The 57,469-nt window shown below is 69.5% G+C and carries 52 protein-coding genes and 1 tRNA gene (1 of these 53 cut by a window edge); 36 read left to right on the forward strand and 17 right to left on the reverse strand.

Translation table 11 applies throughout. The features are described 5' to 3' along the window. Positions 1 to 186: 186 nt before the first annotated feature. Together ABZZ22_RS14795 and ABZZ22_RS14800 are read right to left on the reverse strand one after the other, a co-directional pair. Complete coding sequence (locus ABZZ22_RS14795; protein WP_354932566.1) at positions 187 to 1,053, reverse strand: M15 family metallopeptidase; 867 nt, start codon at positions 1,051 to 1,053, stop codon at positions 187 to 189. Between the two features lie 13 nt (positions 1,054 to 1,066). Next, entirely contained in the window at positions 1,067 to 1,654 is a 588-nt protein-coding gene (locus tag ABZZ22_RS14800; protein ID WP_354932568.1) for a TetR/AcrR family transcriptional regulator, read from the reverse strand. A gap of 67 nt (positions 1,655 to 1,721) precedes the next feature. Between ABZZ22_RS14800 and ABZZ22_RS14805 the strand changes: the two genes are divergently transcribed. Further along, positions 1,722 to 2,477 carry an SDR family oxidoreductase gene (locus ABZZ22_RS14805; RefSeq protein WP_354932570.1) on the forward strand — a complete coding sequence of 252 codons (756 nt, stop codon included), beginning with the start codon at positions 1,722 to 1,724 and terminating at the stop codon, positions 2,475 to 2,477. Between the two features lie 53 nt (positions 2,478 to 2,530). Next, positions 2,531 to 2,980, forward strand: a complete 450-nt coding sequence (locus ABZZ22_RS14810; protein ID WP_354932572.1) for a MerR family transcriptional regulator — start codon at positions 2,531 to 2,533, stop codon at positions 2,978 to 2,980. Here ABZZ22_RS14810 and ABZZ22_RS14815 read toward each other — a convergent pair. Then, positions 2,937 to 3,947: an aldo/keto reductase gene (locus ABZZ22_RS14815; RefSeq protein WP_354932574.1), complete on the reverse strand. Its 1,011-nt coding sequence runs from the start codon at positions 3,945 to 3,947 to the stop codon at positions 2,937 to 2,939. The genes ABZZ22_RS14810 and ABZZ22_RS14815 overlap by 44 nt on opposite strands. Positions 3,948 to 4,171: 224 nt before the next feature. On the opposite strand from ABZZ22_RS14815, the gene mfd reads away from it, so the two are divergent. Next, the gene (gene mfd, locus ABZZ22_RS14820; RefSeq protein ID WP_354932670.1) at positions 4,172 to 7,687 is read left to right on the forward strand and encodes a transcription-repair coupling factor; all 3,516 of its coding nucleotides are present in this window, start codon (positions 4,172 to 4,174) and stop codon (positions 7,685 to 7,687) included. 29 nt (positions 7,688 to 7,716) lie between these two features. On the opposite strand, the gene ABZZ22_RS14825 is transcribed toward mfd, so the two are convergent. Continuing rightward, complete coding sequence (locus ABZZ22_RS14825; RefSeq protein ID WP_354932576.1) at positions 7,717 to 8,340, reverse strand: DJ-1/PfpI family protein; 624 nt, start codon at positions 8,338 to 8,340, stop codon at positions 7,717 to 7,719. Between the two features lie 63 nt (positions 8,341 to 8,403). On the opposite strand from ABZZ22_RS14825, the gene ABZZ22_RS14830 reads away from it, so the two are divergent. Beyond that, positions 8,404 to 8,772: a hypothetical protein gene (locus tag ABZZ22_RS14830; RefSeq protein WP_354932578.1), complete on the forward strand. Its 369-nt coding sequence runs from the start codon at positions 8,404 to 8,406 to the stop codon at positions 8,770 to 8,772. 38 nt (positions 8,773 to 8,810) lie between these two features. Here ABZZ22_RS14830 and ABZZ22_RS14835 read toward each other — a convergent pair whose 3' ends face one another. Both ABZZ22_RS14835 and ABZZ22_RS14840 read right to left on the reverse strand, forming a co-directional pair. Continuing rightward, positions 8,811 to 9,341, reverse strand: coding sequence for a hypothetical protein (locus tag ABZZ22_RS14835; protein ID WP_354932580.1), 531 nt, complete (start codon positions 9,339 to 9,341; stop codon positions 8,811 to 8,813). 436 nt (positions 9,342 to 9,777) lie between these two features. Beyond that, positions 9,778 to 10,230 carry a hypothetical protein gene (locus tag ABZZ22_RS14840; protein WP_354932582.1) on the reverse strand — a complete coding sequence of 151 codons (453 nt, stop codon included), beginning with the start codon at positions 10,228 to 10,230 and terminating at the stop codon, positions 9,778 to 9,780. Positions 10,231 to 10,450: 220 nt separating this feature from the next. Here ABZZ22_RS14840 and ABZZ22_RS14845 point away from each other — a divergent pair, with 220 nt between their 5' ends. Then, complete coding sequence (locus ABZZ22_RS14845; RefSeq protein WP_354932584.1) at positions 10,451 to 10,981, forward strand: GNAT family protein; 531 nt, start codon at positions 10,451 to 10,453, stop codon at positions 10,979 to 10,981. Here the strand turns inward: ABZZ22_RS14845 and ABZZ22_RS14850 are convergent. Continuing rightward, on the reverse strand, positions 10,943 to 11,188 hold the full coding sequence (locus ABZZ22_RS14850; RefSeq protein WP_354932586.1) for a hypothetical protein: 246 nt from the start codon (positions 11,186 to 11,188) through the stop codon (positions 10,943 to 10,945). The two genes, ABZZ22_RS14845 and ABZZ22_RS14850, sit on opposite strands and share 39 nt — an antisense overlap. A gap of 106 nt (positions 11,189 to 11,294) precedes the next feature. Between ABZZ22_RS14850 and ABZZ22_RS14855 the strand changes: the two genes are divergently transcribed. Beyond that, positions 11,295 to 11,876 carry an NUDIX hydrolase family protein gene (locus ABZZ22_RS14855; protein ID WP_354932588.1) on the forward strand — a complete coding sequence of 194 codons (582 nt, stop codon included), beginning with the start codon at positions 11,295 to 11,297 and terminating at the stop codon, positions 11,874 to 11,876. Further along, the gene (locus ABZZ22_RS14860; RefSeq protein ID WP_354932590.1) at positions 11,873 to 12,301 is read left to right on the forward strand and encodes a MazG nucleotide pyrophosphohydrolase domain-containing protein; all 429 of its coding nucleotides are present in this window, start codon (positions 11,873 to 11,875) and stop codon (positions 12,299 to 12,301) included. Before ABZZ22_RS14855 ends, ABZZ22_RS14860 begins: the two co-directional genes overlap by 4 nt. Positions 12,302 to 12,334: 33 nt before the next feature. On the opposite strand, the gene ABZZ22_RS14865 is transcribed toward ABZZ22_RS14860, so the two are convergent. Both ABZZ22_RS14865 and ABZZ22_RS14870 read right to left on the reverse strand, forming a co-directional pair. After that, positions 12,335 to 13,804, reverse strand: coding sequence for an MFS transporter (locus tag ABZZ22_RS14865; RefSeq protein ID WP_354932592.1), 1,470 nt, complete (start codon positions 13,802 to 13,804; stop codon positions 12,335 to 12,337). Positions 13,805 to 13,916: 112 nt separating this feature from the next. Continuing rightward, positions 13,917 to 16,262 carry an esterase-like activity of phytase family protein gene (locus ABZZ22_RS14870; protein WP_354932594.1) on the reverse strand — a complete coding sequence of 782 codons (2,346 nt, stop codon included), beginning with the start codon at positions 16,260 to 16,262 and terminating at the stop codon, positions 13,917 to 13,919. Between the two features lie 222 nt (positions 16,263 to 16,484). Here ABZZ22_RS14870 and eno point away from each other — a divergent pair, with 222 nt between their 5' ends. The 9 genes from eno to ABZZ22_RS14915 all read left to right on the forward strand — a co-directional run bounded on the left by eno (position 16,485) and on the right by ABZZ22_RS14915 (position 22,922). Continuing rightward, positions 16,485 to 17,762 carry a phosphopyruvate hydratase gene (gene eno, locus ABZZ22_RS14875; protein ID WP_354932595.1) on the forward strand — a complete coding sequence of 426 codons (1,278 nt, stop codon included), beginning with the start codon at positions 16,485 to 16,487 and terminating at the stop codon, positions 17,760 to 17,762. A 132-nt stretch (positions 17,763 to 17,894) separates the two neighbouring features. Continuing rightward, entirely contained in the window at positions 17,895 to 18,479 is a 585-nt protein-coding gene (locus tag ABZZ22_RS14880; RefSeq protein ID WP_354932672.1) for a septum formation initiator family protein, read from the forward strand. A 4-nt stretch (positions 18,480 to 18,483) separates the two neighbouring features. Continuing rightward, complete coding sequence (locus tag ABZZ22_RS14885) at positions 18,484 to 18,993, forward strand: DUF501 domain-containing protein (protein ID WP_354932596.1); 510 nt, start codon at positions 18,484 to 18,486, stop codon at positions 18,991 to 18,993. Beyond that, a complete protein-coding gene (locus tag ABZZ22_RS14890) occupies positions 18,990 to 19,928 on the forward strand; it encodes a Ppx/GppA phosphatase family protein (protein ID WP_354932597.1) in 939 nt (312 codons plus the stop codon). Before ABZZ22_RS14885 ends, ABZZ22_RS14890 begins: the two co-directional genes overlap by 4 nt. A gap of 96 nt (positions 19,929 to 20,024) precedes the next feature. Then, positions 20,025 to 20,711: a hypothetical protein gene (locus ABZZ22_RS14895; RefSeq protein WP_354932598.1), complete on the forward strand. Its 687-nt coding sequence runs from the start codon at positions 20,025 to 20,027 to the stop codon at positions 20,709 to 20,711. A 69-nt stretch (positions 20,712 to 20,780) separates the two neighbouring features. After that, positions 20,781 to 21,299: an ACT domain-containing protein gene (locus ABZZ22_RS14900; protein WP_354932599.1), complete on the forward strand. Its 519-nt coding sequence runs from the start codon at positions 20,781 to 20,783 to the stop codon at positions 21,297 to 21,299. Continuing rightward, complete coding sequence (gene def / locus ABZZ22_RS14905; RefSeq protein WP_354932601.1) at positions 21,296 to 21,856, forward strand: peptide deformylase; 561 nt, start codon at positions 21,296 to 21,298, stop codon at positions 21,854 to 21,856. The genes ABZZ22_RS14900 and def overlap by 4 nt, the downstream gene beginning before the upstream one ends. A 17-nt stretch (positions 21,857 to 21,873) precedes the next feature. Further along, positions 21,874 to 21,947, forward strand: a tRNA-Leu gene (locus ABZZ22_RS14910). 126 nt (positions 21,948 to 22,073) lie between these two features. After that, entirely contained in the window at positions 22,074 to 22,922 is an 849-nt protein-coding gene (locus tag ABZZ22_RS14915) for a Bax inhibitor-1/YccA family protein (RefSeq protein ID WP_354932603.1), read from the forward strand. An 88-nt stretch (positions 22,923 to 23,010) separates the two neighbouring features. Here ABZZ22_RS14915 and ABZZ22_RS14920 read toward each other — a convergent pair whose 3' ends face one another. Continuing rightward, positions 23,011 to 24,030, reverse strand: coding sequence for an SGNH/GDSL hydrolase family protein (locus tag ABZZ22_RS14920; protein WP_343051411.1), 1,020 nt, complete (start codon positions 24,028 to 24,030; stop codon positions 23,011 to 23,013). Positions 24,031 to 24,117: 87 nt separating this feature from the next. Between ABZZ22_RS14920 and ABZZ22_RS14925 the strand changes: the two genes are divergently transcribed. Next, entirely contained in the window at positions 24,118 to 25,518 is a 1,401-nt protein-coding gene (locus tag ABZZ22_RS14925; protein WP_354932605.1) for a cystathionine beta-synthase, read from the forward strand. A 100-nt stretch (positions 25,519 to 25,618) separates the two neighbouring features. Further along, positions 25,619 to 25,930: a hypothetical protein gene (locus ABZZ22_RS14930; RefSeq protein WP_354932607.1), complete on the forward strand. Its 312-nt coding sequence runs from the start codon at positions 25,619 to 25,621 to the stop codon at positions 25,928 to 25,930. Here the strand turns inward: ABZZ22_RS14930 and ABZZ22_RS14935 are convergent. Continuing rightward, positions 25,891 to 28,455, reverse strand: coding sequence for a LuxR C-terminal-related transcriptional regulator (locus ABZZ22_RS14935; RefSeq protein WP_354932609.1), 2,565 nt, complete (start codon positions 28,453 to 28,455; stop codon positions 25,891 to 25,893). The two genes, ABZZ22_RS14930 and ABZZ22_RS14935, sit on opposite strands and share 40 nt — an antisense overlap. 452 nt (positions 28,456 to 28,907) lie before the next feature. Between ABZZ22_RS14935 and ABZZ22_RS14940 the strand changes: the two genes are divergently transcribed. The 4 genes from ABZZ22_RS14940 to ABZZ22_RS14955 are packed head-to-tail and all read left to right on the forward strand — an operon-like array spanning position 28,908 to position 35,505. Further along, positions 28,908 to 30,377: a cytochrome ubiquinol oxidase subunit I gene (locus ABZZ22_RS14940; RefSeq protein ID WP_354932611.1), complete on the forward strand. Its 1,470-nt coding sequence runs from the start codon at positions 28,908 to 28,910 to the stop codon at positions 30,375 to 30,377. A gap of 30 nt (positions 30,378 to 30,407) precedes the next feature. Further along, complete coding sequence (gene cydB, locus ABZZ22_RS14945) at positions 30,408 to 31,409, forward strand: cytochrome d ubiquinol oxidase subunit II (protein WP_354932613.1); 1,002 nt, start codon at positions 30,408 to 30,410, stop codon at positions 31,407 to 31,409. Beyond that, the gene (gene cydD, locus ABZZ22_RS14950) at positions 31,409 to 34,849 is read left to right on the forward strand and encodes a thiol reductant ABC exporter subunit CydD (protein ID WP_354932615.1); all 3,441 of its coding nucleotides are present in this window, start codon (positions 31,409 to 31,411) and stop codon (positions 34,847 to 34,849) included. Before cydB ends, cydD begins: the two co-directional genes overlap by 1 nt. Next, positions 34,843 to 35,505, forward strand: a complete 663-nt coding sequence (locus ABZZ22_RS14955; RefSeq protein WP_354932617.1) for a response regulator transcription factor — start codon at positions 34,843 to 34,845, stop codon at positions 35,503 to 35,505. The genes cydD and ABZZ22_RS14955 overlap by 7 nt, the downstream gene beginning before the upstream one ends. Positions 35,506 to 35,520: 15 nt before the next feature. On the opposite strand, the gene ABZZ22_RS14960 is transcribed toward ABZZ22_RS14955, so the two are convergent. Both ABZZ22_RS14960 and ABZZ22_RS14965 read right to left on the reverse strand, forming a co-directional pair. Beyond that, positions 35,521 to 37,152 (reverse strand): histidine kinase, encoded by a 1,632-nt coding sequence (locus ABZZ22_RS14960; RefSeq protein WP_354932619.1) that lies wholly within the window; start codon positions 37,150 to 37,152, stop codon positions 35,521 to 35,523. 97 nt (positions 37,153 to 37,249) lie between these two features. Beyond that, positions 37,250 to 37,675: a YchJ family metal-binding protein gene (locus tag ABZZ22_RS14965; protein ID WP_354932621.1), complete on the reverse strand. Its 426-nt coding sequence runs from the start codon at positions 37,673 to 37,675 to the stop codon at positions 37,250 to 37,252. A 113-nt stretch (positions 37,676 to 37,788) separates the two neighbouring features. Between ABZZ22_RS14965 and ABZZ22_RS14970 the strand changes: the two genes are divergently transcribed. The 6 genes from ABZZ22_RS14970 to ABZZ22_RS14995 all read left to right on the forward strand — a co-directional run bounded on the left by ABZZ22_RS14970 (position 37,789) and on the right by ABZZ22_RS14995 (position 46,761). Further along, positions 37,789 to 40,644: a BTAD domain-containing putative transcriptional regulator gene (locus tag ABZZ22_RS14970; protein WP_354932623.1), complete on the forward strand. Its 2,856-nt coding sequence runs from the start codon at positions 37,789 to 37,791 to the stop codon at positions 40,642 to 40,644. Further along, positions 40,641 to 42,044: a magnesium chelatase gene (locus tag ABZZ22_RS14975; protein WP_354932625.1), complete on the forward strand. Its 1,404-nt coding sequence runs from the start codon at positions 40,641 to 40,643 to the stop codon at positions 42,042 to 42,044. The genes ABZZ22_RS14970 and ABZZ22_RS14975 overlap by 4 nt, the downstream gene beginning before the upstream one ends. A gap of 109 nt (positions 42,045 to 42,153) precedes the next feature. Beyond that, positions 42,154 to 44,169 carry a VWA domain-containing protein gene (locus tag ABZZ22_RS14980; RefSeq protein WP_354932627.1) on the forward strand — a complete coding sequence of 672 codons (2,016 nt, stop codon included), beginning with the start codon at positions 42,154 to 42,156 and terminating at the stop codon, positions 44,167 to 44,169. A gap of 111 nt (positions 44,170 to 44,280) precedes the next feature. Beyond that, positions 44,281 to 45,060, forward strand: coding sequence for a TSUP family transporter (locus tag ABZZ22_RS14985; RefSeq protein ID WP_354932629.1), 780 nt, complete (start codon positions 44,281 to 44,283; stop codon positions 45,058 to 45,060). 20 nt (positions 45,061 to 45,080) lie between these two features. Next, positions 45,081 to 45,707, forward strand: a complete 627-nt coding sequence (locus tag ABZZ22_RS14990; RefSeq protein ID WP_354932631.1) for a YigZ family protein — start codon at positions 45,081 to 45,083, stop codon at positions 45,705 to 45,707. Positions 45,708 to 45,750: 43 nt separating this feature from the next. Beyond that, entirely contained in the window at positions 45,751 to 46,761 is a 1,011-nt protein-coding gene (locus ABZZ22_RS14995; protein WP_354932633.1) for a GNAT family N-acetyltransferase, read from the forward strand. 11 nt (positions 46,762 to 46,772) lie between these two features. Here ABZZ22_RS14995 and ABZZ22_RS15000 read toward each other — a convergent pair whose 3' ends face one another. Together ABZZ22_RS15000 and ABZZ22_RS15005 are read right to left on the reverse strand one after the other, a co-directional pair. After that, entirely contained in the window at positions 46,773 to 47,576 is an 804-nt protein-coding gene (locus ABZZ22_RS15000; RefSeq protein WP_354932635.1) for an SDR family oxidoreductase, read from the reverse strand. Positions 47,577 to 47,797: 221 nt separating this feature from the next. Continuing rightward, on the reverse strand, positions 47,798 to 48,913 hold the full coding sequence (locus tag ABZZ22_RS15005) for a diacylglycerol kinase (protein WP_354932637.1): 1,116 nt from the start codon (positions 48,911 to 48,913) through the stop codon (positions 47,798 to 47,800). 76 nt (positions 48,914 to 48,989) lie between these two features. Here ABZZ22_RS15005 and ABZZ22_RS15010 point away from each other — a divergent pair, with 76 nt between their 5' ends. After that, a complete protein-coding gene (locus tag ABZZ22_RS15010; protein ID WP_354932639.1) occupies positions 48,990 to 49,529 on the forward strand; it encodes a DinB family protein in 540 nt (179 codons plus the stop codon). Then, positions 49,526 to 50,020 carry a GNAT family N-acetyltransferase gene (locus ABZZ22_RS15015; protein WP_354932641.1) on the forward strand — a complete coding sequence of 165 codons (495 nt, stop codon included), beginning with the start codon at positions 49,526 to 49,528 and terminating at the stop codon, positions 50,018 to 50,020. Before ABZZ22_RS15010 ends, ABZZ22_RS15015 begins: the two co-directional genes overlap by 4 nt. 16 nt (positions 50,021 to 50,036) lie before the next feature. On the opposite strand, the gene msrA is transcribed toward ABZZ22_RS15015, so the two are convergent. After that, positions 50,037 to 50,684, reverse strand: a complete 648-nt coding sequence (gene msrA, locus ABZZ22_RS15020; RefSeq protein ID WP_354932643.1) for a peptide-methionine (S)-S-oxide reductase MsrA — start codon at positions 50,682 to 50,684, stop codon at positions 50,037 to 50,039. A gap of 119 nt (positions 50,685 to 50,803) precedes the next feature. On the opposite strand from msrA, the gene ABZZ22_RS15025 reads away from it, so the two are divergent. The 5 genes from ABZZ22_RS15025 (at position 50,804) to greA (ending at position 56,746) form a co-directional block, all read left to right on the forward strand. Next, positions 50,804 to 51,973 carry a cystathionine gamma-synthase gene (locus ABZZ22_RS15025; protein WP_354932645.1) on the forward strand — a complete coding sequence of 390 codons (1,170 nt, stop codon included), beginning with the start codon at positions 50,804 to 50,806 and terminating at the stop codon, positions 51,971 to 51,973. Then, positions 51,960 to 53,327, forward strand: coding sequence for a glutamate mutase L (locus tag ABZZ22_RS15030; RefSeq protein WP_354932647.1), 1,368 nt, complete (start codon positions 51,960 to 51,962; stop codon positions 53,325 to 53,327). Before ABZZ22_RS15025 ends, ABZZ22_RS15030 begins: the two co-directional genes overlap by 14 nt. A 10-nt stretch (positions 53,328 to 53,337) precedes the next feature. Further along, positions 53,338 to 54,792, forward strand: coding sequence for an AI-2E family transporter (locus ABZZ22_RS15035; RefSeq protein WP_354932649.1), 1,455 nt, complete (start codon positions 53,338 to 53,340; stop codon positions 54,790 to 54,792). Continuing rightward, on the forward strand, positions 54,785 to 56,005 hold the full coding sequence (ilvA, locus tag ABZZ22_RS15040; protein WP_354932651.1) for a threonine ammonia-lyase: 1,221 nt from the start codon (positions 54,785 to 54,787) through the stop codon (positions 56,003 to 56,005). Before ABZZ22_RS15035 ends, ilvA begins: the two co-directional genes overlap by 8 nt. Positions 56,006 to 56,233: 228 nt before the next feature. After that, positions 56,234 to 56,746, forward strand: coding sequence for a transcription elongation factor GreA (gene greA, locus ABZZ22_RS15045; RefSeq protein WP_292652727.1), 513 nt, complete (start codon positions 56,234 to 56,236; stop codon positions 56,744 to 56,746). A 93-nt stretch (positions 56,747 to 56,839) separates the two neighbouring features. Here greA and ABZZ22_RS15050 read toward each other — a convergent pair whose 3' ends face one another. Then, a complete protein-coding gene (locus ABZZ22_RS15050) occupies positions 56,840 to 57,223 on the reverse strand; it encodes a DUF4307 domain-containing protein (protein WP_354932654.1) in 384 nt (127 codons plus the stop codon). Positions 57,224 to 57,388: 165 nt separating this feature from the next. On the opposite strand from ABZZ22_RS15050, the gene mca reads away from it, so the two are divergent. After that, positions 57,389 to 57,469: the 5' end (the start) of a mycothiol conjugate amidase Mca gene (gene mca, locus ABZZ22_RS15055; RefSeq protein ID WP_354932656.1), read on the forward strand. It continues 906 nt past the right edge of the window; only the first 81 of its 987 coding nucleotides appear in the window; its start codon is at positions 57,389 to 57,391; its stop codon lies off the right edge, out of view.

Below are 57,469 nucleotides of genomic sequence, written 5' to 3' on the forward strand. Positions count from 1 at the left end.
TACCCGCAAAAAACTCACCCGCCGCTCCCCCTCGTCGGCGATTAACCACGAGCCGACTCGGCGGAACTCGGTCAGGACGAGCCGACTCGGCGAGGGTTTCGGTCAGGACGAGCCGACTCGGCGAGGGTTTCGGTCAGGACGAGCCGACTCGGCGAGGGTTTCGGTCAGGACGAGCCGACTCGGCGGTCAGCGGCCGTTCTCGCTGAAGTGCTGGTAGTCCTTCAGCGAGCTCCAGTCGCCGCCCCACTCCCAGCCGATCTCGGCGAATGCCCGGACCACCACATCGTCCGGGTGGATCATGCCGGGCGCCTCCCGGGGCCGGTCCAGGTACCAGCGGGCGAGCTCGGGGATGACGCGGTCGCCCTTGACGTACGGGTTCTGGAACGGGTTCAGATCGATCGCCAGGCCGTAGGCGTGCTGCGAGAACGAGGTCTGCCCCACCGAGGGTCGGCAGACGAAGCCGCCGGTGCCGTTGCCGTCGCCGGTCGGCGGCGCGTCCAGGGCGGCTTTCGTGGTGATGTCCATCTGCTCGATCGGGAATCTCGCCTCGTAGAGCCGCCGAAAGACTCCCACCACGTCTTCGGCCACCCGGGCGTTGATCAGCATCTCGCCGGTGTGGCGGGCACCGTCGAAGCCCCAGAACCTCATCCGCACCCAGGCCAGCTCCTGCCTCGAGACCGGGCAGCCCGGCTCCCAGGTCGAGCGCTCGATCACGTCGTCGGGAGCGACGTCGACCTCGGCGGCGAAGCCCTCGCCGGGCAGCATCGGGACCACGTCCGGCAGCGTCCAGGTCCGGTTGCGCAGCTCCTTCGGGGTCCCCCCGGCGATCCCGTAGCCGGCGGCGTCCTCCGGCAGCACCCGGGTGCCGAGCCACGGCGGCGGCACCGTCCCGGGCTCAGGGGCGCTGGAGGAGGAAGGTACGCCGCTGGGTGACGGCTCCACGGAGGTCGAGGGAGCACTCGTCGTCGGCGACGGGCCGGCCTCAGAAGCCTCGCCGCAGGCGCTGAGCGCGAGCAGGAGAGCCGCCGCGCCGGCGTACGTCCTGGCTCTCACCGATCCGCCCATGTCATTGCGGCCACGCAGCCATCGCGACCGCGGCGAGCCCGCGCAGCTCCTGCCGCGTGGCGCCGTCGATCGCCTGCACCGACATGCCCTGGACCACGGCGCCGAAGAGCCGCGCCAGGGCGCCGACGTCGGTCCCGGTCGGCAGCTCGCCCTCGGTGACCGCCGTCCGCAGCCGCTGCTCGATGCCGGCGAGCGTCTCCGAGCGCATCCTCGCCGGGCGGGTGGCGACGCCCCGCTGGGTGGCGCCCAACGCCAGGGCGGCCGTCGAGACCATGCAGCCCGGCGGCAGCCCGCTCTCGCTGAACCGGTCGGCCGCCTCGTTCAGGAACTCCGAGACGGCCTCGCGAGCCGGCCCATCGGGACGCAGCACGGTGCCGTGCTCGCACGCGTAGCGCTCCAGGGCGGTCTGGTAGAGCAGCTCCTTGGAGCCGAACGCCCCGTAGAGGCTGGGGGCCTTCAGTCCGGTCGCGGCCTCGAGCGTCGCGACGCTCGTGCCTTCGTACCCGTGCTCCCAGAACGCCCGCATCACGGCGTCGAGCACCGCGTCCTCGTCGAAGGAGCGCGGTCGTCCGCGGGAGGGCTTGCGCATTTCCATAGTGATCCCTACATTAACCCCCAAGCCATTATTTAGCGACCACTACAGAATTGAGATCGAGATGAACCGCAACGCACTCGTCACCGGAGCCTCGCGCGGGATCGGCCGCGCCATCGCCGTACGCCTGGCCGCCGACGGGTTCGGCCTGATCGGCGTCCACTACGGCTCGAACCGCGCCGCCGCCGAGGAGACAGCGCGGCTCGTCGAGTCGGCCGGGGCTCAGGCGGTCCTGATCAGCGTGGACCTCGGTGAGGACGGCGCGAAGGCGGCTGGCGAGATCGCGGAGGCGTGGACCGCAGCGGCGCTCGATGCGGATGGCGGCCTCGATGTCCTGGTCAACAACGCGGGCATCAGTGGCAACCAGGAGCTCCACGAGCTCGACCCGGTGACCGCGCGCCGGGTGCTCGAGGTCAACCTGATCGCGCCGATGTTCCTGACTCAGGCGGTCGCCCCGCATCTTCGCGAGGGCAGCCGGGTGATCAACGTGTCGACCGGCTACACCCGGGTGGCGGCGCCGACCCATCTGGCGTACGCCGCGGCCAAGGCCGGCATCAACAACCTCACCCGCGCGCTGGCCGCGCCGCTCGCCGCGCGTGGGGCGACGGTCAACGCCGTTCTCCCTGGCGTGATCGACACCGACATGAATGCCGACTGGCTCAGCCTGCCCGAGCCCAGGGCGCAGGCCGACGCGCTGTCGGTCTTCGGCCGGATCGGCACGGCGGAGGAGGTCGCCGACGCGGTCGGCTTCCTCGCCTCGCCCCGGGCGCGATGGGTCACCGGCGAGACGCTCGACGTGACTGGCGGCTCGGCCCTTTGAGCCGCCTGATCTCACTTGACTTCGAGTGCACTCGAACCAGGACACTGGAGTCCATGACGACGCAGCCGCAGACGCACAGCAACGGCCTCAGCATCGCCGAGGTGGCTGAGCGGACCGGCCTGACCGCACACACGCTGCGCTACTACGAGCGCGACGGGTTGATGCTCGGGGTCGGCCGCAACGGCTCGGGCCACCGCGCCTACACCGAGGGCGATCTCGGCTGGATCACGTTGATCACCAGGCTGCGCTCGACCGGGATGCCGATCCGGGAGATCCGCCGCTACGCCGAGATGGTCCGTGACGGCGCCGGCAACGAGGAGGAGCGCCTCGCCCTGCTGCGCGCACACCGCGACCGGGTGCGCGCGCAGCTGGAGGAGACGGCCGCCCATCTCGACGCGATCGAGTTCAAGGTCGCCTACTACGCCGCGGCCGTCGGCGAGACGGATCCGGATGCGGAGCTCATCGCCCAGCAGCGTCGAGCCGACGCCGCTGCTCCTCGCTGAGCTCCAGGTCGACCGCCGCCAGACTCTCGTCGAGCTGGGCCACCGATGAGGCCCCGACCAGCGGGATCACTGGGAGGGCGTCGCCGAGCATCCAGGCCAGCACGACCTGGTTGCGGGTCGCGCCGGTCTCCGCCGCGACCTCGTCGAGCACCGCGAGCCGCGCCGTCGTCCCCGGGTGGTCATAGGCCCGATCGAGCGGCTTCGAAGGGTTCGTGTAGGCCCCGCTGAGCAGCGGTGTATAGGCCACCAGCGTCAGCCCCGGCGTCGCCCGCAGGTAGGCGAGCAGCGAAGAGTCGGCGACGCCGATCTCGCCGTCGACCGAGAGCCGCGGGTCGGGGATGTCGGTGCGCATCCGCAGATAGGTGTGGTGGTACTGCAGCACGCTCGGCCGCGCCTCCTCCGGGTTGACCGTCCGCGCCCGCTCGACCTGCCAGGACCAGTGGTTGCTCAACCCGAACTGGCCGATGACACCGTCCTTCACCAGAGCGGCGAAGCTCGCGGCGTACTCCTCCAGCGGCACGCCGTTCATGTCCGGCACGTGCGCGTAGTAGAGGTCGAGCCGCTCGACGCCGAGGCGTTCGCGGGAACGGTCGGCCTGCTCGCGTACGTTCTCCGGCGCCAGCCCTTCCCAGCTCCGGTTGCGCTGGGTCGCCCAGCCGTTCTCGACGCGCCCGACGGTGTCCGTGGGACGTGCGCCGACCTTGGTGGCGATGACGATCTCCTCCCCGATCCCACGGTCGCGCCGCCACTTGCCGAGCAGCGTCTCGCTCTCACCGCCCTGGGTGCCGCCGGCCCAGTAGGCGTAGTTGTTGGAGGTGTCGACGAAGGTGCCGCCGGCCTCGACGAAGCGGTCGAGGATCGCGTAGGACGTCTCGACGTCCGTGTCCGTGCCGAAGCGCATCGCGCCGAGGGCGAGCTTGCTGACGCGCCGTGCTCCGGCGCCCGTTCCGATGGTCGTGTATCTCATGCGATCCACGCTCCGGCTTCGTGCGCGCTCGAAGTCAACGGGTTTGAGGTCGCGGGGGTCTCGACAGGCTCGACCACCGGATACGCATGTCTCCTAGACTGGTGTCAGCACCCCCTGTCTTCCTGATCGGGGGCTCTCGTGCATGCCGCATCCCTTTGGAGTCACCCGTGATCCTCGCCCCGCTCGCCGATCTCGTCCTGCGCGATGCCGCCCTGAGCGAGGTGATGGCGGAGGCCAAGGGCGGCCGGATGCTGGCGCTCGACGTCACCGGACCGGAGGCGCTGCGTCCGTTCGTGGTCACCGGTCTCGTACGCCAGGAGCGCACCGTCCTCGCGGTGACCGCGACCTCTCGCGAGGCCGAGGACCTGGTCAACGACCTGACCGACCTGCTCCCGCCCGACTCGGTGGCCCTCTACCCGAGCTGGGAGACGCTTCCCCACGAGCGACTCTCCCCGCGCAGCGACACCGTCGGGCGTCGCCTGGCGGTGCTCCGCCGTCTCCGCCACCCCGACGCCGACGGCGCCCACGGTCCGCTGAAGGTCGTCGTCGCCCCGGTCCGCAGCGTGCTCCAGCCGCAGGTCAAGGGTCTCGGCGACCTGGAGCCCGTGGAGCTGATCAAGGGCCAGGAAGCGGCCCTCGACGACGTCGTCCAGAAGCTTGCCGACGCGGCCTACTCGCGCGTCGACCTGGTCGAGAAGCGCGGCGAGTTCGCCGTCCGAGGCGGCATCGTCGACGTCTTCCCGCCCACCGAGGAGCACCCGGTCCGGGTGGAGTTCTGGGGCGACGAGATCGACTCGCTTCGCCACTTCGCGGTCGCCGACCAGCGGGCGATCCCGCCCGAGCACGGCGGCGAGACCGAGCGGCTGTGGGCGCCTCCCTGCCGCGAGCTCCTGCTCACCCCGGAGGTGAGGGCGCGAGCCAAGGCGCTCGGCGAGGCCCACCCCACCCTGGTCGAGCTCACCGACAAGATCGCCGCCGGGATCGCGGTAGACGGCATGGAGTCGCTCGCGCCCGCGCTCGTCGACGACATGGAGCTGCTCCTCGACCTGATCCCGGAGAACAGCCACGTCCTCCTGCTCGACCCCGAGCGGATCCGCAGCCGTGCCCACGACCTGGTCGCCACCGCCGACGAGTTCCTCGGCGCCTCCTGGGCCGCCGCGGCCAGCGGGGGAGTCGCCCCGATCGACCTCTCGGCGGCTTCCTACAAGGACTTGGCCGACGTGCGCGCCCACGCCATCTCTCAGGGCAAGCCGTGGTGGTCGGTCAGCCCGTTCGGCCTGGATGACGCCGACTCCGATCTTGCCGACCCGGATGTGGTCGGGGTCCCGGCCCGCAAGATCGACTGGCAGCCCGCGAAGGCCTACCGCGGCGACACCGCCGCGGCCCTGGCCGACATCGAGCGCTGGCGCGACGACAGCTACCGGGTGGTCGTCGTCCAGCCCGCGCACGGCACGGCGCAGCGTACCGTCGAAGCCCTGGGGGAGCGAGACGTCCCGGCCCGCCTGGCAGAGGGTGACGAAGAGACCGCCAAGCCGGTCCACAAGACGGTCACCGTCGTCCACGCCCGGCTCAACCACGGCTTCCTCGACGAGGCCAACCAGCTGGTCGTGCTCACCGGCGAGGACATCTCCGGCCAGAAGTCGTCGACGCGCGACATGGTCAAGATGCCGACCCGGCGCAAGAAGCAGATCGACCCGCTCGAGCTGAAGCCCGGCGACTATGTCGTCCACGAGCAGCACGGGGTCGGGCAGTTCATCGAGATGAAGCAGCGCGAGGTGCAGGGCGCGACCCGCGAATACCTCGTCCTGGAGTACGGAGCCTCCAAGCGTGGCGCGCCGGCCGACCGGCTCTACGTCCCCGCCGACGCCCTCGACCAGGTCACCAGGTACGTCGGCGGCGAGCAGCCCAGCCTCGACCGGCTCGGTGGCGCCGACTGGCAGAAGCGGAAGGCCCGCGCCCGCAAGGCGGTCCGCGAGATCGCCGCCGAGCTGATCAAGCTCTACGCCGCCCGCCAGGCGACCAAGGGCTTCCAGTTCGGCCCCGACAACCCCTGGCAGCGCGAGCTCGAGGACGCGTTCCCGTTCCAGGAGACCGCCGACCAGCTCGCGGTCATCGACGAGGTCAAGCAGGACATGATGCGGCCGGTGCCGATGGACCGGCTGGTCTGCGGCGACGTCGGCTACGGCAAGACCGAGATCGCGGTGCGCGCGGCGTTCAAGGCAGTCCAGGACGGCAAGCAGGTCGCGGTGCTGGTGCCGACGACACTGCTGGTCTCCCAGCACCTGTCGACCTTCATGGAGCGGATGTCCGGCTTCCCGGTCAACGTGCGCGGCCTGTCCCGGTTCCAGACCGACAAGGAGGCCACCGAGGTCATGGCCGGCCTCGCCGACGGCACCATCGACATCGTCGTCGGCACCCACCGCCTGTTCAACAAGGACATCCGGTTCAAGGACCTCGGCATGATCGTCGTCGACGAGGAGCAGCGCTTCGGCGTCGAGCACAAGGAGGCGATGAAGCGCCTGCGCACCTCCGTCGACTTCCTGTCCATGTCCGCGACCCCGATCCCGCGGACGCTCGAGATGTCGATCACCGGCATCCGGGAGATGTCCACGATCACCACACCGCCCGAGGAGCGACACCCGGTCCTGACGTACGTCGGTGCCTACGAGGACCGCCAGATCGTGGCCTCGGTGCGGCGTGAGCTGCTTCGCGAGGGCCAGGTCTTCTACATCCACAACCGGGTCAACTCGATCGAGAAGGCGGCCGCGCGGATCCGCGAGCTCGTCCCCGAGGCGCGGGTCGCCGTCGCCCACGGTCAGATGAACGAGAAGCAGCTCGAGCAGGTGATGGTCGACTTCTGGGAGAAGGAGTTCGACGTGCTGGTGTGCACCACGCTGGTCGAGTCGGGCCTCGACGTCTCCAACGCCAACACCATGATCATCGAGCGCGCCGACACCCTCGGCCTCTCCCAGCTCCACCAGCTGCGCGGCCGCGTCGGCCGCTCCCGCGAGCGCGCCTACGCCTACTTCCTCTACCCCGGCGAGAAGCCGCTCACCGAGACCGCCCACGAGCGCCTCGCGACCCTGGCGCAACACTCCGACCTCGGCGGCGGCATGGCGATAGCGATGAAGGACCTCGAGATCCGCGGCGCCGGCAACCTGCTCGGTGGCGAGCAGTCCGGCCACATCGCCGATGTCGGCTTCGACCTCTACGTACGACTGGTGGGCGAGGCCGTCGCCGAGTTCAAGGCCGGCCCGGACGGGGCTGCCGAGGAGTTCAACGAGGTACGCATCGAGCTCCCCGTCGACGCCCACCTGCCCCACGACTACATCCCCTCGGAGCGGCTGCGGCTCGAGATCTACAAGCGCCTGGCCGAGGTCCGCTCCGACGAGGACGTCGAGTCTGTCGCCGCCGAGCTCCTCGACCGCTACGGCAAGCCGCCGGCCGAGGTCTCCTCGCTCCTGCAGGTCGCCCGCTTCCGCGCCCGCGCCCGCCAGGCCGGCGTCACCGAGGTCACCCTGGCCGGCAAGAACGTACGCTTCCACCCCGTCTCGCTGCCCGACTCCCGCGTCGTCCGGCTCAACCGGATGTACCCGAAGTCCCTGGTCAAGCCGCAGCTGGACACCATCATGGTCCCGCGCCCGGTCTCCTCCGGCTTCCCGGCCAAGCCCCTCGACGGCCCGGATCTCCTGGACTGGGCCAGAGTCGTCATCGACGCGATCATCGACCCGCTCACCTGAGCCCAGGTGTTGGGGTCTCGCGTCGCGGGTCAGGCGAGCGCTGGGACGGCGGCGGGGAGGTAGGGGGTGATGTTGCGCAAGGCGCGCTCGATGTACTCCTCCTTCTCCCCGACCGGGGCCACGTAGTGGAGAGCGCCTTCGGCGGCCTCTTGGCCCTTGAGGCGGCTGATGATCCAGGCCGCGAGGTAGTGCGAGGCGAGGCAGCCGCCCGCGGTCGCGACGTTGTCCTTGGCGTAGAAGGGCTGGTTGAGGACCTCGACACCGGCGGCGACGACCCACGGCTTGGTGATGAGATCGGTGCAGGCCGGGACGTCCTCGAGCAGTCCGAGTCTGGCCAGGACGAGCGCGCCTGAGCACTGGGCGGCGATGAGCTGGCGCGACGGGTCGAGGCGTCGCAGCACGTCCATGATCGCGGGATCCTCGACGACCTCGCGGGTAGCGACACCGCTGCCGACTATGACTGCGTCAGCCTCGCAGGCCTCTTCCAGCGTCGACATCTGCTCGATCACAACACCGTTCATCGACGTCACCTTCGGGCTCGGCGTGGCTATGGTGACGCGCCAGTCGTCGCCTTTGATCCGGTTGAGGACGCCAAGGGCGATGAGGGAGTCGAGCTCGTTGTAGCCCTCGAAGGTGAGGATGGCGATGTGCACGATGGGGTCCTTTCGAAGCGGTGCGAGCAACGCTAGGGACCGACGATTGGCACAGTCAAAGAATTGTCATGCATACAATCCGCGGGTGGCAGCTGGATCGAAGACGGCACCGTCGCTCGCCTCGAAGACGGCAAGCGCGACGACGCTCGTGCCCGTCAAGCCCTCGCCCGGCGGGAGCTGGCCGACCTGCGCGTCATCGGCCATCCTTCGTCGTACTTCGCCTGGCTGCCGCTACCGGAAGGCGCGCGAGCCGACCGCATCGCCGGCACGCTATCCAGGCAGCAGATCGCGGTAGCAACGGCCGAACCCTTCAGCACCGCGCCACAGACCCCGCAAGCCATCCGGGTAGCGCTTGGCTCCACCGATCTGGTCACTCTCGCAACGACCTTGCGAACCCTTCGACGGGTTGTGCACGACGATCCGTACGCATAGGTGCTCGTCGCAGGGGTGAGGCGACGAGCCCGCGAGGTCTAGAGGATCATCTCCGCCAGGGCGGTGGTGGTTTCGTGGCGAAACTCAGCAAGGAGTACGGATGCCGCTGAGGCTGCGGTGGCGATGGTCTCGTTGGGAACGTCGCACGTCCTCAGGGCCGCCGCGGCGATGCGGTTCGCGCGCTCGGGGGTCATCGTCAGCCCGGCGTTGCGGATGACCGTGACAACCTCGACCGAGTGCATCAACATCTCGCCGAGCTCCCTGGCGTCGAAGTCGGAGGCGACGTTGGGCGACGCAACCTGCATGCCGAGCCGGCCGTAGGCGTCGACGAGCTCTTGGCGTGCGTCGCGGAACTCGGCGTAGACCTCGCTGTTGGCCACATCGGCCTGCCCGTAGAGAAAACCCTCGTTGTAAGGCGCCTCGACCAGGGTGCGGATGTCGACGAGAGTGAGCAGGTAGAGCGCGGTCTCGTGGGTCTCGGGTGGCCCCCGGGTCGATCGCCTGCGGGGCCTGCTTGGTCTCGTCCACGTCCTGATCCTCCGATCACAACCACCACTTGGATCGGCCAAGGCGGCGGGGCGTGAGAGTCGCACCCACCCGGTGCACACTCGGGGCTCCCGCCGCCCCGGCCGTGTTCCCAATCTGCCGTCCGAGGTGTGTCTGAACCACCGGGACAAGCAGTGAACATCCGCCCAAGACCTCCCCGTGTGACGGGGAGGTTGTGACACGATGGGTGTATGAGTATCGACGCCAGCGGGCGTCCTTCGAAGCCGACCAGTCAACGCCGGGAACGACGAGAGTGGTCAGCTGCGCTACGCGAACAGGGATCGACCTGGGTCGAGGTCGCCGATGCCTTCGCCGACAGGTACGGCGTGAATCCACGGGCTGCATTCCGCCTTGCTCGCGATTGGAGCCAGCGCGACGCTGCGGCTCAGTGGAACCGACGCTGGCCCGATGACCCGAAGACTTTCAAGAACTTCTCTTACTGGGAGCAATGGCCTGGGTCTACCGGTTACGCACCGTCTCTCGACGTTCTTGCCCGGATGGCTGAGCTGCCTCCATCACCGCATCCGACATCTTCGCCCGATACGTCGCGCGATCGAGATACGTCAGCTGCATGCCTCGCGAAACCGCGTACTGGAGCGAGGCGTTCAACGGTAGATGCTCCTCGCCGCGGATCACCCCGATCGTGCTGAACCCGAAGTAGGAGCCCACAGCAGCGGTCGCCCGGATGTGGTTCGAGTACGCCCCACCGAACGTCAGCAGGGTCTCGGACCCCTGCTCCCGAGCAGTCGCGATGTTGTACTTCAGCTTCCGCCACTTGTTCCCGGGAATCTCCGGATGGATCAGATCATCACGCTTCAGCAGAACCTGCACGCCCGCAGCCGCGGATCGTTCGTCGTCGATCTCGACAAGCGGCGACGGCAGGCAAAGCTCCGTGATCAGCCGATCCTCCACGTCGCCAGCATGACAGGTCGGCACGCGGCAACACCCTCTGCGCGGACGAACGAAAATTCGTTCGCGCCACGGTCAGTCGAACTGTCGAGCGCGTTGAGGTGCCCGCCCTTCGACTTGATCTGCTGACGCCTTCCCGATTATTCGGGCATGGTGTGAGCAGGAGGACGACCAGATGACATCAGCTGCACCTCGCGCAACGTCAAGGCCCCTCAGGTTGACTGTGGGCTCACTGGTTCTGCGCGATTTCGAGGCGGGCGATGCCGACGACCTACATGCCATCGTTGGCGATGACCGGGTCACCTATTGGCTGAGCCTCGAGTCTCTGAGTCGGGACGAGACGCAGTCCCTTCTCGACGGGATCCTGGAGCGACAGCCCGACACTCCACGCAGCGAGTTCTACCTCGCCATCACTGAGTCAGCATCGCCCGAGGTCATCATCGGCTTCGTCCGGCTCGGCCTGATGGGGGTCAAGGCAGCTGACCTGGGTTATGTGTTGCGACCCGAGTGGCAGGGCCGAGGCATTGCCCGAGCGGCAGTCTCGCGAACGATCGACTTCGGGCTCGGGGACCTCGGCCTGCACCGGATCACGGCAAATATCGGACCGATGAACACGTCGAGCATGCGGCTGGTGGAGTCGCTCGGGTTCCAGCGCGAGGGCACGATCCGGGACCACGTGCACACCAATGGCGCCTGGCGCGACAGCGTCTCCTTCTCACTGCTCGAAGGCGAGTGGTCGCTCGCATCCGATTGAGTCAGCGGCCCTGCGCAGCGCCTCGTGTGCCTGCTCGGAGGCGCGGGCGACGTCGGTGTCGATCTCGCAGAAGCGCGCGTCGTAGCCCGCATCGAGGACCTGGGCGTTGCCGACCGCGATCCGCTCCTTCAGCGTGTCGAGGTCGATCGGAGCGTCGGAGAGGTCGACTGCCTTGGGGGCCAGCCCGATCAGGAGGACTCGGTTCATGACGACGACGCTACTGACCGCCTCCCAGGCCCGAGCGCCGCCGACGCGTCCCATTCTGCGGCGACGTCGCTCCGAAACGTACGCCGGTGTCTGGCAGGATCGACGCATGACGATGGAGGCTTTCGGCGAGCAGTCCTTCCCTGAGGAGCCCTTCGGCAACGAGTGGGACACCGAGCCCGGGTGGCTCTCCGAGGAGGAGCTGGGCGAGACCCGCGGGCGGGTGCCCATCCTCTACGTGGAGGCGGTCCCGGTGCGGGTCGACCCCGACGGCCGGGTGACCGAGGTCGGACTGCTGCTGCGCGGCTCACCCACGACCGGGACGATCACCCGGTCGCTGGTCTCGGGCCGGGTGCTGCACGGTGAACGGATCCGCGACGCGCTGATGCGCAACCTGGAGAAGGACCTCGGCCCGGTCGCTTTCCCGACCCTTCCGCTGACCACGGTGCCGGTGACCGTCGCCGAATACTTCCCCTGGCCCGGCGAGCGCTTCCAGGACCCGCGCCAGCACGCGGTCTCGCTGGTCTACGTGATCCCGGTGACCGGCGAGTGCGAGCCGCGCCAGGACGCCCTGGAGCTGTCCTGGATGACACCGGCCGAGGCTGCCTCCGACGCGGTCGTCGGTGACATGGAAGGTGGGCGCGGAGCGCTGCTGCGGCAGTGCCTGAGCGCCTTCGGGGCGCTGGATTGAGCCCAGCAGACGGCGAGGGCGGGACGTACGCCTCGGGGGAGGGGCTCGTCGAGTTCCTCGATCTGATGCGGCTGATGCGTGAGCGCTGCGTGTGGAAGTCGTCGCAGACGCACGCGACGCTGGCGCCGTACCTGCGCGAGGAGTCCGACGAGGTGCTCGAGGCCATCGACGAGGGCGACCCCGAGCATCTCAAGGACGAGCTCGGCGACCTGCTGCTCCAGGTCTACTTCCACGCCGCCATCGCCGAGGAGGCCGGCGAGTTCACCATGGACGACGTCATCGCCGGGCTGACCGCCAAGATGAAGCGCCGCAACCCGCACGTCTTCGGCCCCGAAGCCGATTCCGGGCGTCGCTACACCATCGACGAGGTCGAGCAGCTCTGGCAGGCCGCCAAGGCCGCCGAGCGCGCCCACCCCGCCGAGTAGGCGAGACGTCACCCAGGTCGGCCGAGACGTCACCTACGTCGGCCGACAGGGCATCTCGCTGCCCTCTCGGTCGACGGGAGCGACGCCTCGGCCGGCGTACGTGACGTCTCGGCCGACCGGGGTGACCTTTCGCGGAGCGAGGGGGATGAGCATGGCCGCGAGGGCGGCGCCGAGGGCGATGAGGGCGAGGAAGCCGAAGCCGTTGATGTAGCCCTGCTCCGCCGGGTAGCCCGACGGCAGGGTCTCGGCGGTGACGATGGAGGTCATCACCGCGGAGCCGATGGTGCCGCCGACGGTGCGGATGTTGGCGTTCATCCCGGTGGCCACGCCGGTGTGCTCCGGTGGCACCGCGGCCACGACGGCGTTGGCGAGGTTGGCGAAGACCAGGCCGGTGCCGAGACCGGAGAGGCCTGCGGCGACGCACATCTGCCACGGCTCGTCATGGACGAAGGCGACCATGACCAGCGAGACCGCGGTGAGCAGACCGCCGATGACCAGGATGCTGCGCATCCCGATGAGGTCTGCGAGCCGAGCGCTGACGAGTCCGCACAGGAACGAGGTGATGGCCGTCGGCAGCATCAGGTAGCCGGCGACGGTGACCGACGCGCCGAACCCGTATCCGGCCGATGCCGGGGTCTGGGTCAGCTGCGGGATGAAGCCGAAGGAGGCGTACATCGCGATGCCGATCATCAGGGCGACCAGGTTGGCCGTCCATACGCCGCGACGGCCCATCAGCCGCAGGTCGACCAGCGGCAGCCGCGCGGTCCACTCGACGCGGATCCAGGCGGCCAGGAGCACTACCGCGGCGCCGAGCAGGCCGATGGTGGCGGGCGCGGTCCAGCCCCACGACGGTGCCTGGCTGACGCCGAGGAGGAGCGCGACCAGCCAGCCGGCGAGCAACAGAGCGGGGAGCAGCGGGATCGGCTCACGGGTGAGCACGGGCGACTCGGGCACCATCCGCAGCGCGCAGATCGCGGCACCGGCCGCGACCAGCGCGGGCAGCAGGAACAGAGCCCTGAAGCCGAGGGTCTCGGCGACCGGACCGGCCAGCACGATCCCGGCCGCGAAGCCCATCGAGAGCAGGGACGAGGTCAGCGCGATCGCACCGGCGACGCGCTCCTTGGGCAGCTCGTCACGCAGGATCGCGAAGGCCAACGGCAAGGTCCCGCCACCCAGCCCCTGCAGGACCCGGGCGCCGATCATCACCTCGATGCTCGGGGCCGCGGCGGCGAGGAGGGCGCCGGCGGTGAGAGCGGCCAGGCTCCACACGTACATCCGCCGCTTGCCGAAGGAGTCGCCCATCCTGCCGATGATCGGGGTCGCGACCGACGCCGAGAGCAGGAAGGCGGTCAGGATCCAGGACCCGGTCGCCTGGTCGGTCTCCAGCTCGGTCTGGATCAGCGGCATCGTCGGCACGGAGACCGACTGCAGCAGTGAGTAGGAGCAGACGCCGATGGCGACGATGGCGAAGGTGAGGCGGGGGCTGGTATGGGGCACGGACATCGCCGCAAAGTTTAGCTTGGCTAACTGTATTTCACGAACCGTTTCGCTCGCCGTGGCACCTGCGAGCTCCGGCCCGCCACCTGACGGTGGCGGGCCGGAGCCGAGATGATTCTCAGCGCTTGGGGGCCTTGCCGAGGTCGAGGAAGAGCGTCTCCCCGGTGGCATCGTCGAGGCCGTCGTTGTCGGTGACCGCGTAGGCGTGACCGTCCGCGCCGATCGTGAAGCCCTCGAGCTTCTCCTGGGTCCATCCGTTGGTGCGCTGCAGGGCAGGCAGCAGGTCGTACGCCAGGCGCTTGCGCAGCGGGGTCACGGGGCTGAGTCCGGTGGTGCCTCGGCGGGGCAGCTCGACTGTGTAGACCTGCTTGATCGCGGCGGTGGTTCCGTTCTGCTTGTCGCGCTCGACCACGGCGAGGGTGTCGTCGTCGACGGCCGTGATCTCGGAGAGCCCGAGCCAGTCGCCTGCCACCGAGGTCGACTCCAGGCGGTAGCCGAACCACTCCCACTCGCCCGTGGCGGGGGTGTAGCGACCGATCCGGGCTGTGCTCGCGCCGTCCACGCCGGGCTTCTTCGCGGTCGAGTCGGCCCACAGCGGGCGTTGGAGCGCGACGTACACCTTCTCCGAGCGACGCTTTCCGGTCACCGTGACACCTTCGAGGCCCCACTTGCCCACCTTCGCCGCGATCTCCGTAGGTAGCGGCACCGTCTCGGCGATGCGGCCGTCGCGGTCGAGACGGAGCAGGGCGTTCCCGGTGCCGCTCTCGCCCTCGTCGGCGACCCAGAAGCCACCGCCGCGACGGGCGGCCAGCCCCTCGATGTCGAGCCCCTCGGCCACCTTGCCCGAGGCGTCGGTGACGTCGAGAACGTCTGCGATCACGGCGGGGGAGCGGCGTACGTTCAGGGTGTAGATCCTGCCCGTCGCATAGGCGGAGTCGCTGGCGGCGTAGAGCTTGCCGGGCTCGCCGGGCACCTTCGAGAGCGCGCTGAGCGCGCCCCAGCCGATCGGCTTGCCGTTCGGGGAGGCCGACTCGACGCTCGGGAAGGACGATGACCTCCGACCGAACCCGTAGAGCGAGACCGAAGCCCGCACCAGGTCCTTGGCAGAGTCCTTCTCCGAGGAGATCGCGAGCAGGTTCCGCGACGGGATCGGCAGCAGCCCCTCGGGCCCGTTGGTCGCCGGCAGCACCTGCTTCAGCCTCGGCGAAGAGGGCGTACGCATGTCATAGACGGCCACGAAGTTGCTGCGCTCGGAGCCGACGAAGGCGTACGGCACTCCACCGAAGGTCTCGAACGCCAGCCCCTCGGGCTCGGCCCCCTTCTTGGCGGCGCGGTCGTTGTTGTGCAACCCGTGCTTCGTGGCGATGTCCTCGAAGGTGGATCCGGCGTCCCAGACCACCTCTCCGGTCGCGGCGCGGAAGACGGTCCAGCCGCGGGTGCCGCCCTTCCAGTCGCCCTCGTTGGCGGTGGCGACCAAGCCCTTGCCGACCCACTGGATCGAGTCGGGCTCGCGTGGCGCGTCGATGGTGTCGACCGGGTCGAACCGCCCGTTCTTGGTCGTGTCCACACCCTTCACGACCGCGTTCCCGGCGCTCCAGACGGTCTCGACGGTCGCGGACGGGAGGTCGATGATCACGACGCCGTTGTTCTCCTGCAGCGTCAGCGCGAGCTGGTTGTCGGCGTTGATGTCGACGTACTCCGGCTCGGCATCCTCCGGCGCCTCCAGCCCGTCGAGCAGCGAGGCGGGCAGCGCCACGTCGGTGATCCGCCACTCGGCCGGCCCGCCGTCGAGACCCACGATCTTGACCGATCCGGCCGGCGCCTGGGGCGGGTCGCCCTCCTCGCCACCGGCCGGGGTGACAGCCTCGTTGCGCTGGTTCTCCATCGCGATCGCGGCGTACGTCCCGTCCGGGCTGACCGCGATCGAGTCGGGTTGACCACCCAGGTCGTAGGAGGCCACCTCCTCGTGCGGGGCGGCCAGCGAGATCACGTCGATCCGTCCGGCGCGGGTGCCGATCGCAGGCTCCTCGTCCTGCCACTCGGTGTCCTCGAGCCCGGGGTAGGTCGACTCGTCGACGACGACGAGCGCGTGGTCGCCCACGATCGAGACCGACGTGGGCGAACCGCCCTTGCCGCCGGAGACGTCGTGGCTGCCGATCCCCTCCGGTGAGGAGGGGTCGGTGATGTCCAGGAAGCCGATCCGGCCGCCGGCCGCATCGGTGTAGGCCAGCGTCATCCCGTCCTCGGAGACCGCCGAGATCTCGGCGACGGTCGCGTCGGCCGGGTCGACCCCGGCGGGCACGTTCTGGAAGACGGGGTAGGTCGCGAGCCGGCTGAACTCGCGGTGCCTGCCCGGATCGGCGGTGGCGGTGCCACCGAGCACGGTCATCAGCGAGACGCCCAGGCCCCCGATGGCCAGGACGCCGACCCCGGCGAGTGCGAGGCGGTTCTTGTGGAGAAGCATCTGAGGTTTTCCTCTCGGGGGATTGTTGCCGGAGGAACGATCCGGGCACCGCCGCACCTGTTGGCATCGACGTGATGACGAGGTGCCGACCTCGGCGTGAACACCAGGTGGGCGCTGGCAGGAGAGGTCCTACCGACCGGTTAACGTTCCAATCGCCAGGCCCATCCGGCCGGGTAATAGGCTGACGGACGACACCCCGTCCCTGACCCCAGGAGTAGTTCAGTGGCATCGATCGAAGCCGTAGGCGCCCGCGAGATCCTCGATTCACGAGGCAACCCGACCGTTGAAGTCGAGGTCGTCCTCGACGACGGCACCTTCGCCCGCGCCCAGGTTCCCAGCGGCGCCTCCACGGGCGCCTTCGAGGCCGTCGAGCTGCGCGACGGCGGCGAGCGCTACGGCGGCAAGGGTGTGCAGAACGCCGTCACTGCCGTCGTGGAGACGCTCGCGCCCGCGATCGAGGGCTTCGACGCCGACGACCAGCGCGCCATCGACCAGGCGATGATCGAGGCCGACGCGACTCCCAACAAGGCGACGGCGGGCGCCAACGCCATCCTCGGGGTCTCGCTCGCCGTGGCGAAGGCCGCCGCCGACTCGGCGGGCCTCTCCCTGTTCCGCTACGTCGGTGGCCCCAACGCCCACGTGCTCCCGGTCCCGATGCTCAACATCCTCAACGGTGGCTCCCACGCGGACTCCAACGTGGACATCCAGGAGTTCATGATCGCGCCGATCGGCGCACCGACCTTCGCCGAGGCGCTGCGTGTCGGTGCCGAGGTCTACCACGCGCTCAAGTCCGTGCTGAAGGAGAAGGGCCTGGCCACCGGCCTCGGTGACGAGGGTGGCTTCGCGCCCAACCTGGACTCCAACCGCGCCGCCCTCGACCTGATCGCCGAGGCGGTCGGCAAGGCCGGCTACGAGCTCGGCAAGGACGTCGTCCTCGCGCTCGACGTGGCCGCCTCCGAGTTCTACCAGGACGGGGCGTACCTCTTCGAGGGCGCCAAGAAGACCGCCGAGGAGATGACCTCCTACTACGAGGAGCTCGTCGCTGCCTACCCGATTGTCTCCATCGAGGACCCCCTCGACGAGGAGGACTGGGACGGCTGGAAGGCGATCACCGACGCCATCGGCTCCAAGACCCAGCTCGTCGGCGACGACCTGTTCGTCACCAACGTCGAGCGCCTCGCCCGCGGCATCGCGGGTGGCCAGGGCAACGCCCTGCTGGTCAAGGTCAACCAGATCGGCACGCTCACCGAGACCCTCGACGCGGTCGACATGGCCCACCGCGCCGGCTTCAAGACGATGATGTCCCACCGCTCCGGCGAGACCGAGGACACCACCATCGCCGACCTCGCTGTCGCCGTCGGCTCCGGCCAGATCAAGACCGGTGCCCCGGCCCGCTCGGAGCGCGTCGCGAAGTACAACCAGCTCCTCCGCATCGAGGACGAGCTCGGCGAGGCCGCCCGCTACGCCGGCGCCTCGGCGTTCCCGCGCTACCAGGCCTGATCCAGCGCCGAGTCGGCGCATCCTGACAAGATTCCTGCCGAGTCGGCGCGTCATGACGAGCCGACTCGGCGAGGTTTGCGGTCAGGATGCGCCGACTCGCTGGTCTCAGATGGGAGGATGAGCGACGTGGCAATGCAGGGACCGGGACAGAGCAAGCGCGTACGCGGTCCTCGGGCCCCGCAGGGCCCGGGGCGGCGGCCGCGCGCCCCGATCGCGGCCCGGCCGGCATCGATCGGCGGCCTCGAGACGCTGCGCAAGCGGCTGCGCCGGCCCAGGCTCACCGGCCGGGCGATGATGATCATCCTGGTCGTCGCGGTGCTGGTGATCTCCTACGCCTCGTCGCTGCGTGCCTACATCCAGCAGCGCAACGACATCAACGCCCTCCAGACCGAGATCGCCGAGCGCAAGGAGCACATCAAGCGGCTCGAGGAGCAGACCCGGCGCTGGGAGGACCCGGCCTACGTCCAGCAGCAGGCTCGGGAGCGGTTCGGGTATGTGATGCCCGGCGAGACGGCGTACGTCGCCCTCGACGAGAACGGCGAGCGGATCCAGACCGAGCCGGAGCTCACCGACCCCGACTCGGTGGGCAGTGCGGAGCAGCCGAAGGCGTGGTGGGACGATGCGTGGGGTTCCGTGCTGCTGGCCGGTGACCCGCCGGAGCAGACAGGAGACGGGCCGGAGTCGAAGATCGACCCGCCCAAGCAGAAGAAGGACTGAAGACATGGCCATCGATCCCAAGGACGTGTCCGCGATCGCGGCACAGCTGGGACGCGAGCCACGGGGGATCCACGAGGTCGGGCACCGCTGCCCGTGCTCGTTGCCCGACGTGGTGACCACCGAGCCACGGCTGCCCAACGGCACGCCGTTCCCCACGACCTTCTATCTCACCTGCCCGCGTGCGGCCTCGAAGATCGGCACCCTCGAGGGCACCCATGTGATGAAGGACATGGAGGCGCGGCTGGCCACGGACGAGGAGCTCGCTGCCGCCTACGCCAAGGCCCACGAGGCCTATCTCGAGGCTCGCTACGAGCTCGGAGACCCGCCCGAGATCCACGGCATCTCCGCAGGTGGGATGCCGAATCGGGTCAAGTGCCTGCATGTCCTCGCGGGCCAGTCGCTCGCCCAGGGCCCGGGCGTCAACCCCCTCGGCGACGAGGTGCTCGAGCGGCTCGGTGAGTGGTGGAAGCCCGGCCCGTGCGTCGACCTGGAGCTCGAGGACGAGGAGCAGTGACCCGGCGGGTCGACCCTGTCGAGACCAAGGTCGCCGCCATCGACTGCGGCACCAACACGATCAAGCTCCTGATCGCCACGGTCACGCCCGACGGCCTGACCGAGGACGTGCGCGAGGCCCGCATGGTCCGCCTCGGCCAAGGTGTCGACCGCACCGGTGTGCTCGCGGACGAAGCTCTGGAGCGTGCCTTCGGAGCCATCGACGAGTACGCCGCGCTGATCCGCGAGCACGACGTCCAGAGAGTGCGCTTCGTCGCCACCTCGGCAACCCGGGACGCCGCCAACGCGGCGGTCTTCACCGACGGCGTACGCGCTCGCCTGGGAGTCACGCCCGAGGTCGTCACCGGGGCGGAGGAGGCGGCGCTCTCCTTCGGCGGCGCCGTCCGCAACCTGCGTGGCACCCCGCCGCCACCGCTGCTGGTGATCGACATCGGTGGCGGCTCGACCGAGCTGATCCTCGGCGAGGGTCCCACCCCGACCAGCAGCGACTCGATGGACATCGGCTCCGTTCGGCTCCACGAGCGCCATCTGCGCTCCGACCCGCCCACGCGGGCGGAGATCGAGGCCTGCGTACGCGACATCGATGACCACCTCGATGGCTGCCCCGTCGACCCGGCGGCCGCCGGTTCCGTGGTCGTGGTCGGCGGCACCGCCGTCCAGCTGACCATGGGGCTGCTCGAGCTGGCTGTCTACGACCGCACCGTCACCGACCACGCGGCGTTCACTCCCGACGAGGTCTACGGGCTCGTCCAGCGGCTGCTCACGATGACCGTCGAGGAGAGGCTCGCGCTGCCCTGGATGCACCCGGGGCGAGCCGACGTGATCGCGGCCGGCGGGCTGATCCTCGACCGGATCCTGAGGCGCTCACGTGCCGGCTCTCTGCTGGTCTCCGAGTCCGACATCCTCGACGGAATAGCCTGGTCCGTTAGAGACTAGGCATGTCGGGGGACTTGATCTTGTGTATGGCGCCTAGGTTTGGGTTCACCGACCACCCATCAAACAGAACCAAACCGTCTCTCGGAAGGTCAAGAAGTGAAGAAGCTCATCCTGTTTGCCATCGCTGCCGCTGGTGTCGGCGTGTTGGTCAAGAACAAGTCTGAGCAGCTGAAGGCCGGCGCGAACAAGGTCAGCCATGACCCGCGCGTCCAGTCGGCCCTCGCGACCGCCTCGGAGAAGGCGGCGCCCCTCAAGGAGAAGGCTGCTCCCTATGCCGAGGCCGCCATGGCCAAGGCGAGTCCCTATGCCGCCACGGTGAAGGAGAAGGCCGGTCCGTACGCGGAGCAGGCCCGGGAGAAGGTCGCGGCCGCGGCTGACGTCGCCTCCGAGAAGCTGCACCACACCGAGTCGGCCTCCGAGTCCACCGCTACGCCTGCCGCAGGCGCCTCTGTCGCGGAGGCTCCGCCCGCGCCCGAGTCGGCCACGGACTCCTCCTCGACCAGCGAGTACGGCGGCTACCCGCCGGCTCCGCCGGCGCCGTCCGCCCCGCAGGCTGGGGTCACCGGTGACCCGCTCACCGACCCGATCGCGCCCGCCGACCCCTACGCCACCGAGGTGCCGCCCCCGCCGGCCGGCTCCGACTCCGACTCGGACAAGACCTCCTACGACGACCTGGGCGGCGGCGACACCGCCGTCAAGCCCACCTCGGAGACCGCACCCGAGTTCGCTCCCGAGCCTGTCGAGCCCTCCGAGGAGGAGAAGGACAAGTGGTTCCGCGGCTGATCCAGCCGTCGAAGTCCATCTGAGTCACCCGCGTTCCGCCATCGGCGGGCCGCGGGTGACAATGGTTTGGTGACCATCCACGCCATCACCGTCCTGGGACACGACCGCCCGGGGATCATCGCCGACGCCACCGCCCGCCTGGCCGGACTCGGGCTGAACCTCGAGGACTCGACGATGACCCGGCTGCGAGGTCACTTCGCGATGACGCTGCTCTGCGCGGGAGAGGCGACCACGGAGGCCATCAGGGCCGACCTCGAGCCGATCGCGTCCGACGGCACCCTGACGGTCACGGTCTACGAGCTCCCCGAGGAGCAGGCTGCGGCCGGAGCAGGCCGGCTCTTCGTACTCTCCGTGCACGGTGGTGACCGCCCCGGCATCGTCTCCACGGTGACCGCCGAGATCGCCGCCGCCGGCGGCAACATCACCGATCTCACCACCCGTCTCTCCGGCGACCTCTACGTCGTCGTCGCCGAGCTCGAGCTGCCGGCCGACGCCGACGTCGCAGTGCTGGAGTCCGCGATCGAGCGGGTCACCCAGGAGCTCGGCGTCGACGCCAGCCTGCGACCGATCGAGGCCGACGACCTGTGAGCGAGATCAATGAACGGGTCGTCGCCTGGACGGAGGCCGAGCTGGAGGTCGAGGGCAAGGTCCTCGACGTCGTACGCGCCCCCGCGCAGGTCCTGTCCGTGCCCGGGGAGGACGTCGACCCGACCGCTCCCGAGACCGTCCAGCTCGCCGCCGATCTGATCGCCACCATGCGCGTCTCGCCCGGGTGCGTGGGCCTGGCCGCCGACCAGGTCGGGGTCTCGGCCCGGATCTTCTGCGTCGACGTCTCCACCCACGTCAAGACCAAGACCCACCACGGGACGTACGTCCTGTGCAACGCCGAGGTCGTCGAGGCCAGCCGCAACGAGAAGGCGCGCGAGGGCTGCATGTCCGTCCCCGACCTGACCGGTGACGTGAAGCGGGCCTCCCGCCTGAAGGTACGCGGCCAGCTCCCGGTCACCGGCGAGATCGTCGAGATCGTCACCGACGCCTTCGAGGCCCGCTGCCTGCAGCACGAGATCGACCACACCGACGGTCTGCTCTTCATCGACCGGGTTGCCGGGGCGCACGCGCTTCATCAGCGCCAGACATACTTATGACGCTAGGGTTTGCGCGAGCCCCGGTGTCCCAACTGGCAGAGGATGACGACTTAAACTCGTCCAGATGTGGGTTCGAGTCCCACCCGGGGCACTCTTTGTGTTCCTGGAACATCGGGGTTGTCCCGGACGTTGAGTGAGACACAGGGCCGGTACGCTGGCCGCAGGCGCCGCCACCGTGGCGGGGCCTTTCCAGTCGCTTTCGAGGAGTGACCACCAGATGCAGAGCAACAACCCGGTGTTCCGTCGGTCGGAGGGCTTCGGGCAGCCGTCGCACAACGCCTACGGCAACGCGACCTACGGCGGCAACGGAGCTCCGTACGCCGGCTATGGGCAGGACCCGAGCCAGTGGTCGACAGGCGGCCCCCAGGCCCCCACCACGAGCGCCCCCATGACGATCGACTCGGTGGTGCAGAAGGGTGCGATCACGCTCGGCGTCGTCGTCCTCACCGCCATCGCGACCTGGGTGATGACTCCCGACGTCACCTCCGGTGCCAACCTCGCGCCGCTCTACATGGCCGCGACCCTCGGTGCCGGTGCCGCTTTCATCCTGTCCCTGGTCAACTCGTTCAAGCGGGTGATCAGCCCGGCTCTGGTGTTGGCGTTCGCGGTTGCTGAGGGTGTTGCCCTCGGCGGGCTGAGCAAGGTCTTCGACGTCATGTTCGGCGGCGGCATCGTCGTCCAGGCCGTGATCGGCACCTTCGCCGCCTTCGCGGGCACCCTGGCCGCCTACAAGTTCTTCAACATCAAGGTCGGCGCGAAGTTCCGCACGTTCGTGATCGCTGCGATGTTCGGCATGGTGGGGCTGAGCCTGATGGAGCTCGTGCTCGGCATGTTCGGCTCCAGCTTCGGTCTTTTCGGCTTCGGCACCCTCGGCATGATCACCGCCATCGCCGGCCTCGCGCTCGGTGTGTTCATGCTGATCCTCGACTTCGACATGATCGAGCAGGGCATCGCCGCCCAGCTTCCTGAGCGTGAGTCGTGGCGCGCCGTCTTCGGCCTGACCGTCAGCCTCGTCTGGATCTACACCAACCTGCTCCGCCTCCTGGCGATCTTCCAACAGGACTGACCAACACATCGACGAACCGCCCGCTCCGGCAAGGAGCGGGCGGTTCGTTCGTACGTGACGGTGTTGGTCTCGGCTCGACCAGCGGGTGCTAGCGAGCGGGCTGCCGCACGGCGGGCGGGGGAGTCTCGGAGGGACGCTCGCCCCGGTGGGGCGGGCGCTGCTCGTTCTCGAAGGAGCGGGCCCGGGCCCAGTTGCGACCGACGCGGCCACGGGGGCGCGGCGCCGGGTCGATCTCGGTCCCTGGTCGGATGACGGCGCGGAGCGAGGCGGCCGCGAGCGGCATCACCTGCTTGCCGTTGTAGGTCTCCAGGATCGCGTTCTCGTCGCCCACGAGGCCGAGCACCGAGAGCGTCGGCGGGACCAGCACCTCGCCGAGGGCGTGGTAGCCGGCGGCGGAGGGGTGGAACAGGTCGGCGCCGAACCAGAACGCCGGGGTGGCCTTGAAGGCCGGCCCGAGGACATCACCCAGCGACACGGTGTGCCCACCGGCGCGGACGACGTGAAACATCTGGCCGGCGGCGATGCGGATCGACCAGGCTCGCATGATCGAGCGCAGCGGAGGCAGGATCGGGGTGGCCGTGCTGAGGTCGGGGACGGTGCCGACGAGCACCCTCACGCCGGCCTCCTGGAGCCGGATGACGGCCTGGGCGAGGTGGCTCACCGCGACCCGTGGGCGCACCCGGCGGATCACGTCGTTGGAGCCGACCAGGATGACCGCGATGTCGGCGTCGGCGGCGATCGCCTTCTCCACCTGCGGGTGCAGGTCGGAGGACTTGGCGCCGATCTCGGAGAGGTCGTGCAGCCGCACCGGTCGGTGTGCCTTCTCGGACACCCCGGAGGCGAGCACGGCACCGGGCGTGTCCTCGACCTCGGTCATCCCGTAGCCGGCGGCGCTCGAGTCACCGAGCAGAGCGATGTTGATCGGGCGGCCCGCCTGACGCGCTCCGTACCACCCTGTCGGGGAGGGAGCCACCGGCATCTTGACCTGGTGCGTCGCCCGGACGGCAAGCGCCGCTTCCGCGACGAGGATCCCGGCGAACGCAGCCGTCGCGGCCAGGACACCACCGCCGGCGTACGCGGTCTTGCGAGCCAGACTCTTCTTCGCCACGTGGACCACTCTAAAGTCTTCGACCCACTACCGGGCACTCAGTATCGGGATATAGGGGATCTCACCTAGTGGACATACGCTGGGGCCATGGAGTACGTCGACTCGCTACTGGACCTCATTGGCAACACTCCGCTCGTGCGGCTGGAGCGTGCATTGGACGGTGCCGGGGCCGCGGCCCCCGGTGAGGGCCCCCTGGTTCTGGCCAAGGTGGAATACCTCAACCCGGGTGGCTCGGTGAAGGACCGCATCGCTGTCCGGATGATCGATGCGGCCGAGGCTTCCGGTGAGCTCGAGCCCGGTGGGACGATCGTCGAGCCCACCTCCGGCAACACCGGCGTCGGCCTGGCGATGGTCGCCCAGCAGCGCGGCTACAAGTGCGTCTTCGTCTGCCCCGACAAGGTCAGCGAGGACAAGCGCAACGTGCTGAGGGCCTACGGTGCCGAGGTCGTCGTCGCGCCCACGGCCGTGCCGCCCGAGCACCCGGACTCCTACTACAACGTCAGCGACCGGCTCGCCTCGCAGCCGGGAGCCTGGAAGCCGAACCAGTACGCCAACTCCAACAACCCGCGCTCCCACTACGAGGAGACCGGCCCCGAGATCTGGCGCCAGACCGAAGGCAGGATCACCCACTTCGTGGCCGGCGTCGGCACCGGCGGCACGATCTCCGGGATCGGCCGCTACCTCAAGGAGCAGAACCCTGACGTCCAGGTGATCGGCGCCGACCCCGCCGGGAGCGTCTACTCCGGCGGCACCGGCCGGCCCTATCTGGTCGAGGGCGTCGGCGAGGACTTCTGGCCGGAGACCTACGACCGCGGCATCGCCGACCGGATCATCGAGGTCTCCGACGCCGACTCCTTCGCCTACACCCGCCGGCTCGCGCGCGAGGAGCAGTTGCTCGTCGGCGGCAGCGCCGGCATGGCTGCGTACGCCGCCAAGCAGCTGGCCACCGAGCTGGCCGGCACGCCGGAGGGGGAGAACGCCGTGATCGTCGTGCTGCTGCCCGACTCCGGCCGTGGCTACCTGACCAAGGTGTTCAACGACGAGTGGCTGGCGCAGTACGGCTTCGCGACCGGCGAGGCGGCCAAGCAGACCGTCGGCGATGTGCTGCGCGGCAAGTCCGGCCGGCTTCCCGACCTGGTCCACACCCACCCCGGCGAGACGATCGCCGAGGCGGTGCACATCCTGCAGGAGTACGGCGTCTCGCAGATGCCCGTGGTGCGCGCCGAGCCGCCGATCGTGGCTGCGGAGGTCGCCGGATCGGTCTCGGAGCGGACCCTGCTGGACGCGCTGTTCACCGGCAAGGCCAAGCTCACCGACCCGGTCGAGGAGCACATGTCCCCGCCGCTGCCCACGATCGGCTCCGGCGCCGGCGCCCAGGAGGCGGCCCACACGCTGGGCTCCTCCGACGCGCTGCTGGTGCACGAGGACGGCAAGCCCGTCGGTGTCCTCACCCGGCAGGACCTGCTCTTCTTCCTGACCACCTCCTGAGTCGAGTAGCGGTGGGGGAGCGCGTACGTCATGATTCGTCGTCATGATGGCGAACCCCCACCGCCGAGGCGGAGCTCACCGCCTGGTCGCGGTTGCAGCGGTGTCCGTGCTGGCTCTGTTCTCGTCGACCGCGTGCGGCGGTGACGAGGGCGGCAGCGGCGGTGACCGGCCGAGCGTCGAGGACATCGAGGCCCAGATCGCCAAGAGCAGCGGTGACCAGGTGACCGAGGACCAGTCCGCGTGCCTGGCGAAGACCTACTACGAGTCGGACCTCTCCGACGAGGCGGTGCGTCTCCTGGTCGAGGCCGAGGATGTCGCCAAGATCAGCCCGGAGGATCTGTCCGAGGCTGACCAGAAGGCCAGCAAGGAGCTCTACGACCCGCTGGTGAAGTGCCTGACGCCTGCGGAGTAGTCACCGTTCGGGATGGGCCGCAGCCAGGTGCTCGCCACCCGGGTGAGGTCCTCGCGGCCGGAGACCCCGGTCTTGCGGCTGATGTTGTGCAGGTGGGTCTCGACGGTGCGGGTGCTCATCTCCAGGTCGGCGGCCAGCGAGGCGGTCGTCGGACCGTCCGGCAGCAACCGCAGCACCTCGCTCTCTCGGGCGGAGAGCCCGATGTGGGTCACCGCACGGCCGAACATGCCGGCTCGGCTCCCGGAGATCTCCGAGCGCTCCCACGCCATGTCGAGGGTCTCCACCGCCGCGGCGAGGTCGCCGGCCTCGCGCTGGAGGATGGCCAGGGAGATGGCGGCTCTGGTCACGAAGACGAGGGCGCCGGCGTCGGCGAGGGTCACGATCGCCTCGCGGAGGCCGTCGACGTCCCCGGAGGCGGTGGTCGCTGCGTACGCTCCCATGCCCTGCAGCAGCGGGCTCTCGGTCTCGGCGGCGAGGGCCGCCGCACGGGCGATGTGCTTGTTCTCGTTGGCGCCGCGCTCGACCGCCTCGACGGCGAGGAAGATCCCGCCGGTGATGTAGCCGGCGTCGAGCCGCTGGCCGACGAGCTCGCACAGCTCCTTGAGGCTCGGCATCCGGCCGCTGGAGGGTGCCATGATGCCGGCCACCATGCCGGGCCACGGACCGAGCGGGACCTTCGCGCCGCCTATCTGAGAGGCGAGGCTGCGCGCATACTCCGGCCGGCCCTGTGCCATGGCGATCTCGGCGCCCAGGGTCAGGATGCCGGTGTGGGCGAGGTCGCGGTGGGCGGCGACGCTGGATGAGGAGAGGGTGCGGAACGCGACCTGGCTCGCCTCGGTCAGCCGCCCGGCGATGCTGAGGCCGAGCACGCTGAGGTAAGAATGGATCAGGATCAGCTCGGCGCTCTCGCCCTGGTTGGCCGCCTCGAGGTGGTCGCGGGCGGAGTCGATGCCGCGTTCCACGTCACCGCCGAGCACGTCGGCCAGGCCGGTGAGGAAGGCGTGCAGGCCGGCCGGGTAGGGCTTCTGGGGGCGCTGGCCCTCCAGCAGGTTGCGGGCCTGTTCGACAGCGCCGGCGGCGAGGAGGCGCTCGGCAGCGAAGACGCCGAGCACCTCGGCGCCGACCTCGTCTCGTGGGCCGGGCTCGACGGTCGGCAGCTCGGGGACGTACTCGGTCTGGAACTGAAGGTGTGCCCGCGCGCCCTCCAAGGTCGCCGCGAAACCGGGCAGCTGTTCGAGGCCCCGGTCGAGCACCTCGTTGGCCGCGTCCAGGTCACCGAGCTCGATCGCCTTCCAGCTGGCGAACCAGGCCAGCAACCAGGCCGACTCCTGCCGGTCGGCCAACGGTGTACGCCGCTCGAGCTCCTCGATCTGGTCGCGCGGCGCGGCCGTGTTGCGGAGCGCCATGAGCAGCGGCAGCGCCGTCTCGGCCGAGGGCATCTCGGTCCAGCGGCTGCGTGCGCGGGCGACGGTGTCGGCCATCTGGCGCAGTGAGCGCTGGTGGAGCAAAGCCGCGTCGGCGCCGCGCGGCCGGTGGGTCGCGTAGTCGAGGAGCCGCTGCTCGGTGGCGAGATGATTGCGCGCGACCACCAGCCCGAACGCAGAACCCTCGGCGATCAGATAGTCGCCGATGATCGGCGGATAGAGGCCGACGACCCCGCTTCCGGGGCCGTCCTCGCTGTGCCTGGCGAGTCCGTGGGCGAAGAGTGCGTCCAGCACACGGCGCTCGATGATCTTCTCGGCCTCGTCCAGGGGCACCGGCCCGGTCACCGCGAGTGCGGTCGCGGCATCCCAGGCCTCCTGGTCGAGCCCGGCGACGAGAGGCTCGACGGCCGAGGCCAGCTCAGGCGCCCACCCCGTACGCCGCGGTAGCCGCCACAGCCCGTCGAGCTGCTCCAGCACTCCTGCCCGGGGGCCGATGGTGGCGATCGCCCTGACCAGGCCGAGCAGGCCGCCGGTCACCATCGCGATGCGTGCCAGGGACCCGGCCTCGACCGGCCCGCCGAGGATCGACCGGCACTCCTCGTGCACCTCGTCGACCTCGAGCGTCGGGGTGCGGACCTGGACCGAGGGTGCGATCCCGAGCATCAAGGTGTTCTCGGCGACGGGGTGCTGGTGACGGCTGCTGGTCACGGCCAGGAGCCGACGCCGGCGGTGGACGTTTCGCAGCGCGCCGACCGAGTAGGTGTCGAGCGCATCGGCGTCGTCGATGACCAGAACGGTGCCGTTCTCGACCTGCTTGTTCAATGCCGTGGTCATCTCGCCGATGGTGCGACGAGGGCCGGCGGGGGTCGCGCCACCGATGCCGGCGGCGGTCAGCGCTGCGAACGGCTCGTTCTGCCACGCGCGATGGCCGCCGACATGGAGCACTGGCAGGCCGTCGTCCTCGAGCCGGTCTGCGACCAGTGCGCAGAGCTCGCTGCGCCCGGAGCCCCGGGGGCCGACCAGATGGACGCTCAGGCCCGCGCCGACGTAGTCCGTGACCTCGTGGACCGCCCGCGCGAGGACGCCCTCTTGATCCGACATGGCCACCCCCCCCGTCCTCAAGGTACATCCAAATGCATACCGGATTTTCTGTGGGGACGCTGTATCGCCCGCGTATTAGGGCCACTGGTACGCAGGTCAACTGTTTACAGTACGTAAACAGTCCGTCCGAGACCGCAACGTATGGCCGCAAATGATGAGATAGTGATCTCACGGGCTGAGGTACGCCTCAGCCAGTGACACTGAGTGACACCTGTCGCCGCAACAGTTCCCCCATCTGATTGCGGTCCTGGTGACACGAAGACCTGAGAGCCCGGCCGTCCCGGACTCGAGGTCGCGATCATCCCCCCGCGGTCGTGACCTCGAGCCCAGGGCGGCCGGGTTTCGGGTTTTGGGTCCGGTTTTCTGGATCCGGGTGGGGTGGCTCACAAGACGCGTACCCCCAACAGAGGGGGTGCTGAGGCGCGTCGAGGGGCGGTGTCATAGTCACTGGCGTGGACAGCGTCCTGGAGTTAGCCAGGTGGCAGTTCGGCATCGTGACCGTCTACCACTTTCTGTTCGTCCCACTCACGGTGGGACTCACCATGCTCGTCGCCGTACTGGAGACGATCTGGCTGCGTACGAAGAATCCTGAGTGGCTTCGGCTGACGAAGTTCTTCGCGAAGCTCTTCCTGATCAACTTCGCGCTCGGTGTGGTCACCGGGATCGTGCAGGAGTTCCAGTTCGGGATGACCTGGTCGGACTACTCCCGCTTCGTGGGGGACGTCTTCGGGGCGCCGCTGGCGATCGAGGCGCTGCTGGCCTTCTTCCTGGAGTCGACCTTCCTCGGGCTGTGGATCTTCGGCTGGGACAAGCTGCCGAGGGCGCTGCACAACGCGTGCATGTGGATCGTCCATCTCGGCACGCTGGCGTCGTCGTGGTTCATCCTCGCGGCCAACTCCTGGATGCAGCACCCGGTCGGCTACCGGTTCAACGAGATCACCGGCCGCGCCGAGCTCACCGACTTCTGGGCGGTGATGGTCAACAAGGTGCAGCTGGGCACGTTCCCGCACGTCATCCTCGCGGCGTACCTGACCTCGGCGGCCTTCATGATCGGCATCCTCGGCTGGCTCTACATGAGGCGCCCCGGGAAGAACGACGCCGACCGCCCGATGTATCGGCGCGGGATGGTGCTGGCGGCCTGGGTCATGGTCTTCTCCGGCGCCGGTGTGGCGGTCTCGGGCGACATCCAGGGCAAGATCATGACCGAGGTGCAGCCCATGAAGATGGCGGCCGCGGAGGCGCTGTGGGAGACCTCCGACTCGTGCGCGCCGTTCTCGATCCTGACCATCGGCACCCGCGACGGGAAGCACGAGAAGTGGGCCCTCGAGGTGCCTTGCGTGCTCTCCTTCCTCGGCACCGGCACCTTCGACGGCAAGGTCGAGGGCATCTACGACCTGCAGGAGAAGTATCGGGAGACCTACGGGTCGACGCCGGGGGAGACCTACTACTCGCCCGGTGACTACACCCCGAACATCCCGGTCACCTACTGGACCTTCCGCTGGATGATGGGCCTCGGTGTGGCCGGCAGCCTCGTCGGGCTGGCGGTCCTGTGGCTGACCCGCCGGGGACGTACGCCGACAGGGCTCGTGGGGCGCTTCCTACCTGCGCTGGCGATCTCAGCGCCGGTGATGGTGCTGCTGGGCAACTCGATGGGCTGGATCTTCACCGAGATGGGTCGCCAGCCATGGGTGGTCTTCGGTGTCCTGACCACCGCTCAGGGCGTCTCGCCAGGGGTCGAACCCTGGGAGGTGTGGATGTCGCTGATCGGCTTCACGCTCCTCTACGCCGTGTTGGCGGTGATCGAGGTCGGTCTGCTCATGAAGTACGTGAAGAAGGGGCCGGACCCGTTCGAAGAGCCGCCGTCCCCGACTCTGCGCGGCTCCGACTCGGATGCCGACGAGCCGATGAACTTCGCGTACTGAATCTCGACAAGCTCGATCACCGGAGTAATTATGGAACTCACGACAATCTGGTTCTGCCTCATCGCGGTGCTGTGGATCGGCTACTTCGTCCTGGAGGGCTTCGACTTCGGTGTCGGCATGCTGCTTCCGGTGCTGGCCCGCGACGACCGCGAGCGGCGGGTCATGATCAACACGATCGGTCCGGTCTGGGACGGCAACGAGGTCTGGCTGCTGACCGCCGGCGGGGCGACGTTCGCGGCGTTCCCGGAGTGGTACGCGACCTTGTTCTCGGGCTTCTACCTGCCGCTGTTCCTCATCCTGATCGCCTTGATCGTGCGCGGCGTCGCCTTCGAGTATCGACACCAGCGGCCCTCGGCCACCTGGGCCGGCTGGTGGGACCGTGCGGTGATCTTCGGGTCCTACGTCCCGGCGTTCCTGTGGGGCGTGGCCTTCGCCAACATCGTCCGCGGGGTGCCGATCGACGCCGACTTCGAGTTCACGGGGACGGCTCTGACACTGCTGAACCCCTACGGGCTCCTCGGCGGGCTCGTCACGCTCACGCTGTTCGTGACCCACGGCACGCTGTTCATCGCGCTCAAGACCGACGGGGAGATCCGCGGCCGGGCTCGTGCGCTGGCGCTCCGGATCGGGGTCGTCGCGGCCGTGCTGGCCGTCGTGTTCCTGGTCTGGACCCAGGCCCTCACCGGCAACGTCGGCACCGCTGTCATCTTCGTCGTGGCGGCGCTGGCGCTCGTGGGTGGGCTCGGGGCTGCGTACGTTGGTCGTGAAGGGTTCGCCTTCGCCGGCACCTTCATCGCCATCGGGCTGGCGGTGGCCGGGCTCTTCGTCGGTCTCTTCCCTGACGTGATGCCCTCGTCCACCGACGTCGCCAACTCGCTGACGACGACCAACGCCGCGGCGACGCCCTACACGCTGAAGCTGATGACCATCGTTGCGGCCGTGTTCGCGCCGATCGTCGTGGGCTACCAGGCTTGGACGTACTGGATCTTCCGGAAGCGGATCTCGATCCACCACATCCCCGCCGCACACTGATGCGCCCGAACGATCCCCGGCTGCGAGCCCAGCTGACGGTGGCCCGGCGGCCGCTGGCCGTCGTCGTGGCCGCCGGGGTGCTCGGTGCGGTGCTGCTGATCACCCAGACGTACGCGATCACCGGACTGCTCATCAGCGCGACCCGTGACTCGGGGTCGGGGGCGGGGGCGGTGGGCGGCTGGGGCCTGGCGGTCGTAGTGGTGTTCGTCGGCCGGGCGGTCGTCGGGGTCATCTCCGACGTCGCTGGTGCCCGCGCGGCAGGGGTCGTCGGCGCGGACCTGCGGCGCCGGGTGGTCGGCGCGATCCTGCGCGGGCAGTCGGGTCGCTCGGGATCGCTGTCCGCGCTGGCCACGCGCGGGGTCTCGGCCGCCGAGCCCTATCTGACGCGTTACGTGCCGGCGCTGGTGCTCGCTTGCGTGCTGCCGGTCATGGTGCTCGCGGTGATCGTCTGGACCGACCCGCTCAGCGGTCTCATCGTGGGGCTCACGCTGCCGCTGATCCCGGTCTTCGGGGTGCTGGTCGGGCTCACCACGCGTGACCAGGCGGCCAGCCAGTGGCGGGCGATGTCGGCGCTGGCCGGTCATTTCCTCGACGTGATGAAGGGTTTGCCGACCCTCGTCGCCTTCGGCCGCGCCAACGCGCAGTCGCGGGTCATCGCCACGATCACCGACCGCTACCGCCGTCGCACTCTGGAGACCCTGAAGATCGCCTTCGCCTCCTCGGCGGTGCTCGAGCTCGTCGCCACCATCGCGGTCGCGCTCGTCGCGGTCACGATCGGGGTCCGGCTCGCCGCCGGATCGGTCGACCTGCAGACCGCGCTCGTCGTCCTGCTGCTGGCTCCCGAGGCCTACTGGCCGCTTCGTCGTATGGGCGCCGAGTTCCACGCCGCCGCCGAAGGCAGCGCCACCCTCGAAGCGACAGCAGATCTCTCCCGAGACGTCACTCGCGTCGGCCGAGACGTCACCGATTGCCATCTCGATCGACCGGAGCGACGTCTCGGCATGGTTCTCGACGGGGTGGGGCTGACCTACCCAGGTCGGGAGCTGGCCGCGTTGATGCCGGTCTCGGCGACGGTCCCGGTCCGAGGGATCACCGCGATCGTCGGCCCGAGCGGTTGCGGCAAGTCGACGCTGCTCGCGACGATCGCGGGCCTGCACCAGACGTACGCAGGCACTGTCGAGCTCGACGGGCAGACCCCGGACGGGGGCGACGAGTGGCGTGAGCGCTTCGCCTACCTTCCCCAGCGGCCGGTGTTCGTCAGCGGCACGATCGCCGACAACCTGCGTCTGGGCTCGCCGGAAGCGACCGAGAGCGACCTGTGGCGCGTACTGAAGCGGGTCGCGCTCGCCGAGCGGATCGCCGAGCTCTCCGGTGGGCTCGACGCCGACCTGGCCGAGGACGGCCGCTCGCTCTCGGGCGGCGAGCGGGCCCGGCTCGCGCTGGCCCGCTTCGTACTCTCGGAGCGCCCCTGGGTCCTCCTCGACGAGCCCACCGCCCACCTCGACCCCGACACCGAGCGGATCATCGCCGACACGGTCACCGACCTGGCCCGCGACCGCGCCGTCGTCCTCGTCGCCCACCGCCAGACCCTCATCGACATCGCCGACCACATCATCACCCTCCCCACCGAACCCCTCCCCGCCGAAACCGTAGAAACGGGGACCGAGACTGCACCTTTGGCGAGCGAGACCGTAGAAACGGGCGCCGAGACTGCAGTTGTGGGTGACGAAAGTAGAGTTTCGTCACCCACAACTACCGATTCGGCCGCCATTTCTACCGATTCGGCCTCCACAGGTGCGGACTCGGCGCGGGCGAGACGCGCGCTGTGGGGGTCGGCGGTGGTCGGCGGGCTCAGCTGGGCATCAGGGGTGGCACTGACGGCGCTGGCCGGTTGGCTGATCATCAAGGCCTCCTACCATCCGGTGATCCTGACGTTGGTGGCCGCGATGGTGGGGGTGCGTACGTTCGGGATCGCGCGGCCGGTGCTGCGCTACCTGGAGCGGTTGTGGTCCCACGACAGCGCGCTGAGGCTGCTGGCGAGGCGGCGGGTGGAGATCTACGAGGCGCTGGTGCCGCTGGTCCCCGGCGCCCTCCCGGGCCGCCGGGGTGACGTGCTGGCCAGCGTCGTCGACGACGTCGACGCGGTGCTCGACGAGGAGCTGCGGGTGCGGCTGCCGGTCCGGGAGTACGCCGTCGTGGCAGCCCTCGCGGTCCTGGCGACCGCACTCATCGACCCCGTCGCGGCGGTCTTCACCGCGGCCACGGTGCTGGTGGCGGGTGCCGCCTTCGGGATCGCGTACGCAGGGGCAGCACGCGCCGAGCAGATCTCGGTCACGGTCCGGGCGAGGGTGTCCGAGCAGGTGGTCGAGGCGACCCAGACGGCGACCGAGCGCCGGATGTGGCAGGCGAGCGAGCCGGTGCTGCACACCCTCGACGGTCTGGCCCGCACCGCCACCCGGGCGACGGTCACCGCCGCTGCCGCAGCATCGTTCGCCAAGGCGCTTGTCCTGATCACCGCCGGTGCAGCGGTCGCCGCGACCGCGGCCTTCACCACCGTCGGGGACGGCCCGATGCTCGCTCTCCTCGCCCTGGTCCCGCTGGCGCTGGCCGAGCCCGCGGCGACCCTCGCCGATGCAGGTGCGGCCCGGGCCCGCACCCGCGCCGCGCAGAGACGCCTGGACGACCTCACCGGCCGCAGCCCGGCCGTCGCCGCCCCGGAGCATCCGGCGCGGCCGACCGAGGACACCACGATCACGACCACCGGCGTCACCGCCCGCCCCGGCGGAAGCCAGACAGTGGAGATCCCCGACCTGCACGCCGCGCCCGGCGCGAGGATCGGCATCGTCGGACCCTCCGGCTCGGGCAAGAGCACCCTGGCCGCGCTGCTGCTGCGCTTCCTCGACCCGGAGATCGGCACGATCGCGCTCGGCGGCCGGCCGACGCGCGACCTGGACCCCCAGGACGTACGGAAGATCGTCGGTCTGGTCGACGACGATCCGCACGTCTTCGCCTCCAACCTCGTCGAGAACGTCCGCCTGGCCCGCCCCGAGGCCACCGATGACGAGGTCGAGGAGGCGATCCGGCGCGCCCATCTCGGCGACTGGCTCGACGCCCTGCCCGCAGGGATGCAGACCAGGCTCGGCGACGGCGCGGCCCAGGTCTCGGGAGGCGAGCGTGCTCGACTGGCGGTGGCGAGGTCGCTGCTGGCCGGGCACAAGGTCCTGGTTCTGGACGAACCTTTGGCTCATCTGGACACCTCGACCGCCGAGTCGCTGGCGCGCGAGGTGCTTGCGCGGGAGGATGGCTCGACAGATGAGACGGGAGTCGGTCCGCATGGCGGCACGAAAACCGTACTGTGGATCACTCACACATCGACCGGACTGGGGCTGACCGATACCGTGGTCTCCCTTCAACGAATGGGGGAAGTGAGACGGTGTTGACCGAGACGAGGACGATCCGGGTCTACCTGCTCGACGACCACGAGGTCGTGCGCCAAGGGCTGACGACGCTGCTCGACAGCCATGACGACATCGCGGTCGTGGGCCAAGGCGGCACCACCGCGCAGGCGCGCGAGGACATCGACCGCCTCCGGCCGGACGTGTGCGTGCTCGACGCCCGCCTCCCCGACGGCTCGGGGATCGAGGTCTGCCGTGAGGTCCGAGCGGCCTACCCCGAGATGCTCGCGCTGATCCTGACCTCCTATGACGATGACGAGGCGCTCTTCTCGGCGATCATGGCCGGGGCGAAGGGCTACGTCCTCAAGGACATCCGCGGCAACGACCTCGTCGAGGCGATCCGCACCGTCTCCGGCGGTGGCTCGCTGCTCGACCCGCTGATGACCGCGAAGGTCATGGAGAAGATGCGCAACCCTGATGGCGAGTCGCCGCAGATGCAGGCGCTCACGCCCCAGGAGAAGCGCCTGCTCGCGCTCATCGGCGAGGGTCTGACCAACCGCGAGATCGCCGGCCGGATGTTCCTGGCCGAGAAGACGGTCAAGAACTACGTCTCCAGCATCCTGGCCAAGCTCGGCGTGCAGCGGCGCACCCAGGCGGCGCTGATGGCCAAGGAGCTGCTCCGCCCCCGTCGAGGGAACTGACCCCGAGCGACCGAGTCAGACCCCAGCGGTGATCGGCACCTGCCAGACGAGCTCGGTGCCGCTGGGCAGACGCGGGCCGATCTCGAGCTGACCGCCGAGCTGGACCGCGCGGCAGCGGGCGTTCTTCAGCCCGCTCTCCTCGGCTTCCTCAGGGACGCCGCCACCGTCGTCGCGTACGACCAGCTTGATCTCGCCGTCCTGGAGGCTGAGCTCGATCTGGGCGCTGTGGGCCTGGGCGTGCCGGGCGAGGTTGGAGACCGCTTCGCGCAGCACCGGAAGCAGGTGGTTGCGGACCGAGTCGGGAACGGCGGTGTCGACCGGCCCGGTGATCTTGATCTCCGGGGTGAAGTCCATGACGCCCGCGTACTCCCGGACGACCTCGCGCACCTGCGCACGCAGCGAGGAGGCGTCGTGGTTGCTGAGGTCGAAGATGGAGCCGCGTACGTCCTTGATGGTCTGGTCCAACGCGTCGACCTGCTCCGAGAGGCGCTTGGGCAGGTCCTCGACCCGCTGCGGGTTGCGGCCCAGGGTCTCGAGCTGGAGGCCGATCGCGAAGAGCCGCTGGATGACCACGTCGTGCAGGTCGCGGGCGATCCGGTCGCGGTCGGTGATGACGGCGAGGTCGGCGCGATCCTCGACGGCCCGGAGCCGGTCCAGGGCGAGAGCCGCCTGTCCGGCGAAACCGAAGAAGAGCTCGCGCTCGTGCTCGTCGTGCGCGGCGGACGCCTTGTCGTAGATCGCCAGCAGCGCGCCGCGTCCGGCGAGCGAAGAGCGGACCGGGGCCACCACGATGTAGAGACCGTCGACCTCGAGGTCCAACGGCTCGACGATGCGCCGGTCGATCAGGAGCGGCACCTTCTCGGTCACCGCTCGGACCCGCTCCTCCTGGCCGGGCACGGCCGCGACTCCGGAGACGAGACCGTGCTCGATGCGGGTGCCGGCACCGACCCCGATGGCTCGCATCAGCGGCAGCGCGGTCTCGCACATCCGCTCCAGCGCGACCGTGTGCTCCAGCGGAGGGGTGAGGGCCCGGCTGAGCTCGGCGCTCGCCTCGAGCCACCTGCGGCGCTGCTCGCTGAGCTCGAGCTCGCGGACCTTGTCGATCTGGGCGCCCGCGGCGCGGGCCAGGGCGACGACGAGCTGCTCGTCGTGGCTGGTGAAGTCGGCGCCACCGGCCTTCTCGGCCAGGAGCAGGTGTCCGAAGTCGTGGTCCTTGATCCGCAGCGGCACCTCGATGAACTTGCGCTTGCCGGGGTCGCCAGTGCGTAGAGCGTGGCTGCCGCCGTCATCAGGGGTGTGGGGTGCGACCAGCAAAAGAGGATCGGGAGCGGTGGTTCCCCTGGGCCGAGTCGTCGATGCTGGCTCGGCGTCGTCATCGAGGCGGGCACGGCGGCCCCGGCTCTTCCCCACGACCTGCAGAGTCGGCTCCTGCTGGTGGCCGTAGGTGATCAGGTCCTGCAGGTTGCCGTCGACGTCGAGGACACCGAGCGCGCCGTAGCTCGCTCCGGTCAGCTCGCAGGCAGACCGGGTGATCCGCTCCAGCATTGCGCTCAGGTCGAGCTCGCTCGACATCGCGATGACCGCGTCCAGGAGCGAGCGCGCCGATGGTTCGAGACCGGACAGGTCCTCGGTCGCGTCGATGGTCACTCGTCAGAGTCTGTCGTGCCGGACCCGCCCGCGTCCACATATCGGCAACAGTTTCTCCACTGTCTGTCTCAAACCCATGCGAATGCGTGCGTTCGGATCATTCTTCCGCTATCTCACCGTCGACGTAGAGCCACCGTCCGGCACGCACCTCGAACCGGCTGTGCTCGGCGAGCACCCCGTCACCCGACGGAGCCCGGTAGGAGGCCCGGAAGGCCACCCAGCCGTGGGTCTCGTCGTCGAGCCCGGAGCCCTCGATCTCGAGGCCCGTCCACATCAGTCGCGGGTCAGGTGCGGCCACGCCCAGATCGTCCGGGCGGGTCCCCGGGTGCCAGGTGCGGAAGATGTAGTCCCAGTCTCCGAGGGCGTACGCCGCATAGCGGCTGCGCATCAGCTCCTCCGGAGTCTCGGCCAGGGCACCGCCACGGTGCAGCCGGTGGCAGCACATCGCATAGCGCTTCCCACTGCCGCACGGGCACTCCTGCGACAGGGACGATCCGGTGGAGGCGGGGCCGAAGGCGGACATGGGCCCATTGTGTACCGGGAAGGACGGATTTCAGTCGTAGGCAAGGAGCGTCCCGTCTATTGTTAGGGGGTGGCTCTCAGGCGTATACGGCTCGGGACGACGGGGGTGCTTCGGTGACGGATGTATGCATCTGTCTGCTGGGCCCGCTGATCGTCACGCGCGCAGGCGAGCCCGTGGAGATCCCAGGACGCCGCCCCCGTACGTTGCTGGCCCTGTTGGCTCTCGAGGCCGGCAACCCGGTCTCCGCCGACCTCCTCGCCGACCGGATCTGGGGTGAGGACCTCCCCGACAACCCGCGTGGGAGTCTGCACACCTACATCGGGCGGCTGCGTCGCGTGCTCGGCAAGGAGGTCGTACGCCGCGCCGCCGGCGGCTACATCCTCGACCTGCCGCGCTCGTCCGTGGACGCGCTCGCCTTCATCGACCTGCTCGACGGGGCCCAGGGGCCCGAGGCGTACGAACGGTTGGAGGAAGCCATCGCACTGTGGCGCGCCGACCCGTTCGACGACTCCGCGGGGGAGTCTCTCGCCGAGCGCACCCGGCCATGGCTGGTAGACCGCTATCTCGCCGCCCTGGAGCATCGCGCGGAGCTCGACATCGCCGCGGGCCGGGCGGCGAAGGCGGTCGCCGACGTGCGCCGGGTGGTGGGTGACCATCCGCTGCGCGAGTCCCTGTGGGCGGTGCTCCTGGACGCACTGGACGCCGCGGGGCGCACGGCCGAGGCGCTGGAGGCCTACGAGGAGGTCCGGGCACGGCTGGCCGACGAGCTCGGCACCGACCCCGGTGCGGAGCTGCGCTCGACGTTCACCCGACTGCTGTCCGGCGGCTCGCCGACGGCTCCGGAGATCGAGGACCACGACGGGCATGCAACGGTGCCCGCGCAGCGGGTCTCGGAGGAGGACATGGTCCCGCGGCAGCTCCCGGCCGATATCCCGAGCTTTTCGGGGCGGGAAGCCGAGCTCCGGCTGCTCGACGCGGTCACGATCTCCCACGATGCCGGCTGGCCGAGCGTGGTCGCGGTGCACGGCATCGGGGCGGTGGGCAAGACCGCCCTCGCCGTGCACTGGGCACGGAGCCGGACCGAGCATTTCCCCGACGGGCAGCTCTTCATCGACCTGCGCGGCTATGGACCGGGCGAGCCGCTCTCGCACGCCGAGGCGCTCACGACCCTGCTGATCGGGCTCGGCGTCGACGTCGCGTCGGTGCCGTCCGAGGTGGATGCGGCCTCGGCGCTGCTGCGTACGACCCTCGCGCAGCGGCGCACGCTCCTGGTGCTCGACAACGCGCGCGACTCCACCCACGTACGGCCGCTGCTTCCGGGCAGCGACTCGCTGGCGCTGGTGACCAGCCGTAGCCAGCTGCGTGGCCTGGCCACCCGCGAAGGCGCCCGGCGGATCGCGCTGGACACCCTCGCTCCGGAGGAGTCGGTGGCCTTCTTGAAACAACGGCTCGTCGACCGGTCCGCGGGCGAGGCGGACATCCGCGCGCTGGCGGACCGGTGCGGGCATCTGCCGCTGGCCCTCGCGGTCGCGGCCGAGCGCTGCAGCCGCTATCCCGACCTCTCCTTGTCCGACCTGCTGGCCGAGCTCGACGGTGAGACCAGCCGCCTGGCCGCGCTGGAGGCGCCGCTCGACCCTGTCTCGGACCTGCGCGCGGTCTTCTCGTGGTCCTACGACTCCCTCGACGAGGAGTCGCGGCGTGCCTTCCGCCTCCTCGGCCTTCGTCCCGGGCACGAGATCGGGATGCCGGCGATGGCGGCGCTCTTCGCCGTCGACATCGCGACCGCTCGGCGCCTGGTCGACAAGCTGGTCGACGCCAACCTCGTCCGTGAGCACCGCCCCGGTCGCTTCGTGCTCCACGACCTGATCCGCGACTACGCGCTGGAGCTGGGCTCGGCGGAGGAGTCCGGCGAGGCGTTGCTGCGGCTGGTGAGCTGGTACACCCATTCCCTGGTGGCGGCCTCCGAGGCCGACGGTCGGTCGTTCCGGCTGATGACCCTCGACCCCGTCGTCGCCGGGGTGACACCACTGAGCTTCGCCACCTCGCAGCAGGCCCGCGCCTGGGGCGACCGGGAGTGGCTGACGATGGGGAGCGCCGTACGTCTGGCTGCGCGAGCCCAGCTGCTGGGTCCCGCCTACCAGCTGGTCAACAAGATGTTCAGCCTCTCGATGAGGCACCCACCTGTCGAGACCGTGCCTCTCCAGGAGCTCGGTCTCGATGCCGCCCTCCGCGCGGGTCAGCACGTCGATGCGGCCTACCTCCGCAACCAGGTCGGGATCAGCCGGGCACGCGCCGGCGACCTGACGCGGGCGATCTCGGAGTTCCGCGGCGCGGCCGCGGTGTTCCGCGCGGCCGGCACCGCGGCCGGCCTGGAGATGGCGCTGTCCAACTGCGGCCAGGCGCTGAGCATGATCGGCTCTCTCGACGAGGCCGTCGCGGTCCTCGAGGAGGCGTACGCCGTCGCGGACGCGGCCGGGATGGACGATCGTGCCCGGGCCAGCCTGATCGGGCTGGCCGAGGTCTATGTCCGGATGGAGCGCTACGAGGACGCCGTGCGGCTGGTCGAGGAGGAGATCGGTCACGGCCCGGTCGACGTCGACTCCTCCGCCTCGCCGCGGATGACCCTGGTCGACGCCCTGATCGGTCTGCAGCGCCATGCCGAGGCCGAGACCCACCTGCGGCTGGAGCTGGCCCACCGCCTCGAGGAGCGCAACCGGTGGGGTGAGGCCAACGTCCTCGTACGCCGCGCCTTGATCGAGCGGGAGACCGATCGGGTCGCCCAGGCGCGCGCGACGCTCCAGGAGGTCGTCGTCATCCTGGACGAGGTGGGAGAGCTGGACCGCACCGCGCTGACCAGGGAGCGGGTCGAGGAGCTGCTCGCCACCGTCGAGGCATCCGTATCCGCGGGTCGGGACGTCGACGCCTCGGCCGCCCAAGGGTTGGGCGGCGGCGTAGCGTTGCGTCCGTGACTGCCGCACCCACGATCAGCACCCTCGGCCAGCTCCGTGCGAGTGGCCATGTGTTCAAGTCGCTCCGCGAGGAGATCCGCGACAACCTGCTGGAGAAGCTGGCCGCCGGAGAGGACCCCTGGCCCGGACTGCACGGGCTGGAGGACACCGTCATCCCGCAGCTCGAGCGTGCCCTGATCGCCGGGCACGACGTCGTCCTGCTGGGCGAGCGTGGCCAGGGAAAGACCAGGCTGCTGCGTACGTTGGTGGGGCTGCTCGACGAGTGGACCCCGGTCATCGAGGGCTCCGAGCTCGGTGAGCACCCCTACGAGCCCGTCAGCGTCGGATCCCAGCGGTTGGCGGCGACGGCCGGCGACGCGCTGCCGGTCGCGTGGAAGCACCGCTCCGAGCGCTACTCGGAGAAGCTGGCCACGCCCGACACCTCGGTGGCCGACCTGATCGGCGACGTCGACCCGATGAAGGTCGCCGAAGGCCGCTCGCTGGGTGACCCGGAGACGATCCACTTCGGCCTGATCCCGCGCTCCCACCGTGGCATCGTCGCGATCAACGAGCTGCCCGACCTCGCCGAGCGGATCCAGGTGGCGATGCTCAACGTGATGGAGGAGCGCGACATCCAGATCCGCGGCTATGTCCTGCGGCTCCCTCTGGACCTGCTCGTCGTCGCCTCCGCGAACCCGGAGGACTACACCAACCGCGGCCGGATCATCACCCCGCTCAAGGACCGTTTCGGCGCCGAGATTCGCACCCACTACCCGCGCGAGCTGGAGGCGGAGATGGCGGTGATTCGGCAGGAGGCCACCTTGGTCGCCGACGTGCCCGACCATCTCCTCGAGATCCTGGCCGTCTTCACCCGTCATCTGCGCGGCTCCTCGGCGGTCGATCAGCGCTCCGGGGTCTCCGCGCGCTTCTCGATCGCGGGGGCCGAGACCGTCGCCGCCGCCGCGCTCCACCGGGCCACCGTCCAGGGTGAGGCCGACGCGGTCGCCCGCCTCGTCGACCTGGAGACCGCCGTCGAGGTGCTCTCCGGCAAGATCGAGTTCGAGTCCGGGGAAGAGGGCCGCGAGGCGGAGATCCTCACCCATCTGCTGCGCACTGCCATCGCCGAGACCGTCCGCAAGCGCTTCCGCGGCATCGACTTCGCGCTGCTCATCGACGCCATCGAGGACGGCCGCATGGTCACCACCGGCACCAAGGTCACTGCCCGCGCCTTCTTGGAGGGCCTCCCGGTCCTGGGCGAGTCCGACCTCTACGACCAGATCGGCGACCGCGTCTACGAGTCCACCGGCGGCCCCAAGAACGACGGCCAGCTCGCCAGCGCCATCGAGCTGGCTCTGGAAGGCCTGTTCCTGGCCAGAAAGATCGGCAAAGACACCGAAGGTGGGGAAACGATCTATGGCTGAGCCAAGGGGCGTCGGCAGGGGGTAACACGTCGTTCGTAGGACTACTCGCCTTTTATAACGACCGGATAGACCTACGAACAGCGTGTTACATGCGTTGAGGAGCACGAAGATGAGCCGCTACAAGAAGTACGCCGGGGGTGACCCGCTCGCTCCGCCGGTCGACATCGCCGAGGCGCTCGACGCGATCGGCGAGGACGTGATGTCCGGCTACTCGCCCGAGCGGGCGATGCGGGAGTTCCTGCGGCGCGGGGGACAGGAGCAGCGCGGCCTCGACGACCTCGCTCGGCAGGTCGCCGAGCGGCGTCGTGAGCTGCTGCAGCGCCACAACCTGGACGGCACGCTCGAGCAGGTGCGCGAGCTGCTGGACAAGGCGGTCCTCGAGGAGCGCAAGCAGCTGGCCCGCGACGTCACGATGGACGACGGCGACCGGGCGTTTCGGGAGATGCAGATCGACAACCTCTCGCCGAACACCGCCGCCGCGGTCAGCGAGCTCTCCGCCTACGACTGGACCTCGCGAGAGGCTCGCGAGGCTTACGAGGAGATCAAGGACCTGCTCGGCCGAGAGCTCCTCGACCAGCGGTTCGCCGGGATGAAGCAGGCGCTCGAAGGGGCCACGGACGAGGACCGCGAGGCGATCGCGGCGATGCTCCGCGACCTCAACACGCTCCTCGACAAGCACAACCGCGGTGAGGACACCGAGGCCGACTTCGACGAGTTCATGGCCAAGCACGGCCAGTACTTCCCCGAGAACCCGCAGAACATCGACGAGCTGCTCGACACCCTCGCGCAGCGCTCCGCGGCTGCCCAGCGGATGCTCAACTCGATGTCGGCCGAGCAGCGGCGCGAGCTCATGGAGCTCTCCCAGCAGGCCTTCGGGTCGCCCGCGCTGATGGAGCAGATGGCACAGCTCGACGCCAACCTGCAGGCAGCGCGCCCCGGGGAGGACTGGGGTGGCTCCGAGGAGTTCGGCGGCGGTGAGGGGCTCGGCCTCGGCGACGGCACCGGAGTCCTTCAGGACATCGCCGAGCTCGACCAGCTCTCCGAGCAGCTCCAGCAGTCCTACGCCGGCTCGCGGCTCGACGACATCGACCTCGACGCCCTCTCCCGGCAGCTCGGCGACCAGGCCGCGGTCGACGCGCGCACCCTGCGAGAGCTCGAGCAGGCCCTGCGTGACTCCGGCCAGCTCGAACGCGGCTCCGACGGCGATCTCCGGCTCACCCCGAAGGCGATGCGCCAGCTCGGCAAGGCCCTGCTCCGCGACGTCGCCCAGCGGCTCTCCGGACGCCAGGGCGAACGCGACCTGCAGCGAGCCGGCGCCGCGGGCGACCTCTCCGGGTCGTCGCGCCCCTGGGCCTTCGGCGACACCGAGCCCTGGGACGTACCCCGCACCATCACCAACGCCGTCATCCGCGAGGTCGGAGAAGGCCGGTCGGGGCCGGGTGTGCGGCTGACCGTCGACGACATCGAGGTCCAGGAGACAGAGGCCCGTACGCAGGCAGCGGTCGCCCTCCTCGTCGACACCAGCTTCTCGATGGCCATGGATGGCCGCTGGGTGCCGATGAAGCGCACCGCCTTGGCGCTGCACACCCTGATCAAGAGCCGCTTCCGCAACGACGACCTGCAGCTGATCTCGTTCGGTCGCCATGCCCAGACGATGGAGATCGAGAAGCTGACCGCCCTCGACGCCATCTGGGACAAGGGCACCAACCTCCACCACGCGCTGCTGCTGGCCAACCGCCACTTCCGCAAGCACCCCGGCGCCCAGCCGGTGCTGCTGATCGTGACCGACGGAGAGCCCACCGCCCACCTGGAGCCGGGCGGCGAGGTCTGGTTCTCCTACCCGCCCCACCCGGTGACGATCGCGAGATCCGTCGAGGAGCTGGAGAACTCCCGCCGCCTCGGCGCCCAGACGACCTTCTTCCGCCTCGGCGACGACCCCGGCCTGGCCCGGTTCATCGACTCCATGGCCCGCCGCGTCGAGGGGCGCGTCGTCGCGCCCGAGCTGGACGATCTCGGCGCCGCCGTGGTCGGCTCCTATCTCGGCGACAGGACGGCGCGGCGTACGTCCAACTCCTACGGCGGCTATCCCGATGCCTTCGGCGGCCGCGGCTGGTGGGCCGGCTGAATGCTCACCGAGGTAACTCGGTGAGCGCCCACTTCCCTCGCGGAGTTCCACGAGGTAACCACACGTCGACCGAGTTAACTCGGTGAGCATCCCGCCGCGTAACCTGCGTTCGTGCCAGAGGAGACGCTGAACGTACTCGCCCTTCTCGCCCTCGCGGCCCTGGCTGCCGGGTATGTGGACGCGGTGGTCGGCGGCGGTGGGCTGATCCAGCTTCCGGCGCTGCTGCTGTTCCTTCCCGGCGCCGCGCCGGTGCAGATCCTGGCGACCAACAAGCTGGCCTCGATCTTCGGCACTTCGATCAGCGCGGCGACCTACTATCGGCGGGTGGGGCCGGACCCGAAGACGTTCATCCCGCTCATGATCCTCGCGTTCGTCGGCTCCGCTCTGGGGGCAGGGGTGGCTTCGTACCTTCCCGAGACCGTCTTCGAGCCCATCGTCCTGATCGCGCTGGTCCTGGTCGGCGCATGGGTGCTCTTCAAGCCCTCCCTGGGCGAGCTGACGGCCCTGAAGTACGACGACCACCGGCACGTCATCGGCGCGATGCTGGTCGGGTTCGCGGTCGGCTTCTACGACGGCGCGCTGGGTCCAGGGACCGGGAGCTTCTTGGTGATCGGGCTCGTCGGCCTCCTCGGCTACTCGTTCCTGGAGGCGAGCGCGAAGGCGAAGATGGCCAACGTCGCCACCAACCTCGCGGCGCTGATGGTGTTCATCCCGCAGGGTGCGGTGCTGTGGAAGACCGGCCTGGTGATGGGCGTGTGCAACCTGATCGGCGGCTACCTCGGGGCGCGGACCGCGGTCGCGAAGGGGGCCGGGTTCGTCCGCGTCTTCTTCATCGTCGTGGTCGCCGGGTTCATCATCCGCATCGGCGGCAGCGTGCTCGGGCTGTGGTGACATTGGGCTCTGGGGGTGAGATGCACTACCTGACCATCGGCCGCGACGGCGCCGCCGAGATCGAGGAGAAGCGGTCTCGCTTCCTGTGCACGCTCGCTCGGGTCGACGATGAGGTCGATGCGCGGGCGGTGGTCGAGAGGCTGCGCAAGCAGCACTGGGATGCCCGCCACACCTGCTCGGCCTTCAGGCTCGGCCCGCCGCCGCAGCCCGTTGAGCGGTCCAACGACGACGGCGAGCCGGCCGGCACCGCGGGGGCGCCGATGCTGGAGGTCCTTCGGGGCGCGGGCGTCTCGGACACGGTCGCCGTGGTCACCCGCTGGTTCGGCGGGACGCTGCTCGGCGCGGGTGGCCTCGTCCGGGCCTACTCCGACGCCGTCCGTGCCGCGTTGGCCGAGGTCGGGACGCTGAGGCGAGAGCTGGTCCGGGAGTATCGGATCGAGGTCGCGTACGACGCCGCCGGCCGCCTCGAGACCGACCTGCGATCGGCGGGGGTATCGGTCCTCGAGACCTCCTATGACACGGCCGTGACGCTACGGATCGAGGTCCCTCCGGCGGAGGAGAAACGCATCGAGACGCTCCTCGCCGAGGTCACTGCTGGCGCGTCCGTGCTGGTCCCGGGCAAGGACCAGTGGGCAGACGTTCGCTGACGTTTGGGAGAATGGCCGGGTGAGCGACCATAGCGAGACGCCCGTGGAACTCCCTACCGGATGGACGGCCAAGGTCCCTGAACTCGATGATCTCCCCGCACTGCTGAGGCTTCGAGCGGTCGACAAGACGCCGTTCGAGGGGTCCGGAAAGGTCGACGCCGACGCCATCGCCGGCGAGATCGCCGGACCTGCCTCTTGGACCCGCCAGCAGCTCGTCGCGATCGATCCGGACGGTGACGTACGAGCCTGGGCGATCGCCCACGACCGCGCCGCGGGGCGCACGCTCGTCTATCTCTACGTCGACCGCACCATCGCCCGGGCCGCGGAGGTGGCGGCGGGGCTCTATGCCTGGCTCGCCGAGCAGGCCCGGTCGATGGCCGAGCTGCGAGGCATCGCCGAGTCCCACCTCGACGCGAGCCCGTTCGCCGACGACACCGTGCAGCGGGAGTGGCTGGCGGCCGCGGGATTCACCAACCGACGCACCTGGTTGCACATGAGCCGGCCGGTGCTTCCCGACGAGAAGGTGCCCGACCTTCGTGAGGGGGTCGCCATCCGTCCGGTGGAGACCCACGAGAACGGCATGCCGGTGGCGGCCGATCTGCAGACCGTCCACCAGACCCTGGAGGAGTCCTTCCAGGACCACTTCAACTCCTACCGGGAGAGCTTCCCGGAGTTCGTGCAGCGGCTGCGCGAGGACCCGGGTCATCGCTGGGACCACTGGTGGCTCGCGTACGTCGACGACCCCGAGGCGGAGACGGAGGACGCTGCCTGGCTACCGGCCGGCTCGCTGGTCGCCTCGGTGCTTCCCGCCAACGCGGCAGGGGTCGAGGGGGCGTACGTCGAGTACATCGGCGTCAACCGCAACGCCCGGGGCCGCGGGGTGGCCAAGGGCCTGCTCTACACCGTCATCGGCGACGCGATCAAGCGTGGGCGTGACCGGGTCTCGCTCGAGGTCGACGCCGACAGTCCCACCGGCGCCGACGGGCTCTACAAGTCGATGGGCTGGGTGACCGACTACGTCACCGAGTCCTGGCACAAGGACGTCACGGTCTAGCCGGCTGAGGATCAGGCGCCGACGTCGGCGAGCTTGAGGTCGAGCGTCGGCGTCTCGGTGCCGCCGTCGATTTCGAGCAGCTTCCCGGTGACGAACTGACCGGCTCGGGAGGTCAGGTAGACGACGCCGGCGGCGATGTCCTCGGCCTCGCCGATGCGTCCGAGCGGGGTCTTCGACTCGATCTCGCCGCGCATGGTGTCGTCGCCGGCCACGAACTCGAGGGCACTGGTCCGCACCGACCCGACGAAGATCCCGTTGACCCGGATCCGTGGGGCGAGGTCGGTGGCGGCCAGCCTGGTCCAGTGCGCCAGCGCCGCCTTCGCGGTGCCATAGGCGAGATAGCCCCGCCCCGCCGTACGTCCCATCATCGAGCTGATCGACACCACCGACTGCTGCCCGTCCGGGCTCTTCACCATGAAGGGGACCGCGGCCCGGGTCAGTGCGTGCGCCGTGGTCACGTTGAAGTGGAAGGCCTCCTCGAGGTAGCCCTCGTCGGTGTCGAGGAACGTGTTCGGGATCGTCCCGCCGACGTTGTTGACCACGATGTCGAGACGCCCGAACTCCTCGTACGCCGCCGCAGCCAGCCCCGCCGTCGCGGCCGTATCGGCCAGGTCCGCCGGCACCACCAAAGCGCGCCGACCCGCCGCCTCGATCTTCTCGGCGACCTCCCGCAGCTGCTTCTCGGTCCGCGATGCGATCACCACGTCCGCCCCGGCCTCGGCCAGCGCGACCGCCGTGGCCGCCCCGATCCCGCGCCCCGCCCCGGTCACGACAGCAACATGACTCGTCAGTCTGAATCGATCAAGAATGCTCATGGTGTCTCCTGAAGTCCCGCCGAGAAGGTAGATGTGGCGGCCGAATAGGTAGTTGTGGCGAGCGAATCGGTAGAAGTGGTGGGCCGAATCGGTAGAAGTGGTGGCCGAGTCTGTAGTTGTGGTGGACGAGTCGGTAGTTCTGCGATCGCCAGAACTGCAGATTCGCTCGCCACTTCTGCAGTCTCGGCCGCCAAAAGTGCAGTCTCGGCGCCCACAACTACCTATTCGGCGGTGACCAGGCCGCGGCCGGTGATCAGCGGGAGGTCGAGAGGGGAGAGGAGGCCGGGGGACGCGGCGACGACGGCGGGGATCGCGTTGACCAGGCGCTGGGCGGTGACGATCATCCCGGAGACGTTGTGGTCGCCGTGCTCGCCGTGGTGGTTGAGCTCGACGGTCATCGACGGCTCGCCGGTGATCTCGATGCGGTAGCAGCCGTCGCCCGTCGCCGGGACCGGCCAATCGGGGTCGGAGGTCGCGTCGGTCCGGGTGACGTGCTCGAGGGTGATGCGAGGGATGCCGTCGACGGTGCCGGTGACGGTGAAACGTACCGAGCCCTGGGTGCCCGCCGCGATGTCCACCGAGACGGTCTTCGTGTCCGCGGTCGCCGGCCGCCGCTCGACGTGCTCGACGAGCGGCTCGTCGAGGGTCACTCCGAGCCCCGCGGCCAGAACCCGTACGACGGGGCCCCAGGCGGTGCTCAGCACCCCGGGCTCCCACAGGAACGGCTTGTCCTCGAGCGAGCCCCCGAAACCGAAGAGATCCTTCATCACGACGGGCTGGAAGTACGTCGAGTAGTCGGCGATCTCACTGACCCGAACGTGGTCGATCCGCTGTGACAGCGACGTCACCGCCAGCGGCAGGACGTCGTTGGCGAAGCCCGGGTCGATGCCGTTGACGTGCAACGACGCGCCACCCTCCCGCCCGGCGGTATGGATGCCCTGGATCATCTCCTCCGGCAGCGTCCCCTGCGGGTGGACCAGGAGCACCGGCCCGGAGGAGACGACGTTGACCCCGTCCCGGATCAGCCCGGTCAGATCCTCGATCGCTTCGAAGACCCGGTCGTCGGTCATCGCCGCGTGAACCACGCAGTCCGGCTCGAGGGCCAGCAGCTCGTCACGCGACGTGGTCGCCGCCACCCCGAGCGTACGTCCGAGGCCGGCCAGCTCCCCGGCGTCCTTCCCAGCCTTCTCCGGCGTCGATGTCCAGACACCCACGAGCTCCAGGTCCGGATGAGCATCGACCCCCGCGATGGCATGACGACCCACCGTCCCGGTGGACCAGACGACGACTCTGAGCGGTTTCTCGGGACTCTGCGGACTTCCAGGTGTGTGGGGCATGCCTCAAATCTAGAACGCGTTTCAGTTTCGCGAAAGTGATTCGCCGAGGAAACTGGCCCCCGCTACGTTGGCGCCCATGACCGAGCCACTCTTCGAGGACACCCGACACCCGACCGGTGCCCCCTACGTCGCGGACGAGTCCACGACCCTGCGTACGTTCCTCGACTTCCACCGGGCGACCCTGCTCCGGCAGGTGGCGGGCCTCGACCACGAGCAGCTCAACCGTCCCGTCCCGCCCAGCACCATGACGCTGGCGGGGATCCTGAAGCACATGGCACACGTCGAGGACGTCTGGTTCGGCGTACGGCTGGCCGGTGCCGGCCAGACCCCTCCCTTCGACACCGCGCCGTGGGACGAGGATGCGGACTGGGACTTCAGCAGCGCCAAGACGGACGACCCCGAGACGCTCCGCGCGCTGCTTCGCGAGGCGATCGCCCGCTCCAACGAGCTCACCGACGCGGCTGGTTCTCTCGACCAGATCGCGGTCGGCCGCACCCGCGACGGCCAGTCGCTCAGCCTGCGCTGGATCCTGGTGCACATGATCGAGGAGTACGCCCGGCACTGCGGTCACGCCGACCTCATGCGCGAGGCCATCGACGGAGCGACCGACCTGTGATCCAGATCCGTGAGGCGACGGCCGAGGACTGGCCGCAGATCTACCCGTTCTGGTCCGAGATCGTGGAGGCGGGGGAGACCTACGCCTACCCCGAAGGACTCGCCTCCGAGGAGGCCAGGGAGATGTGGATGTACGACCACGTCGTCGTCGCGGTCGAGGGTGAGGCCGAGAACGAGCACATTCTGGGCAGTGCCAAGATGGGCCCAAACCGCCCGGGCCGCGGCCGCCACATCGGCACCGCCTCGTTCATGGTCTCCTCGGCCGCTCGCAGCAAGGGCATCGGCCGCGCCCTCGGTGACTACTGCGTGAGCTGGCACCGCGAGCAGGGCTTCCACGGCATCCAGTTCAACGCCGTCGTGGAGACGAACACCACTGCCGTACGCCTGTGGCAGTCACTGGGGTTCCAGATCATCGGCACCGTCCCGGACGCGTTCGACTCCACGTCGCACGGCCGGGTCGGGCTGCACGTGATGTACCTGCCGCTGACCTGAGGCCGGCGGCCCGGGATCAGGCCGGGAAGGGGATGCCCGTGTTCGCGTGGCAGCGGTAGCCGTTGGGCACGCGGTCCAGATACTGCTGGTGCTCGGGCTCGGCGGCGTAGAAGGTCGGGACCTCACGGATCTCGGTGGTGATCTCGCCGTAGCCACGCTTCGCGATCTCGTCGCCGTAGACCAAGGTCAGCTCCTCGGCGGTCTCCCGCTGCGAGTCGGAGACGAAGTAGAGCGCCGAGCGGTACTGCGTACCGACGTCGTTGCCCTGCCGCATCCCCTGCGTCGGGTCGTGCACCTCGAAGAACTTCTTGACCAGGTCCCCGTACGACACCACCGCGGGGTCGAAGACGACCCGGACCGCCTCGGTGTGGTTGGTCTGCCCGCTGCAGACCTCGTCGTACGTCGGGTTGGCCGTGGTGCCGCCCTGGTAGCCGACCGCGGTCGAGTAGACCCCCGGCGTCTGCCAGAAGATCTCCTCGGCACCCCAGAAACAGCCGAGCCCGAAGTACGCCACCTCGGCCCCCTCGGGCGCGGTCCCGTCCTCGGGGGAGGCGAGCAGCGGAGTCCCCAGGACCCGGTGCTTCGCGGGCAGGTCGAAGAGCGCCTGGTCGCGCCCGGCGAGCGTACGGTCCTCGGAGAGGAGCTGAGTTGGGCGACCGAACATGAGTGACCTCCAGAAGTCAGGGTTGCTACCAGTCTCCAACACAGTTCGAGGCACGAACGTTCCCGGATGGCCCGAGGGCCCGGTGGTATGGAACACAGCATCGGACGTAGGCTCGCTGTGTGAGCGAGCAGCAGCACCTCGGCAAGGCCGGTTTCGAGACCAAGGCGATCCACGCGGGCTACGAGCCCGACCCGACGACGGGTGCGGTGATCCCGCCGATCTACGCCACCACGACCTACAAGCAGGACGGCGTCGGCGGCCTGCGCAACGGCTACGAGTACAGCCGTTCCGCCAACCCGACCCGCACCGCGCTGGAAGGCGCTCTGGCTGCAGTCGAGGAGGGGGAGAAGGGTTTCGCCTTCGCCTCCGGTCTGGCCGCGGAGGACACCCTGATCCGCAGCCTGATGCGGCCCGGTGACCACATGGTCATCCCCGACGACGCCTACGGCGGCACCCACCGGCTGATCGACAAGGTCGAGAGCCAGTGGGGGATCGCGCACACGTCCGCGCAGGTCGCCGACGTCGACGCGGTCGCAGCGGCGATCCAGCCGGGCAAGACCAAGCTGGTCTGGGTCGAGACCCCGACCAACCCGCTGCTCAACATCGCCGACATCTCCGCGCTGGCCGGCGTCGCTCACGAGGCAGGCGCGCTGCTGGTGGTCGACAACACCTTCGCCAGCCCCTACCTGCAGCAGCCGCTCACGCTCGGTGCCGACGCGGTGGTGCACTCCACGACGAAGTACGTCGGTGGCCACTCCGACGTGGTCGGTGGCGCCGTGGTGGTCCGCGATCACGGGATCGCCGAGAAGATCGGCTACCTGCAGAACGCCGCCGGCGCGATCGCCGACCCCTTCGGCGCGTGGCTGACGCTGCGCGGTCTCAAGACCCTTGCCGTACGCATGGAGCGACACTGCGACAACGCCGAGCGCGTCGCCGACTTCCTGACCTCGCACCCGAAGGTCGGCGAGGTCATCTACCCGGGTCTGGAGACCCACCCTGGCCACACGACCGCCCAGAAGCAGATGAAGCGGTTCGGCGGCATGGTCTCCTTCCGCGTGACCGACGGCGAGGCGGCCGCACTGGCGGTGTGCGAGCGCACCAAGATCTTCACGCTGGGCGAGTCGCTCGGCGGCGTCGAGAGCCTCATCGAGCACCCGGGCCGGATGACGCACGCGTCGGTCGCCGGCACCGACCTGGAGGTGCCGGCCGACCTGGTGCGGCTCTCCGTCGGGATCGAGTACGCCGAGGACCTGGTCGCGGACCTCGAGCAGGCCCTTGACCAGGGCTGACGGGCCCCAGACAGCGGTCTGCGTCGACTTCGGCTCCACCTGGACCAAGGCGCTCCATGTCGACCTCTCCTCCGGCGAGGTCCTCGGCAGCGCGAGTGCGCCGACATCGCTGCACGAGGTGATGGAGGCGTACGACGCCTGTCTGGTCGCGCTCACCGAAACCGACTCACGGGCGGCCGACGCCGAGATCCTGGCCTGTTCGTCGGCGGGGGGTGGCCTGCGCATCGCTGTTGTCGGCAACGAGGAACTGGTGACCGCCGAAGCCGGGCGGCGCGTCGCGCTGTCCAGCGGCGGCAAGGTCGTCGCGGTGGTCGCGACCGCAGGTTGTGAAGCTGAGAGTGACCTAGGGGCCACGCTCAGCTTCACAACTCCCGACCTGGTGCTGCTCACCGGCGGCACCGACGGGGGCAACCGGGACGCCGTCGTCTCGGCCGCGCGCGAGCTGGCCGCGGCCGGCTGGCGTGGACCGGTGGTCGTGGCGGGCAACCGCGACGCGAACCCGGAGATCGACGAGATCCTGGCCGAGATCCCGCACGTGACCTGCGACAACGTCGTTCCGAAGATCGGCGTGCTGGCGCCCGAGAGCGCCCGTGCCGCTGTCCGCGAGATGTTTCTCGAGCACGTGATCGGCGGCAAGAACCTCAGCAGCCGGGCCGACTTCCGGCGGATCGTCCAAGGGGCGACTCCCGACGTCGTGCTCCAGGGTGTCGAGACGCTGGCGGAGGTGCTCGGCGAGGACGTCGTCGTCGTCGACGTCGGCGGCGCCACCACCGACGTGCACAGCGTGGTCCGACCGGACCCCGAGGCGGAGCACGTGCGCGAGGAGGTCGTCGCGGTGACCCCGGTGACCCGGACCGTCGAGGGCGACCTGGGGATGCGCTGGTCGGCCATCACGACCCTCGAGGCGGCCGACCACTCGGATCCGAGTCTCGCCGAGTCGGATCTCACCGGCGAGGTCGAGCATCGGCGCAACCACCCCGGATGGTTGCCACGCACCGAGCAGGACAAGGACATCGACGAGCTCCTGGCGAGGATCGCGATCTCCACGGCTCTGCAGCGGCATGCGGGACGGTCCCGGGTCGTCCTGTCCCCGGGCGGAAAGGTCATCGAGCGCACCGGCACCGACCTGCGTCGCGTCGGTGTGGTGATCGGCTCCGGCGGCGTACTTCGGCATGGGCGTGCGCGCATCGAGGAACGGGTGATGCGCTGGTCGACCCGTGGCGGGTGGCAGCTCCCGGAGGCGCCATTGCGGGCGGTCGACGCCGACTACGTGCTGGCCGCGGTCGGCCTGCTCACCAGGTCGCACCCCACGACCGCACGCCGCCTTGCGACCCACCTCACACCCTCCCGGTAGCCTCTGTCAGGTGACAGATCAGGGGGATGCTTCCGGCGACGAGAAGTCGACCGGGAAGGGGAGCTTGGGTCGGATGGCCAGTGCGTTCAAGCGCAACCGTGAGACGCGCGACGCCAACCGCAAGGCGCGGCGGATGGCTCAGGACGAGGCCGATGCCCGCGAGTCGGCCGAGGTGGCCAAAGAGGCCGCTGCAGAGGCTCGTGAGTCGGCCGAGAGCTTCGCGCTACGCCTCGTCAACCAGTTCGAGCGCCTCCGTGAGGAGCGCCAGGAGCAGCTGGCCGCGCCCGAGCCGGTGACGGCGCCCAAGGCAGTCAGCCGCACCGACGTCCCCTACGGTGTCGAGCTCTCCGCGCAGTGGGCCTGGCGGTTCCTGGTCATCGTCGCTGCCGGTTACCTCATCGTTCGCGCTCTCGGCTTCCTCAGCATCGTCGCGGTCCCGCTGGTCATCGCGCTGCTGATCGCCGCGCTCGTCTCTCCGGTCGTCAACGGGCTGGCTCGGGTAGGCATGAAGCGGAGCATCTCGGCGCTCTTCGTCGTGATCGGTGTGCTCGCGGGAGTCATCGCCATGCTCAGCTTCGCAGGCACCCAGGTCGCCAACGGGTTCAACGATCTGGCCGGGCAGACCGTCAAGGCGCTCGACGAGATCCGCGACTGGCTGATCAACGGTCCGTTCCACGCGAGCGAGACCCAGATCGACACCTGGCTCAACACGGTGCAGACCACGCTGGAGGACTGGGCGGCGGCGTACGCAGCCAACCCGTTCTCCCGGGTCAGCGAGGTCGGCGGGGTCGCCCTCGACGTGTTCGCCGGTCTCTTCATCGTGCTCTTCTCCACCTACTTCTTCTGCGCCGAGGGCGAGCGGATCTGGAGCTGGCTGGTCCGGCTCGCCCCGCGCGCCGCGCGCAGCCGGATGGACAGCTCCGGCCGGGTCGCGTGGGTCTCGCTCACCCAGTTCACCCGGGCCACGGTCATCGTGGCCGCGGTCGACGCGGTCGGCATCATGATCATCGCCGCGGCACTGCAGGTGCCGTTCGTGGTGGCGATCGGTGTGCTGGTCTTCCTGAGCTCGTTCGTGCCCCTGATCGGTGCCACTGTCGCCGGCGCGGTCGCCGTGCTCGTCGCGCTCGTGTCCCAGGGGCCGGTGACGGCGCTGCTGATGCTCGGTGGCGTGATCCTCGTCCAGCAGCTCGAGGCCCACGGCCTGCAGCCGTTCCTGCTCGGTCGCTGGGTCCGGGTCCACCCGCTGGGCGTCATCCTCGCCGTCGCCACCGGCATCGTGCTCGGTGGGGTGGCCGGCGCGCTCGTGGCTGTGCCGCTCGTGGCCGCCCTCAACGCCGTGGCCAACCATCTGACAGCCGCACCAGCGGTGTCCGCGGCCTCGACGCCGGGGCTGCAGCCGCCTCCGCGGCCGGTCAACGGCCCGACCTTCCCACCCCCCTCGAGCCCAGGAGCAGGCAATGTCTGAGATGCATGGTCAGCCGTCCTACGACGACATCGTCGAGGCCCGAGAGCTGCTGCGCGGCCACATCACCGAGACCCCTGTCCAGGGAGCCCGCTGGCTCACCGACCTGGTGGGTGACACCGTCATCCTCAAGTGCGAGAACCTGCAACGTACCGGCTCCTTCAAGGCCCGCGGCGCGTTCGTACGCATCGCCCGGCTCACCGAGGAGCAGCAGAAGTTCGGGGTGGTCGCCGCCAGCGCGGGCAACCACGCCCAAGGAGTCGCGCTGGCGGCGACCACCCTCGGCATCCCGTCCACCGTGTTCATGCCCGAGGGCGCGCCGATCCCGAAGGAGAAGGCGACCCGCTCGTACGGCGCGGAGGTGATCTTCGAAGGGCAGTACGTCGACCAGTGCCTCGAGGCCGCGATCGCCTTCTCCGAGCGCACCGGTGCCGTCATGATCCACCCGTTCGATCACCCCGACGTCGTCGCCGGCCAAGGCACGATCGGTCTCGAGATCCTCGAGCAGACTCCCGACGTGAAGACGGTCGTGATCCCGCTCGGTGGTGGTGGTCTGCTCGCCGGGGCTGCGCTCGCGATCAAGGCGAAGCACCCCGACGTGAAGGTCATCGGCGTGCAGGCGGAGACGGCCGCCGCCTATCCGGTCTCACTGCGCGAAGGCCGCCCGATCCGGCTCGACAAGATGCCGACGATGGCAGACGGCATCGCGGTCGGCCTTCCCGGGGAGACCAACTTCCCGATGATCCAGTCCTACGTCGACGAGATCCGCACGGTCTCGGAGGAGTCGATCTCCGGCGCGCTGCTGTCGCTCGCCGAGCGGGCCAAGCAGGTCGTCGAGCCCGCCGGCGCGGTCGGCGTGGCTGCCTTGATGGATGCGCCCGAGAGCTTCGAGGGTCCTGTCGTGGTGGTGCTCTCCGGCGGCAACATCGACCCTCTCCTGCTCGGCAAGGTGATCCAGCACGGCATGACGCTGGCCGGACGCTACCTGCCGGTCGCGGTGAAGATCCCCGACCAGCCGGGAGCGCTGGCCACGTTGCTGTCAGTGATCGGCGACACCGGCGCCAACGTCATGGAGGTCGTGCACTCGCGCACCACGCCCGGGCTGCGACTCGCCGAGGTGGGAGTGCAGCTTCAGCTCGAGACCCGTGGCCAGAACCACGCCGAGCGAGTGCTCGAACAGCTGCGCAGCAAGGGCTATCCCGCGGTCAGCCCGTGAGGGCGTGGCCCGACGTGCCGAAGAACGGTCCTGAGGTCGGTTTGCGCAACGTTTCGGTCGCAGACTGTCTTCGGGTGTGGTTGCCTTGTTAAACTGAAGGTTCTGACAATCTCCCGCAGAACGCTCAGCAGGGTGACCCATGCCCACGCAGCAGGGAGAGAAGGCGCCGGTTGATGGGGGTCGACCGGCGCCCCTTACATATTCACTACCCATCAGGAGTAACTCGCTATGACTCAGTCGACCGAGACCACGGCTGCCACTATCTGGCTCAGCAAGGGTGCATTCGACAAGCTCACCGCGGAGTTGGAGTACCTGAAGGGCCCTAGGCGTCAAGAGATCCTTGCTGAGATCAGCTCTGCCCGTGATGAGGGCGACCTCAAGGAGAACGGCGGCTACCACGCCGCCCGCGAGGAGCAGGGCAAGCTCGAGGGCCTGATCCAGCAGCTCGAGGCGCTGCTCCGCAAGGCGGACACCACGGTCCCCGAGGACGACGGCGTCGTCTCGGTCGGCAAGCTGGTCACCTTCAAGTTCGAGGGCGATGACGACGACGAGGCCGAGACCCGCCTCATCGCCTCGATCGAGATGAAGGACTACGCAGGCGGCGTCGAGATCTCGTCGGCAGCCTCGCCGATCGGTGCCGCGCTCATCGGCGCCAGCGTCGGCGACACGGTGACCTACGAGGGTCCCCGCGGGCCGCTCAAGGTCGAGATCCTGAAGACCGAGGTCTTCACGGGGAAGTGATGCCCGTGCAGTGATACCCGGTTGACCGGGTATCACTGCACTTCTCCGGCGTTGCCATGCCAGAGAAGTGCAGGAAACACCTGAGAAGTACGGTCACTCGACCCTGCAGTCGCCCCACTCGACCCGGAGCGCGCGGCGCTCGGTCGGGATGGTGATCGTCTGGCGTCCTTCGCCGGCGGTGAACTCGAGGTGGCCGACCTTCTCCTCCTGGTCGTCCTCGGCCTCGACGGAGCAGACCGGTGTCGCGTCCTTGTCATGGAGGCGTACGACGAAGGTCACCTCGACTTCGTTCTCGCTGATCGCCTCCCACTTCTCCAGCCCGGAGGAGACCTCGGGGTGGAGAGCCGCCCACAGCGCCCAGCCGAACCAGCCGACGATCGCGACGGCGGCGATGGACAGCGCGACGATGAGCACGCCCGGGCGACGGCGCGGGCCTCGGCCGTAGCGGGCTGCGATGCGGGACTCTTCTGAACTCACGGGCTCGGGCTCCGCTTCGGCAGATGACGGCGTGCTCACGGGGATCATGGTCCCATCCCCCTGGTGACTGCCGCACATCCGTCCCGGCCGCCTACCACGAAAGTTGTCCGCTGAGTGGGAGCGGGTAACCGAACCGTGAGACGGAGCGTGGTTAGGATTGAACTCATGCCAGATCTGCTCCAGCAGGCGTTCCGCCTGATGCATGTGCACGCGCACCCCGACGACGAGTCGAGCAAGGGCGCGGGG

The organism is Nocardioides sp. NPDC006273 (assembly GCF_040613495.1).
GTDB lineage: Bacteria > Actinomycetota > Actinomycetes > Propionibacteriales > Nocardioidaceae > Nocardioides.

Coding starts and splice junctions, on each gene's coding strand:
- ABZZ22_RS14815 (WP_354932574.1), bottom strand. CDS start 3,947: ATGAGATACACGACCATCGGAACGGGCGCCGGAGCACGGCGCGTCAGC.
- ABZZ22_RS14885 (WP_354932596.1), top strand. CDS start 18,484: ATGGCCATCGATCCCAAGGACGTGTCCGCGATCGCGGCACAGCTGGGA.
- ABZZ22_RS14810 (WP_354932572.1), top strand. CDS start 2,531: ATGACGACGCAGCCGCAGACGCACAGCAACGGCCTCAGCATCGCCGAG.
- ABZZ22_RS14865 (WP_354932592.1), bottom strand. CDS start 13,804: ATGTCCGTGCCCCATACCAGCCCCCGCCTCACCTTCGCCATCGTCGCC.
- ABZZ22_RS14980 (WP_354932627.1), top strand. CDS start 42,154: ATGAGCCGCTACAAGAAGTACGCCGGGGGTGACCCGCTCGCTCCGCCG.
- mfd (WP_354932670.1), top strand. CDS start 4,172: ATGGCGGAGGCCAAGGGCGGCCGGATGCTGGCGCTCGACGTCACCGGA.
- ilvA (WP_354932651.1), top strand. CDS start 54,785: ATGTCTGAGATGCATGGTCAGCCGTCCTACGACGACATCGTCGAGGCC.
- ABZZ22_RS14925 (WP_354932605.1), top strand. CDS start 24,118: ATGGAGTACGTCGACTCGCTACTGGACCTCATTGGCAACACTCCGCTC.
- cydD (WP_354932615.1), top strand. CDS start 31,409: ATGCGCCCGAACGATCCCCGGCTGCGAGCCCAGCTGACGGTGGCCCGG.
- ABZZ22_RS15000 (WP_354932635.1), bottom strand. CDS start 47,576: ATGAGCATTCTTGATCGATTCAGACTGACGAGTCATGTTGCTGTCGTG.
- ABZZ22_RS14915 (WP_354932603.1), top strand. CDS start 22,074: ATGCAGAGCAACAACCCGGTGTTCCGTCGGTCGGAGGGCTTCGGGCAG.
- ABZZ22_RS15005 (WP_354932637.1), bottom strand. CDS start 48,913: ATGCCCCACACACCTGGAAGTCCGCAGAGTCCCGAGAAACCGCTCAGA.
- cydB (WP_354932613.1), top strand. CDS start 30,408: ATGGAACTCACGACAATCTGGTTCTGCCTCATCGCGGTGCTGTGGATC.
- ABZZ22_RS14965 (WP_354932621.1), bottom strand. CDS start 37,675: ATGTCCGCCTTCGGCCCCGCCTCCACCGGATCGTCCCTGTCGCAGGAG.
- ABZZ22_RS14935 (WP_354932609.1), bottom strand. CDS start 28,455: ATGTCGGATCAAGAGGGCGTCCTCGCGCGGGCGGTCCACGAGGTCACG.
- msrA (WP_354932643.1), bottom strand. CDS start 50,684: ATGTTCGGTCGCCCAACTCAGCTCCTCTCCGAGGACCGTACGCTCGCC.
- ABZZ22_RS14805 (WP_354932570.1), top strand. CDS start 1,722: ATGAACCGCAACGCACTCGTCACCGGAGCCTCGCGCGGGATCGGCCGC.
- greA (WP_292652727.1), top strand. CDS start 56,234: ATGACTCAGTCGACCGAGACCACGGCTGCCACTATCTGGCTCAGCAAG.
- ABZZ22_RS14870 (WP_354932594.1), bottom strand. CDS start 16,262: ATGCTTCTCCACAAGAACCGCCTCGCACTCGCCGGGGTCGGCGTCCTG.
- ABZZ22_RS14850 (WP_354932586.1), bottom strand. CDS start 11,188: ATGAACCGAGTCCTCCTGATCGGGCTGGCCCCCAAGGCAGTCGACCTC.
- ABZZ22_RS14855 (WP_354932588.1), top strand. CDS start 11,295: ATGACGATGGAGGCTTTCGGCGAGCAGTCCTTCCCTGAGGAGCCCTTC.
- ABZZ22_RS14880 (WP_354932672.1), top strand. CDS start 17,895: ATGCAGGGACCGGGACAGAGCAAGCGCGTACGCGGTCCTCGGGCCCCG.
- ABZZ22_RS14800 (WP_354932568.1), bottom strand. CDS start 1,654: ATGCGCAAGCCCTCCCGCGGACGACCGCGCTCCTTCGACGAGGACGCG.
- ABZZ22_RS15010 (WP_354932639.1), top strand. CDS start 48,990: ATGACCGAGCCACTCTTCGAGGACACCCGACACCCGACCGGTGCCCCC.
- ABZZ22_RS14990 (WP_354932631.1), top strand. CDS start 45,081: ATGCACTACCTGACCATCGGCCGCGACGGCGCCGCCGAGATCGAGGAG.